General features: G+C 61.9%; 46 protein-coding genes and 1 tRNA gene. 20 read left to right on the top strand and 27 right to left on the bottom strand.

Going from position 1 to position 48,047, the window contains the following annotated elements; genetic code table 11:
* Positions 1-183 precede the first annotated feature (183 nt).
* The 6 genes from ACW5W4_RS16280 to ACW5W4_RS16255 all read left to right on the top strand — a co-directional run bounded on the left by ACW5W4_RS16280 (position 184) and on the right by ACW5W4_RS16255 (position 4,923).
* On the top strand, positions 184-777 hold the full coding sequence (locus tag ACW5W4_RS16280; protein WP_456690087.1) for an MliC family protein: 594 nt from the start codon (positions 184-186) through the stop codon (positions 775-777).
* Between the two features lie 577 nt (positions 778-1,354).
* Complete coding sequence (locus tag ACW5W4_RS16275) at positions 1,355-2,422, top strand: DUF6414 family protein (protein WP_456690086.1); 1,068 nt, start codon at positions 1,355-1,357, stop codon at positions 2,420-2,422.
* Between the two features lie 205 nt (positions 2,423-2,627).
* Complete coding sequence (locus ACW5W4_RS16270) at positions 2,628-2,873, top strand: hypothetical protein (RefSeq protein ID WP_456690085.1); 246 nt, start codon at positions 2,628-2,630, stop codon at positions 2,871-2,873.
* 103 nt (positions 2,874-2,976) lie between these two features.
* The gene (locus ACW5W4_RS16265) at positions 2,977-3,801 is read left to right on the top strand and encodes a hypothetical protein (RefSeq protein ID WP_456690084.1); all 825 of its coding nucleotides are present in this window, start codon (positions 2,977-2,979) and stop codon (positions 3,799-3,801) included.
* A gap of 114 nt (positions 3,802-3,915) precedes the next feature.
* Complete coding sequence (locus tag ACW5W4_RS16260; protein WP_456690083.1) at positions 3,916-4,341, top strand: N-acetyltransferase; 426 nt, start codon at positions 3,916-3,918, stop codon at positions 4,339-4,341.
* A gap of 135 nt (positions 4,342-4,476) precedes the next feature.
* Positions 4,477-4,923 carry a hypothetical protein gene (locus ACW5W4_RS16255; RefSeq protein WP_456690082.1) on the top strand — a complete coding sequence of 149 codons (447 nt, stop codon included), beginning with the start codon at positions 4,477-4,479 and terminating at the stop codon, positions 4,921-4,923.
* Positions 4,924-5,061: 138 nt separating this feature from the next.
* On the opposite strand, the gene ACW5W4_RS16250 is transcribed toward ACW5W4_RS16255, so the two are convergent.
* The 3 genes from ACW5W4_RS16250 to ACW5W4_RS16240 form a co-directional block, all read right to left on the bottom strand.
* Positions 5,062-5,226 carry a zinc-binding dehydrogenase gene (locus tag ACW5W4_RS16250; protein WP_456690081.1) on the bottom strand — a complete coding sequence of 55 codons (165 nt, stop codon included), beginning with the start codon at positions 5,224-5,226 and terminating at the stop codon, positions 5,062-5,064.
* 180 nt (positions 5,227-5,406) lie between these two features.
* On the bottom strand, positions 5,407-5,952 hold the full coding sequence (locus ACW5W4_RS16245) for a cysteine hydrolase family protein (RefSeq protein ID WP_427260788.1): 546 nt from the start codon (positions 5,950-5,952) through the stop codon (positions 5,407-5,409).
* Between the two features lie 172 nt (positions 5,953-6,124).
* Positions 6,125-7,015, bottom strand: coding sequence for an MBL fold metallo-hydrolase (locus ACW5W4_RS16240; protein ID WP_456690080.1), 891 nt, complete (start codon positions 7,013-7,015; stop codon positions 6,125-6,127).
* 122 nt (positions 7,016-7,137) lie between these two features.
* Here ACW5W4_RS16240 and ACW5W4_RS16235 point away from each other — a divergent pair, with 122 nt between their 5' ends.
* The 3 genes from ACW5W4_RS16235 to ACW5W4_RS16225 all read left to right on the top strand — a co-directional run bounded on the left by ACW5W4_RS16235 (position 7,138) and on the right by ACW5W4_RS16225 (position 9,494).
* Positions 7,138-8,148: a GlxA family transcriptional regulator gene (locus ACW5W4_RS16235; protein WP_456690079.1), complete on the top strand. Its 1,011-nt coding sequence runs from the start codon at positions 7,138-7,140 to the stop codon at positions 8,146-8,148.
* A 254-nt stretch (positions 8,149-8,402) separates the two neighbouring features.
* Positions 8,403-8,834, top strand: a complete 432-nt coding sequence (locus ACW5W4_RS16230; protein ID WP_456690078.1) for a MerR family transcriptional regulator — start codon at positions 8,403-8,405, stop codon at positions 8,832-8,834.
* A 54-nt stretch (positions 8,835-8,888) separates the two neighbouring features.
* Positions 8,889-9,494, top strand: a complete 606-nt coding sequence (locus ACW5W4_RS16225) for an NAD(P)H-dependent oxidoreductase (protein WP_456690077.1) — start codon at positions 8,889-8,891, stop codon at positions 9,492-9,494.
* Between the two features lie 46 nt (positions 9,495-9,540).
* On the opposite strand, the gene putP is transcribed toward ACW5W4_RS16225, so the two are convergent.
* The 9 genes from putP to ACW5W4_RS16180 all read right to left on the bottom strand — a co-directional run bounded on the left by putP (position 9,541) and on the right by ACW5W4_RS16180 (position 19,281).
* Entirely contained in the window at positions 9,541-11,037 is a 1,497-nt protein-coding gene (putP, locus tag ACW5W4_RS16220; RefSeq protein ID WP_456690076.1) for a sodium/proline symporter PutP, read from the bottom strand.
* 277 nt (positions 11,038-11,314) lie between these two features.
* Positions 11,315-12,235: a L,D-transpeptidase family protein gene (locus tag ACW5W4_RS16215; protein WP_456690075.1), complete on the bottom strand. Its 921-nt coding sequence runs from the start codon at positions 12,233-12,235 to the stop codon at positions 11,315-11,317.
* A gap of 116 nt (positions 12,236-12,351) precedes the next feature.
* Positions 12,352-13,626: a mechanosensitive ion channel family protein gene (locus ACW5W4_RS16210; RefSeq protein ID WP_456690074.1), complete on the bottom strand. Its 1,275-nt coding sequence runs from the start codon at positions 13,624-13,626 to the stop codon at positions 12,352-12,354.
* 125 nt (positions 13,627-13,751) lie between these two features.
* A complete protein-coding gene (locus ACW5W4_RS16205) occupies positions 13,752-14,951 on the bottom strand; it encodes an acetate kinase (protein WP_456690073.1) in 1,200 nt (399 codons plus the stop codon).
* Positions 14,952-15,091: 140 nt separating this feature from the next.
* A complete protein-coding gene (locus ACW5W4_RS16200; RefSeq protein ID WP_456690072.1) occupies positions 15,092-15,559 on the bottom strand; it encodes a YhcH/YjgK/YiaL family protein in 468 nt (155 codons plus the stop codon).
* A gap of 294 nt (positions 15,560-15,853) precedes the next feature.
* Positions 15,854-16,963 carry a 1-acyl-sn-glycerol-3-phosphate acyltransferase gene (locus ACW5W4_RS16195; RefSeq protein WP_456690071.1) on the bottom strand — a complete coding sequence of 370 codons (1,110 nt, stop codon included), beginning with the start codon at positions 16,961-16,963 and terminating at the stop codon, positions 15,854-15,856.
* 228 nt (positions 16,964-17,191) lie between these two features.
* Entirely contained in the window at positions 17,192-17,890 is a 699-nt protein-coding gene (locus ACW5W4_RS16190) for an aspartate/glutamate racemase family protein (RefSeq protein ID WP_456690070.1), read from the bottom strand.
* Between the two features lie 85 nt (positions 17,891-17,975).
* Entirely contained in the window at positions 17,976-18,566 is a 591-nt protein-coding gene (locus tag ACW5W4_RS16185; RefSeq protein WP_456690069.1) for a LysE family translocator, read from the bottom strand.
* Between the two features lie 118 nt (positions 18,567-18,684).
* Complete coding sequence (locus ACW5W4_RS16180; protein ID WP_427260798.1) at positions 18,685-19,281, bottom strand: LysE family translocator; 597 nt, start codon at positions 19,279-19,281, stop codon at positions 18,685-18,687.
* Positions 19,282-19,397: 116 nt separating this feature from the next.
* Between ACW5W4_RS16180 and ACW5W4_RS16175 the strand changes: the two genes are divergently transcribed.
* Positions 19,398-20,774 carry an aminotransferase-like domain-containing protein gene (locus ACW5W4_RS16175; protein ID WP_456690068.1) on the top strand — a complete coding sequence of 459 codons (1,377 nt, stop codon included), beginning with the start codon at positions 19,398-19,400 and terminating at the stop codon, positions 20,772-20,774.
* A gap of 64 nt (positions 20,775-20,838) precedes the next feature.
* Here the strand turns inward: ACW5W4_RS16175 and ACW5W4_RS16170 are convergent, their stop codons facing one another.
* The 3 genes from ACW5W4_RS16170 to ACW5W4_RS16160 form a co-directional block, all read right to left on the bottom strand.
* The gene (locus tag ACW5W4_RS16170; protein WP_456690067.1) at positions 20,839-22,152 is read right to left on the bottom strand and encodes a sodium-dependent transporter; all 1,314 of its coding nucleotides are present in this window, start codon (positions 22,150-22,152) and stop codon (positions 20,839-20,841) included.
* Between the two features lie 347 nt (positions 22,153-22,499).
* A complete protein-coding gene (locus ACW5W4_RS16165; RefSeq protein WP_456690066.1) occupies positions 22,500-23,813 on the bottom strand; it encodes a sodium-dependent transporter in 1,314 nt (437 codons plus the stop codon).
* Positions 23,814-24,034: 221 nt separating this feature from the next.
* Positions 24,035-24,874, bottom strand: a complete 840-nt coding sequence (locus ACW5W4_RS16160; protein ID WP_456690065.1) for an isopenicillin N synthase family dioxygenase — start codon at positions 24,872-24,874, stop codon at positions 24,035-24,037.
* 215 nt (positions 24,875-25,089) lie between these two features.
* Here ACW5W4_RS16160 and ACW5W4_RS16155 point away from each other — a divergent pair, with 215 nt between their 5' ends.
* Positions 25,090-25,659 (top strand): DUF2799 domain-containing protein, encoded by a 570-nt coding sequence (locus ACW5W4_RS16155; RefSeq protein ID WP_456690064.1) that lies wholly within the window; start codon positions 25,090-25,092, stop codon positions 25,657-25,659.
* A gap of 55 nt (positions 25,660-25,714) precedes the next feature.
* Here the strand turns inward: ACW5W4_RS16155 and ACW5W4_RS16150 are convergent, their stop codons facing one another.
* The gene (locus ACW5W4_RS16150) at positions 25,715-26,530 is read right to left on the bottom strand and encodes a Cof-type HAD-IIB family hydrolase (RefSeq protein ID WP_456690063.1); all 816 of its coding nucleotides are present in this window, start codon (positions 26,528-26,530) and stop codon (positions 25,715-25,717) included.
* A gap of 65 nt (positions 26,531-26,595) precedes the next feature.
* On the bottom strand, positions 26,596-27,837 hold the full coding sequence (locus tag ACW5W4_RS16145; protein ID WP_456690062.1) for an MFS transporter: 1,242 nt from the start codon (positions 27,835-27,837) through the stop codon (positions 26,596-26,598).
* Positions 27,838-28,203: 366 nt separating this feature from the next.
* Between ACW5W4_RS16145 and ACW5W4_RS16140 the strand changes: the two genes are divergently transcribed.
* Both ACW5W4_RS16140 and ACW5W4_RS16135 read left to right on the top strand, forming a co-directional pair.
* Positions 28,204-28,839: a helix-turn-helix transcriptional regulator gene (locus ACW5W4_RS16140; protein ID WP_427260806.1), complete on the top strand. Its 636-nt coding sequence runs from the start codon at positions 28,204-28,206 to the stop codon at positions 28,837-28,839.
* A 315-nt stretch (positions 28,840-29,154) separates the two neighbouring features.
* Positions 29,155-29,631 carry an Lrp/AsnC family transcriptional regulator gene (locus ACW5W4_RS16135; RefSeq protein ID WP_041992115.1) on the top strand — a complete coding sequence of 159 codons (477 nt, stop codon included), beginning with the start codon at positions 29,155-29,157 and terminating at the stop codon, positions 29,629-29,631.
* A gap of 75 nt (positions 29,632-29,706) precedes the next feature.
* Here the strand turns inward: ACW5W4_RS16135 and ACW5W4_RS16130 are convergent, their stop codons facing one another.
* From ACW5W4_RS16130 to ACW5W4_RS16120, 3 genes are all read right to left on the bottom strand, one after another.
* Complete coding sequence (locus ACW5W4_RS16130) at positions 29,707-30,021, bottom strand: hypothetical protein (RefSeq protein ID WP_427260807.1); 315 nt, start codon at positions 30,019-30,021, stop codon at positions 29,707-29,709.
* A 147-nt stretch (positions 30,022-30,168) separates the two neighbouring features.
* Positions 30,169-30,408, bottom strand: a complete 240-nt coding sequence (locus tag ACW5W4_RS16125; RefSeq protein ID WP_427260808.1) for a hypothetical protein — start codon at positions 30,406-30,408, stop codon at positions 30,169-30,171.
* 30 nt (positions 30,409-30,438) lie between these two features.
* A complete protein-coding gene (locus tag ACW5W4_RS16120) occupies positions 30,439-30,864 on the bottom strand; it encodes a MarR family winged helix-turn-helix transcriptional regulator (protein WP_456690061.1) in 426 nt (141 codons plus the stop codon).
* Positions 30,865-31,008: 144 nt separating this feature from the next.
* Between ACW5W4_RS16120 and ACW5W4_RS16115 the strand changes: the two genes are divergently transcribed.
* The 4 genes from ACW5W4_RS16115 to chrA all read left to right on the top strand — a co-directional run bounded on the left by ACW5W4_RS16115 (position 31,009) and on the right by chrA (position 34,467).
* The gene (locus tag ACW5W4_RS16115; protein ID WP_456690060.1) at positions 31,009-31,437 is read left to right on the top strand and encodes an Ohr family peroxiredoxin; all 429 of its coding nucleotides are present in this window, start codon (positions 31,009-31,011) and stop codon (positions 31,435-31,437) included.
* Positions 31,434-32,435, top strand: coding sequence for an NADP-dependent oxidoreductase (locus ACW5W4_RS16110; protein WP_456690059.1), 1,002 nt, complete (start codon positions 31,434-31,436; stop codon positions 32,433-32,435). The genes ACW5W4_RS16115 and ACW5W4_RS16110 overlap by 4 nt, the downstream gene beginning before the upstream one ends.
* Positions 32,436-32,826: 391 nt before the next feature.
* Positions 32,827-33,270, top strand: coding sequence for a nucleotide triphosphate diphosphatase NUDT15 (locus tag ACW5W4_RS16105; protein ID WP_456690058.1), 444 nt, complete (start codon positions 32,827-32,829; stop codon positions 33,268-33,270).
* A 63-nt stretch (positions 33,271-33,333) separates the two neighbouring features.
* Positions 33,334-34,467 (top strand): chromate efflux transporter, encoded by a 1,134-nt coding sequence (chrA, locus tag ACW5W4_RS16100; protein WP_456690057.1) that lies wholly within the window; start codon positions 33,334-33,336, stop codon positions 34,465-34,467.
* A 197-nt stretch (positions 34,468-34,664) separates the two neighbouring features.
* On the opposite strand, the gene msrB is transcribed toward chrA, so the two are convergent.
* The 4 genes from msrB to malQ all read right to left on the bottom strand — a co-directional run bounded on the left by msrB (position 34,665) and on the right by malQ (position 42,024).
* Positions 34,665-35,057, bottom strand: coding sequence for a peptide-methionine (R)-S-oxide reductase MsrB (msrB, locus tag ACW5W4_RS16095; protein ID WP_456690056.1), 393 nt, complete (start codon positions 35,055-35,057; stop codon positions 34,665-34,667).
* Positions 35,058-35,499: 442 nt separating this feature from the next.
* Positions 35,500-37,581, bottom strand: coding sequence for a glycogen debranching protein GlgX (gene glgX / locus ACW5W4_RS16090; RefSeq protein ID WP_456690055.1), 2,082 nt, complete (start codon positions 37,579-37,581; stop codon positions 35,500-35,502).
* On the bottom strand, positions 37,581-39,758 hold the full coding sequence (gene glgB, locus ACW5W4_RS16085) for a 1,4-alpha-glucan branching protein GlgB (protein ID WP_456690054.1): 2,178 nt from the start codon (positions 39,756-39,758) through the stop codon (positions 37,581-37,583). The genes glgX and glgB overlap by 1 nt, the downstream gene beginning before the upstream one ends.
* A gap of 76 nt (positions 39,759-39,834) precedes the next feature.
* Positions 39,835-42,024, bottom strand: a complete 2,190-nt coding sequence (malQ, locus tag ACW5W4_RS16080) for a 4-alpha-glucanotransferase (protein WP_456690053.1) — start codon at positions 42,022-42,024, stop codon at positions 39,835-39,837.
* 321 nt (positions 42,025-42,345) lie between these two features.
* Between malQ and gap the strand changes: the two genes are divergently transcribed.
* A complete protein-coding gene (gene gap, locus ACW5W4_RS16075; RefSeq protein WP_041992149.1) occupies positions 42,346-43,341 on the top strand; it encodes a type I glyceraldehyde-3-phosphate dehydrogenase in 996 nt (331 codons plus the stop codon).
* Positions 43,342-43,425: 84 nt separating this feature from the next.
* Positions 43,426-44,292 carry a D-hexose-6-phosphate mutarotase gene (locus tag ACW5W4_RS16070; protein WP_456690052.1) on the top strand — a complete coding sequence of 289 codons (867 nt, stop codon included), beginning with the start codon at positions 43,426-43,428 and terminating at the stop codon, positions 44,290-44,292.
* Here the strand turns inward: ACW5W4_RS16070 and ACW5W4_RS16065 are convergent.
* Positions 44,285-44,494 carry a hypothetical protein gene (locus ACW5W4_RS16065; protein ID WP_456690051.1) on the bottom strand — a complete coding sequence of 70 codons (210 nt, stop codon included), beginning with the start codon at positions 44,492-44,494 and terminating at the stop codon, positions 44,285-44,287. The genes ACW5W4_RS16070 and ACW5W4_RS16065 overlap by 8 nt on opposite strands.
* A 99-nt stretch (positions 44,495-44,593) precedes the next feature.
* On the bottom strand, positions 44,594-45,667 hold the full coding sequence (nadA, locus tag ACW5W4_RS16060) for a quinolinate synthase NadA (RefSeq protein ID WP_456690050.1): 1,074 nt from the start codon (positions 45,665-45,667) through the stop codon (positions 44,594-44,596).
* A gap of 141 nt (positions 45,668-45,808) precedes the next feature.
* Here nadA and ACW5W4_RS16055 point away from each other — a divergent pair, with 141 nt between their 5' ends.
* Positions 45,809-47,914, top strand: coding sequence for a methyl-accepting chemotaxis protein (locus ACW5W4_RS16055; protein WP_456690049.1), 2,106 nt, complete (start codon positions 45,809-45,811; stop codon positions 47,912-47,914).
* Between the two features lie 43 nt (positions 47,915-47,957).
* On the opposite strand, the gene ACW5W4_RS16050 is transcribed toward ACW5W4_RS16055, so the two are convergent.
* A tRNA-Val gene (locus ACW5W4_RS16050) sits at positions 47,958-48,033 on the bottom strand.
* Positions 48,034-48,047: the final 14 nt, after the last annotated feature.

The following is a 48,047-nucleotide window of genomic DNA, read 5'->3' as shown; positions in this document are numbered from 1 at the left end:
CCCCTTGCCCACCCCCCCCCCCCCCCCCCCCGGCCCCCGTCCCCCAAAAAACCCCCGGGGGGCCCCCGGCGTCGTCATTGTGCTGTGAAGTGCGTGCTAGAGTGCGTTCTAGCTTGTGTTGTCGCGTGCGTTGTAAAGTGAGCTCTGGTTACTGGGTATCACCCCCACTGTTGGAGCCTGACGATGAACAAGATCTTGCTTGGCACCCTGCTGTTTTCTCCCCTGCTGGCCGCTGCGGCCACCCCTTCCTTCGATTGCGCCAAGGCGAAAGGCGGCGCCGAAACCCTCATCTGCCAGGATGCCGGGCTGGCGACGCTGGATAACGAGCTGTCGGCCCTCTATCCCAAGGCGATTGCCGCGTTCTCCCCCGAGCAGCAGAAGATCGAGCGTGCCATCCAGCGCGGCTGGATCAAGGGTCGCAACGACTGCTGGAAGGCGGGCGACTTGCGCCAGTGCGTGGAGGAGAGCTACCAGCGGCGGATCACCGAGTTGCAGATAAAAGGCGGTCAGCTGAGGGTGCCAAGCCCGGTGGACTACCAGTGCGCCAACAATGTCACCCTCTCCACCTACTTCTACAACGAGGCCAAGCTGCCCGCCGCCATGGTCAACCTGAGCGAGGGGGACAACCAGCAGCAGGTGCTCGCCTATGAAACCCCCAGCGCCAGCGGCGCCCGCTACGAGGGGCAAAACCTCACCCTCTTCACCAAGGGGAGCGACGCCAGGCTGGAGCGCTATGGGGAGCCCACCCTCAACTGCAAGGAGATCCCGGGCAACTGATCCCCTGCCCGGCCAGGCGCCGGGCGTCTCTGTTGAAGCCAGTAAGGGGGGGCTGCGAAGGGGTCACCAACAAGCGGCCGCCAGGCCCCCTTTCCACTTCCACTTCCCCTCCTCCAACCCGGGCGCCATCCCTTATGGGCAGCCACTCATTTGTTGATCCTGTCCGGCAATTCGCCATTTCCCCCTTTCCCTTCGCTGGCGGGCCGTTAATATAGCCAATTGGCAACACACGCCTCGTCGGAGTCTCCCCATGAGCCATGCCAACCCACCCGCAGGTAATGCGCAGCAGACTGGAGGCTGAAATCCAGTGCGGTAGCCATGCCGGCGTTTGCCACCGCCAAGGTCACACTGCTTTTCTATACAGTCGTAATGGTTGCGCAAAAGAAGAGGTCAAGGGAATACAGTCTGCGTCAGAAGCAGGTGAGTAAGCTATTGATTTATAATGTTAGTTATAGTGCCCTAAATCAGGGTGAAGCGGAATTAGATAGAAGGCGGTATTAATGTGTTAGTACCGCCCTCCATCTAATCACTGTTAGGCTTTTATTGAAGCATCGTTTTTTTACAATTAGGAAATGTGATGAAAGAAATCAAAGATTTTATGTACCTTGATATGGAGAAGGTAAGTTCATTGTATAGCCAGTTGTCTGGGGGGATAGTTCAATCTGTCGAAGCATCTTCAACGTCTAGTGAAAATAGTAAAAATTTAAGAAATTACGACTTTAAAATATTCAAGCATGAAGCCGGTGGCACTGAATCAGAATCTCAAGTTTTGAAAGAAGTTCGAGTGAGTCATCACGACATATACAATGAACTCGAAAATGAACTTTTTAAAAATGGCTATGCAGCTGAAATTGGTGTTGATGTTTCAAAAGAAGCAATCGAATCAGGTGAAGCCACCAAAATATTTGAAAGTGCTCTATGTATTAAAGTTGAAGGTCATGTTGTTTTAGAGGATTATGAACGAATTACTCGAATCGCAGATAACTACGAGGATATTACTGCTTTTGTAAATAACAGTATCAAATCGAATTTAACAGATACAGAAGAATTGAAAGCGATTATCGAACAAGTAGGTGTCTTAAAAGAAGACATCAAAAAGATGAAAAATGGCACAGCAAAGACTAAAAAGAAGAATGAATTAATATATTTTGAAAACAATTTCAACGCGCTATTAAACTCGAAATCAATAGGAAACGTTGATGATTGGATCATAGATGGTTTGAAAACATGGGTTCGAGTGTTTCTACCCGATGTATTTAATATTCGCGTATATCCATTTGAAGATTTGAAAAAATTTCATGTAATGTCAAATGTGAAAAGAAAATTTTTCCTTGATGATAATACTGAGTCAGTTCATTACCTTTTTGGCTCGAAACCAACAATAAAAGTTACTATATTAGGTGTTATTACATCAATACCGAAGAAGGAAGGCGATTCCTTCGATCCAATGAAAGAATTTGGTGATGAGGAGCTTGGCGAAGAAGGTAATGAAGCCCAATCATTTGAAAATGGGTTCCGTGGTGTTTTTCGAGGGTTTGATGGTCTAGAAGAAATGATTAGAACATGTAGGTATCCTAGAATCATGGTTCAACCTATTGCAGTCTATCGAGCGATCAAGCCTAACAAAGCGCTTAAACGGAACTAAAACAGTGGGTTACGTTTCGCTTCGCTTCGCTTCACATTTTAACCCACTATTTTAGTCCGCTTAGCGCGGCGTTATGCCAATCAAACCAAACTATCTCAGGTGAACTATAAAATTTATTGATGCCAAGAAAGAACTGATCCAGATACTACAAGATGCAGATACACGGTTTATTTCCGCATATCAAATTTGCATTGCCGTTGAGACAATGTTTCCAAATTTATGGAATGTGATTCAAAGCGAGTACGGCACGGCCACAGGTAATCCAACAATAGGGGCTGGTGCAGGGCAGCACTACTATACAGCCTCATTTGTCTCTCAAGCTATTGCGCACTTCAGTAAGACACTAAAAGAAATCAAAAAAGAATATTTAACCTGCGAGGGTGTGACATTCAACAATATAGAACTGGGTTACACCGGAAATGTTGTGGCCATCTGGGCATGGCAAGAATAAAAAGCGCATAACAAATATGTTTAAGTCGTTCGCTTCGCTCACTGGGACGCGCAAAAAGCACGCGCGCCCCATAAATAAAATGTTATGGCATCAGGACGCGTATATGTCGATACATGAACTAAATCTTTTAGAAAATGCGTTAGATAGCTTGTCCGAGGCGCTTTCGAAATTCGAAGAAGGCGAGGAAGGAGAGCATAAGGCATACAAATTTGCCGTTCTTCATCTTGCTCATTTTCTCGAACTAATATTTAAGCATCACATAGCATCAAAGCACCCACTTCTAATCTACAAAGATCCATTCTCACAAAAGCTCGATCGGAATAAAACCATCGGGTTATGGGAGTGTATTAACTTCATTAACAATGAAGATCCAGAAGCTGTATCGCCAGAGTTAAGAAAGGATTTAGAGTGGATAAAAAAGCTCAGGAATGAGATCGAGCACCATAAATTCACAATGGATGTTTCGCAAGTTAGAAGCACTATCGGCCGACTCTTTCGATCCGTCATGGAATTTTTGGACGACCATACTGAATTAGATATCGAAAGCCATATTCCAGTACACACAAAAGAAACCTTTAAAGTTCTATCGGACGAATATGAATTTTCTATTCGTACCGCTGTTAAAGAGGCCGATGAAGTCGAGGAGGCAAATCCAATAGATTACTCCTCTGATCCTGATGCAGATCCTGTACGCCTAGATTGTCCAGACTGTGGTCACTTTACGTTAGTGGTCAATGAAAATTCTGGCACTGGATATCGTTGCACATTCTGCGAAAACGAGGAAAGCGACGAATTGCCGGGTACCTGTGACATATGTGGAGTTCATACAACACAGGAAAACCTGGATTATTGGCCGCTGGACGATGGTGGCGTTGAAGCTCGATGTTATTACTGCTCAGGTAGGTATCACGCTGACAAAGATGATTGAAAAATGCCTAACAAGTCAATCAACTTCGCGCCTGCGGCGCCGGACGCAGCAACGCTGCGCCGGTTATTGAGGCGTTATGTTGCCCCGATAAATTTAGCTATCGTAGAGTGAAAAATGATAAGAAAATACAACGATAATGACTTAGATTCGATTCTTGAAATCTGGTTGACTGCTTCGATGAAAGCTCACGATTTTGTCTCGGCTGAATTTTGGAAATCCCAAGTTGATAACATGCGCAATATTTACCTTCCAGCTTCAGAGATATGCGCTTATGAAATAGATTCTAAAGTTGTTGGTTTTTACGCATTGTATGAAAGTAATCTAGCAGCGATATTTGTAGAGCCTGATTTACAAGGTAAAGGTATTGGTAAGCAATTGCTGAACCATGCAAAATCGCAAAGAGTTATGCTTACTCTTTCTGTGTACAAAGAAAATCAGGCGAGTTACCAGTTTTATCTGTCTCAAGGTTTTAATGTAATTAGTGAGCAAGTTGATGAACATACAGGCCATTTAGAGTACACAATGAGTACGGGCACATAACAAACGCCTCAAGAGGGACAGCCAACGCGTGGCATTTTTATTATGCGTTGGTTTTTGTGATTACAGTGTAATGCGGTAAGTTGGTAGTAGCGTTGGCAGCCTCTTAAGCGGGCGTTAGGCATTCAGGGAGGAATAATGCATTCTGCGAGTAATAAGTATCTGTTGGCTGCGGCAATATGTTGCTTTGCTGCCGCACTTGCTCATCTTGGCTGTATTTTTTTCGGAGGCGAGTGGTATCGTGTCTTTGGTGCAGGTGAGCAGATGGCACGAATGGCAGAGCAAGGGCTTTGGTATCCGACAATCGTTACCTCTGTTATTGTCTTGGTACTTCTGGTTTGGGCGCTTTACGGCCTGTCCGGAGCGGGTGTAATAAAACGTTTACCACTTACAAAATTAGCGCTAATCCTCATTGCCAGCATATTTTTACTTCGCGGCGTTTCATTCATTGGGTTAATGCCCATGTTCCCAGAAAACAGCCTGACGTTTTGGTTAATTAGTTCTGGTATATGTTTGGTTATTGGCGGCCTGTTTGCTCTGGGCTCATGGCAGCAGTGGTCAGTTTTAGGTACAAAAAATGCCTAACAAGTTGCTTAATTTCGCTCCGGCCACAAACAGCGTGGCCTCCACCAAATATCTGGAATATCTGGGACACCCACCTCCTCCATAGCAGGCTTGCCTGGCAAGGTGGGTGTCCTCTGTCAGTCACTGTCAGTCATCCAGTTAAATCATTTCAATGACGATCTTGCCCACGGCAAGTTGCGCTTCGCTGCGCGCTAAGGCATCGCTGGCTTGTGCAAGTGTGTAGACGCGGTCGAGTCGTACCTTTACTTGGCCTTGGTCAATCATGTTGGCAATGATGGCCAAGTCGTCGGCGTTGGGTTGCACCACATACGTTTAAACGTGACTTGGTTGGCGTCCCAGTATTCGGCTGCGACGTCGTCCAAAGTAGAAACCACTGTTCCACCGGGGCGAGGAAACCCTGGGACACCCACCATCTCGATAGCAACCTAGCCGGGCATGGTGGGAGTCCCAATATTGATGTCAGATAAATACATCGCCCCGTATTTATGCAAAGAGATACTCCTCCACAGACTTGACGGTAGCGTAGCCAAATTCAAACGCGGCCATCATTGCCGCATGGGTATGAGCGGCAGGCACGGTCACGCCACCAAACGAGAGATCCAGGGTGGCGCAGGCGTCATGCAGCACTGTCACCGGATAACCCATGTCCACCGCCGCACGCACTACAGCGTCAACACACATATGGCTCATTGCACCCATGACGACGATCTCTTGAACATTGAACGCATCCAGCTGCTGCTTGAGGTCGGTTTCTCGAAAGGCGTTGATGTGTTTCTTGACGATGACGGCTTCATTGCCTTCCGGGGCGACCGCAGACTGGATCCGGGCGCCGTCGGAGCCCTTGAGAAATAGCCTGGCATCCTGGCCATCGGCTTCGTGCCGAATGTGAAAGACGGGCATATCGCTATTGCGAGCATGGGCGATGACTCGGCCAGCATTCGCGACAGCGGCTTCGATGCCGGACAAGGGCAATTTGCCCGTCGGCAGATACTCGTTTTGCAGATCAACGACGACAAGACCTGGTTTCATAAACATGCTCCAGTCAAATTATCAAAGTGGCGTTGTGTGAAGGCGCAGGCGTTCGCTGGCGCTTCACATTGGGTGTGCAGCAGTGGGTTATTAAATAACCCACTGCTCAACCGAGCACCGGATCCTTTGTGGATCATCACTGGCGACGTCATTCGGTACCATGTGATTGACATCAGAACGCCAGCGAGGCACCGTCTTCCGGGATATCGACGCGGCGCTCGATCCCCTGCTTCTTGACGTAGGCCCGCAGCTCTTCACGGGTCAAGGACATGTGATTGACTGCATCCATGTGCACCGCGACAATTTTCGCGTTTTTCGCAGCCTGTGACGCCCGCAGCACGTCTTCCTCGCCCATGATGATTGCACCGTCGTACCCGATCATTTTTGCTTTCCCGGCGTTGAGGACGATCACCTCGGGCTCATATGTCTCAATGGCCTGGTCTACTTCTTTGCGCCAGATGGTGTCACCGGCCAAATAGAGGGTCTTGTAGCCCTTCGCTTGAAAAACGACGCCCATGGCTTCACCAAGCAGTTTTGCGGGAACGGGATCGGCATACATTTTGTCTGTGCCATGCTGGCCACCGGTTTTGGTGATTTTTACGCCGCCGAACTCGGCTTCGTCAGTCAGTACGCGTACGTTCTTGAAGCCTTGCGAGCGGATAAGCTGCGCATCAGCCTCATGCTGCGCAAACAGCGGAATGTCTTTAGGCAAGGCTTGTTGTGCCGCATCGTCCCAGTGGTCAAGGTGGGTATGAGTAACGATGACCGCATCAACACCCGAGAGGATGCTCTCTGCCGATGCGGGTAATTCCACCAGCGGATTGCGAAGGTGGCTGCGATAGGTGCCTTCAAACCCGGGGTAAGTGGCCTTTTTAGCCAGCATCGGATCGATCAGGAAGGTTGTGTCTGCGTAAGTGATTTTCACGGTCGCATTACGAACCTGCTGCATCTCAACTTTATGGGTTGAAGTGGAAGCCTGAACGTCGCTGTCTGCTGCAAACACAGGGGCAGTGACGGCGCCAAACGACATGGCGAGTACGAGGGGAAGAGCGTTGAATTTCATGTGATGGGTCCTGTTGATGTGTCGAGGAGGTCATTTTTGCTCAATCCCCATGCGTTAAAAAGTGGCCAAAATGACAACTTTCGATAGAATTGGGCCATCGATACTCAAGCAGGATCTAATCCATGTCCGTCATACGGGTTGCCGTGCTCGCCTTCGAGGGGGTGAGCCTGTTTCATCTCTCCGTGCCAGGGCTCGTCTTCGGCACCGTCCAAACCACGCAGCATGAGCCGCAATACGAGGTCAGCTACTGTGCTGAAGTGCCGGGCATGATAGAGAGCGATCAGGGCATCGCCATCGCCGTCACGCACGGGCTTGAGCTCATGGAGGAAGCCGATGTCATCATCGTTCCGGCCTGGAGTGATCCCGCGGCCGTGGCATCAACGCAACTGGTGGACGCCCTTCGATGCGCCAATGCCCAAGGCAAGCTGATCGTGGGGTTATGCCTGGGCGCGTTCGTGCTCGGCGATGCCGGTTTGCTGGATGAGAGGGAGGCGACCACCCATTGGCTCGCACGCGATATTTTTGCTCAACGGTTTCCGAAGGCCCGTTTTCGGCCCGAGGTGCTCTACGCCAGTAGCGACAACATAGTGACCTCTGCGGGAACCCTGGCCGCGATTGACTGTTGCCTGCATCTGGTGCTGCAACGATACGGCGCTGACACGGCAAATCGCACCGCGAAGCTGCTGGTGACCCCTCCACATCGGCAGGGGGGACAAGCACAGTATGTTGAACACTCCGTCCCCCGGCTCGCTACCGAGACCCATCTGTCCGATGTGCTGACATGGGCGAGGCAGAATCTGGCCAGCGATCTGTCGCTGGATCTGCTGGCTGAAAGGGCAAAGATGAGCAGGCGCACCTTTACTCGACGGTTTCGCGACGCCACCGGCAGTACGGTCACCCAGTGGTTGAATGCCGAGCGAGTTGTCAGAGCACAGGAGCTGTTGGAAACGACGGATTTGCCGATTGAATGCATCGCGGGTGAAGCCGGTTTCGGGACCCCCTTGTCGTTGAGGCAGCAATTCAGCGCCCAGCTGGGCACGTCCCCCTCTGACTATCGGCGGATGTTCTTTCGCAAGATGAGCCCGGATGCGAAGGCGCAAGGCCCGGAGCGTTCAACCGGGTCGCCAACATAGGCATACTCCCCCGCCTGGATATGCGCCGAACGATAGCCTTGCCCTCTCTCTGTCCGTCGCCTCCCCGCCCCGGCTTCAAGTCGAAGAGAGAAGCTGGCCACCGTCTTGATAGCAGACCCGATCATGGCTTGCTCGGTAAACGGGGGTCCCCTCTCAGTGCACTGCGCCGATGGCGTGCCCCCCCTCGGGGATGCATTCCCCCCTGCCGCTGGCCTATAGTGGGCTCCTTTCACACCACCTTTGCGAGCAGCAGCATGTATATCGGCGAATTTGCCCGGCTGGCGGGCACCACACCCAAGGCCATCCGCCTCTACGAGCAGCTCGGGTTGCTGCCCGAGCCCAGGCGGCGCGGCAAGTATCGCGTCTACCGGGCCGAGGATCTGGAGTGGGTCGCCTTCATTCGCGAGGCCCAGCGGCTCGGTTGCAAGTTGAGCGAGCTGGTTCCCTTGCTGGCGGGCCTCACCCGTCTCGCCGAGTTTCCCTGGCAGGCGGTGGAGCAGCTGGTGGCAGGCAAGCTGGCGCAGATAGAGGCAGAGATGGCCAGGCTGCAACGCCAGCACCAGGGCCTGAGCCAGTGCGCCGCCCTGCTGGCGCAGCACCCCTGCCGCTATGGCGCCCCGGTCCAGGTCGAGCCCCCCTCACCGCTCGAACAAGGACTTGCGGAACGGGCGCACAAGGTGGCTTGACTCTGTCCCATGGGACAAGGGGTGTAATGGCGGTTCACCTCAAGGAGCCATACCATGACCCCCAACCTGCTTGTCATCAACGGCAACCCCAAACCCGACAGCCTCTGCCATGCCCTGGCCCGCGAATATGCCCGCAGCGCCGAGGCCAGCGGCGCCCGGGTCACCCTGCTCCATATCGGCGAGCTGTCCTTCGAGCCGGACTTGCGCCATGGCTATGATCAGATGCCGCCGCTCGAGGCGGATCTGCTGGCATTGCAGCAGAGCCTCAAGGCGGCCAGCCATCTGGTGATCGTCTCCCCCGTCTGGTGGGGCAGCCTGCCCGCCCGGCTCAAGGGGTTGCTCGACAGAGCCCTGCTGCCCGGGTTTGCCTTCCGCTATCAGGCGGGCAAGGCACACCCGGAGCAGCTGCTCGCCGGCAAGACGGCGCGCCTGCTGCTCACCATGGACAGCCCGCCCTGGTACTACCGCTGGTGGCTGGGGGATCCCATAGGTCGCACCCTTGGCAAACCCGTGCTGGGCTTGTGCGGCATCAGGCTCAGCCACCAGCAGCACCTGGGGCCTGTCCACACCGCCAGCGAGAAGATGCGCACCCGCTGGCTGGCCAGGGCCTGCGCCGCGGCCCACGCCGATGTGCGCAGACTGGCGCGCCAGCGCAGATAAAAAAGAAGCCCCGCGATGCGGGGCTTCTTGTATCAGGCGAGGGCGTTTAGGCGGCCGTCACGGGAGCGCGATACTCCTGCTCGGCATCGGCGAAACGCTGGCTCATGGCACGGGAAGGCGCCTTGTCCAGCAGGCTGAACACCAGGATGGCGATGCTGGCGAACACGAAGCCCGGGATGATTTCATACAGGCCCAGCCAGCCGAACTGTTTCCAGACGATGACGGTAACGGCACCGACCAGCATGCCCGCCAGGGCGCCATTGCGGGTCATGCGCGGCCAGAGCACGGAGAAGATGACCAGGGGGCCGAAGGCGGCACCGAAGCCGGCCCAGGCGTAGCTCACCAGACCCAGCACCCGGTTGTCCGGATCCCGTGCCACCAGGATGGCCACGACGGCGATCAGCAGCACCATGGCGCGGCCGACCCAGACCAGTTCGGTCTGGCTGGCGTTCTTGCGCAGGAAGGGCTTGTAGAGATCCTCGGTGATGGCGCTGGAGCAAACCAGCAGCTGGCAGCTCAAGGTACTCATGACGGCGGCCAGGATGGCGGAGAGCAGCACACCGGCTATCCAGGGGTTGAACAGGATCTTGGAGAGCTCGATGAAGACCCGCTCCGGGTTGGCGCTCACGCCGGCTGCCTGCTCGGGGAAGCTGGCGAAGTAGGAGAGGCCGAAGAAGCCGACGCCGACGGCGCCGCCGAGGCAGAGCACCATCCAGGTCATGCTGATGCGACGGGCGTTGACCATGGTCTGGTGGGATCCGGCCGCCATGAAGCGGGCCAGGATGTGGGGCTGGCCGAAGTAGCCCAGACCCCAGGCCATCAGGGAGACGATGGCGATCACGTCCAGGTTCCTGAACATGTCCAGATGGCTGGCGTTGTTGGCCGCAATCTCCACCATGGCGCTGTCGACGCCACCGACGGCGATGATGACAAACACCGGGGTCAGGATCAGGGCGAAGATCATCAGGGTCGCCTGCACCGTATCGGTCCAGCTCACCGCGAGGAAGCCGCCGAAGAAGGTGTAGGTGATGGTGGCGGCGGCGCCGATCCAGAGGGCGGTGTCATAGTCGATGCCAAAGGTGCTCTCGAACAGGCGGGCACCGGCCACCACGCCGGAGGCGCAGTAGATGGTGAAGAACAGCAGGATCACCAGGGCGGAGAGGATGCGCAGCACCCGGCTCTTGTCCTCGAAGCGGTAGGTGAAGTAGTCCGGCAGGGTCAGGGCGTTGTTGTTGCGCTCGGTGTGGATCCGCAGACGACCGGCCACCAGACGCCAGTTGAAGTAGGCGCCGATGATGAGGCCGATGGCGATCCAGCCTTCCGAGATGCCGCCGAGGTAGACGGCGCCAGGCAGGCCCATCAAGAGCCAGCCGCTCATGTCGGAGGCACCGGCGGAGAGGGCAGTGACCCAGCTCCCCATGCGGCGACCGCCGAGGATGTAGTCATCGAAGTTCTTGGTGGCGCGATAGGCGATGAAACCGATCAGCACCATGCCCAATATGTACACCAAGAAGGTGATTAACATAGGCGTGCTAGCTGTCATGCAATACTCCCTTATGTGACTCAGGGGCCCGTTCTATGGACGAACCCTCCTTAAAAAAACGCCCTAGCTTAATCAGCCGATCCCCTCTTCTCAACTGTTTTTAACAATTAAAAAACAGTTGGAAAACGTTTTTCATCTAATTAACTGACCAGTCAGGGGTTTCAAAACCAGATATTGTGCTGCGACTCACAGCAAAAAGCCCCCGCCGTGGCAGGGGCTGGGGAGAGGCCGGCTCATGGCAGCCGGATCCCCTGCAGGGCGAAGTCCCGTATTCGCCTCAACGATTGATGGCCAAAGGCATGCCGGTGCGCTGCTCCAACGCCTGCTTGACCCGCTGGGAGTCGCTGTCGGCGTGGGCCAGGAAGCGGGTGATGGCCTGGGTCATGGGCAGCGGGGCCGGGACCTTGGAGGCCATCTCCTCCTCGGTGCGCGACAGGGGCTGGTGCACCTCCAGGTAACGGCGGCCGTCCGGCTCGACGCTGGCCTTGATGGGCTGGTTGACGAACTGGACCCGGGTGCCGACCGGTACCTTGTTGAACAGGTACTCGATGTCGTCGTTGCGCAGCCGCACGCAGCCGTGGCTCACCCGCAGGCCGATGCCGAAGTTGGCATTGGTGCCATGGATGGCATAAAGGTTGCCGATATAGAGCGCAAACAGCCCCATGGGGTTGTCCGGCCCGGCCGGCCAGACCGCGGGCAGGGTCTCGCCGCGCGCCGCGTACTCCTTGTGCACCTTGGCGGTGGGGGTCCAGGTCGGGTTGGCCCTCTTGCGCTGCACGCTGGTGACCCAGTCTTCCGGGGTGTCGGTGCCGAGCTGGCCGATGCCGATAGGCAGCACTTCCACCACCTGCTGCCCCTTGGGATAGTAATAGAGGCGCATCTCGGCCACGTTGATGACGATGCCCTCCCGGGGCGCATCCGGCAGGATCAGCTGATGGGGAATGGTCAGGGTGCTGCCGGGGCGCGGCAGGAAGGGATCCACCCCGGGATTGGCCTCCATCAGGTTGGTGAGGCCGAGCTGATACTTGGCGGCGATATCTTCCAGGGTACCCTTGCCCTCGGGCACCTGATATTGGACGTTTTCGCCCACCAGTCGGCTGTTGGCCGCCGGCAGCGGGTATTCCAGGGCCCAACTCGGCGCGCTGGTGACGATCAGGCCAAGCAGCAGGCTGGCCAGGGAGAAACGAAGGCTGTTCATAAATGTCCTGTGATGATGACTGAACCCCGGCGGGCACGGGCCGCGCCGACCGCCTTAAACGGCCCGCTATTCTTCTTCGCGGCGGCTAAAAGTTCAACTGGCAAATCCACGGCGTCTCAGGCGCGCTCGCGCAAGTGCTCGCGCACCGGCAGGGATCCCTGCAACCCGCGCAGATCGTAACCGGTCGGTGTCTGGTGCAGCCGCAGGAAGAAGGCGCCAATCACCGCAAACAGGTGATCGAAGATGTCGGCCTGGATCCCCTCGTACTCGGCCCAGGCCGTGGTCGAGGTGAAGCAGTAGATCTCCAGCGGGATGCCGTCGGAAGTGGGCGCCAACTGGCGCACCATCAGCGTCATGTCCTTGCGAATGGCGGGATGGGCCTGCAGGTAGGCCTGCAGGTAGGCGCGAAAGGTGCCGAGGTTGGTGAGGTGACGGCCATTGATGGGGCAGCTGATGGCGTCGCTCTGCTGCTGGTTGTAGGCGCTCAGCTCCTGCTCCTTGCGGCTCAGATAGGGCGCCAGCAACTGCGCCTGCTTGAGCTGCCGCTGCTCGTCCACCGTCAGGAAGCGGACGCTGGTCATGTCGATGTTGATGCTGCGCTTGATGCGGCGCCCCCCCGCCTCCGTCATCCCCTGCCAGTTCTTGAAGGAGTCGGAGATGAGGGCATAGGTGGGGATGGTGGTGATGGTCTTGTCCCAGTTGGAGACCTTGACCGTGGTGAGGCCGATGTCGGTCACCTCGCCATCGGCGCCATACTTGTCCATCTGCAACCAGTCGCCGACGTTGAGCATGCTGTTGGCGGAGAGCTGGATCCCCGCCACCAGGCCGAGGATGGGATCCTTGAACACCAGCATCAGCACCGCCGTCATGGCCCCCAGGCCGCTGAACAGTATGATGGGGGACTTGCCCATCAGCAGGGCCAGCATCACTATGCCGACCAGGATGCTGCCCATCAGCTTGACCCCCTGGAAGATGCCCCGCAGGGGCAGCGTCTTGCCCACGGGGGCGCGGCGGCTGATGAAGAGCACGCAATCGAGCACGCAGAAGCTGGCCAGCAGCAGGAACAGCAGGATCCAGAGCTGGGCCACCGTCTCGATCAGGTGCAGGCTCTCGCTGTAGCCCGCCAGCCAGATCTCGGCCTGGGCCAGCAACACGGCACCCTGCAGGGCGAAGGCGAAGCGGTTGAACATCTTCTGCTGCAACTGGGGCGGCAGCCAGACCTGCAACCAGCGCCCCAGCTGCCGGGTCAGGGCCACCAGCACATAGCGGTGCAACACCAGGTGCAGCACCAGAGAGGTGAGCAGGATGAATCCGATGGCGATCACCAGCGCCATCAGGCTGGTCACCTCCACCCCCTGCCCGGTCAACCAGGCGAAAAATGCCTCTCTCATGGCTTCAGCTCCTCTCATGCAACGAGTCGGTCAGACTACGGATCTGCCGTCATATGTCAAACCCGCCCAGTGCTCAAACGACAGCGCCCGCCCAGGGCCGGCGCTGCGTATCAGGCGGGGGCGTCTCAGCCCACCAGGGCCAGGGCGTCGCGGGCGATCACCAGCTCTTCGTTGGTGGGCATCACCAGGGCCAGGCGGCTGCCCTCTGCCGTGATGGGGCCCTCGCCACCGAGCACGGCGGCATTGTTGGCTTCCTTGTCGACCTTGAAGCCAAGCAGGGCCAGTCGTGCCAGCACCATCTCCCGCACCATGGCGGCGTTCTCGCCGATGCCGCCGGTGAACACCAGGGCGTCCAGGCGGCCATCCAGGGCGGCGGCGTAAGCGCCCACATACTTGGCAACCCGATAGGTGAAGACATCCAGCGCCCGTTTGGCACCGGCGTCGGTGGCGTAGTTGGACGTGACATAGCGGCAATCGCTGCTCGCCTCTGTCATGCCCAGCAGGCCGGATTCGCGGGTCAGCACACGGTTGATCTCGTCCACCTCGTAGCCCAGCTGATCGTGCATGAAGAAGACCACGGCGGGGTCTATGTCGCCGCTGCGGGTGCCCATGGCCAGCCCTTCCAGCGGGGTCAGCCCCATGGAGGTGTCGACGGACTCGCCATTTCTGATGGCGCAGACGGAGGCGCCGTTGCCCAGGTGGCAGTTGATGATGTTGAGTTCATTCAACGGCTTGCCCAGCGCCTTTGCGGTCTCTTCGGCGATGAAGCGGTGGGAGGTGCCGTGGGCGCCGTAGCGACGGATGCCGTGCTCCTTGTAGAGGGGATAGGGCAGCGCGTAGAGATAGGCCTCCTCGGGCAGGGTCTGGTGGAAGGCGGTATCGAACACGGCCACGTTCTTGTCGGCCAGGGCCGGGAACACCTTCAAGGCGGCGCGAATGCCGATGAGGTGGGCCGGGTTGTGCAGGGGGGCGAACGGAATGGCGGCCTCGATGCCGGCGATCACCGTCTCATCGATGCGCACCGAGCGGGAGAACTGCTCGCCACCGTGGACGATGCGATGGCCGATGGCCACCAGCTGCTCGGCCAGGGCGGGATCCTGGGGCAGGATCTGGCCCACGATATGGTCGAGGGCGGCCTGGTGAGCGGCACCCGCGCCCAGCATGGCCTCCCCCTTGACCCCGTGGAGTTTCCATTTGATGCGGGCATCATCCAGATTGAAGCATTCGGCCAGGCCGGACAGCATGTCCTCACCCGTTGTGGCATCCATGACGGCAAATTTCAGGGAAGAGCTACCGCAGTTAAGGATCAGTACCAACTTGCTCATGTTCTACATCTTCCTGTGGGCCGGCGTCACGCCGGACAGTATGGTGTCATCCGCGAGGGATGGGATTTCCCCTGCCGGGGGCGTATGGCCGCCTCTGGCGACCAAGTCTTTGATTCCTTTGCCGGGATGCCGGGGCCCCGCTAGGGCAGCAGCAGATCCCTGTGTACCTTGACCACCAGCTTCCTGACGGCGCCGGGTTCGTCCGGGGTACAGAGCGGGCGGTGCAGCTCGCCGGGCCAGAAGATGGCGAAATCCCCCGGCTGCAACGCCAGGTAGCTGGTCTGTTCATGGTCGACAAACCAGAGATCCGGATAGGGGTGACTCGCCCCCTCCTGCCGATATTGATGGGGCCCCACCCCGATCCACTCCCGGCCGCGCAGCAGCAGCTGGATGTCGAGGTATTGCTCATGGAACTCGCCGCGGCGATCGCGGGCGGGCTCCGTCATCTCTTCGCTCACCAGGGTGAACAGGCGCAGGCCATCGACGTTCGCCTTGCCAAGGGGCGCGGCCAGCCAGTGGTCGACGCTGATCACCACCTCTTTCATGATGCGCGCCAACGGGGCGGGCAAGGGGGTACGATCCAGGGTCTCGAGATTGCCGGTGATCATGGCCGTCACTCCTTTTGCTGCATCTGGTCAGCATCTTTGTCCACAAACGAAAAAGGACCGCAAAGGGTCCTTGTCATGACTGCCTGCACTCCTTGCAAGCAGTTTGCTCACGGCCTGCAACAGCGGCCGGGCCCACACTGTTACACACTCTGCGGGCCCTTGCCAAGGCATGGGAGATCAGGCGATGAGGAAACGTACCATCTGAAACAATATTATTCACCAGGGGGGGACATCGCACTTTGACCGGGCGCAAAAACGGGAGCCTGAGCTCCCGTTTTTTCATCCCGCGCTGAATCAGCGCACCTTGCCGGCGTTCTCCACCGGCTTGGCATACATGGCGCGCCAGATGGCCTTGTGCTCCTCGGGCACCTCGGACTGGCGGGTCAGGAACGCCGCCTGCTCCAGGGTGTTGGCCCGATCGGGCACATCCGCCGCCAGATAGTTGCCGGGGAAGAGGCGATAGTTGCCCCAGACCGCCTTGTCGATCAGCGCCGCCAGCTGGTCGGGATCCTCGAAGCCGTCGCGGATGGGGGCGCCGAAGGCCACGTGGACCCGCCCCTTCTGGCCGACGATGCCGGCCACTATGCTCTCGATATCCTCGAACTCGCCCTTCTCGTAGCTGCCGTTGACCGACTTCTCGTAGAGCTCCCGCGCCTTGGCCTTGTCGGTGGGATCCAGCTCGTAGCTGATGCTCACCGGCACTATGTTGAGGCTGCGCATGTAGTCGGCGAACGGGATCTTCTGCTTCTTGCCGTCCACGTAGAACATCTTGAGGATGGCGGGATCCGTCTTGTCATCCCCGTCCTTGGCGCGCCCTTCCCGCTGGGCGATCCAGATGGAGTGCCCCTGGTGCACCGACTGGCCTATGTAGGCAGACAGCTCGCCCAGCGCCTTCATCATCTCCCGCGGCCCCTTGGCGGAGCGCTTGACGATGAAGCTCTTGTTGAGCTTCATCAGCTCGGTGGCGCAGGGTTTGCGCAGCAGGTTGTCGCCGATGGCGATGCGCACCGTCTCGAAGCCGTGGGTATGCAGCCCCCAGTTGACGAAGGCGGGATCCATGGCGATGTCCCTGTGGTTGGAGACAAACAGGTAGCCCTGGCCCTGCTGGAGCTGCTCGATGCCGGAGAAGGTCACCCCCTTGGTGGAGGTGGCAATCATGCGGGACATGTAGCGGGTCACCCCCATCTGCACCTGGTGCACAGTGGTCACATGGCGCCATTTTCTGCGCAGGAAGTAACGGATCAGCGGGCGCAGCGCCCAGCCGAACACGCTCATCAGGGCACCGAAACGGTACTTGGCGATGGCGCCGATAAACTCGTCGTCCTGGATGAGGCGCTCGATGGCGGCGGGAACTTCATCGTCGTGATAGGGGCGAATGTCTGCGAATCTGTCTACTTCTGTCACCGGGTCTGCCTTGCTTGAGAGAGAGGCTGGCCGACGGGTCGGCCAAAATTCAGGGCGCAATTTTACACGCTTTTACCCCGAGGACTATGCCACAACGGTCGATATGAGATCTGACCAGCATCAAGAGAGCAGGGATGAGGCGAAAAAGAGGCCCAATCGATAACGGCGCCCCGGGCCGGATCGAGCATGGCTGTCACTCAGTTCAGGGCTCCAGGCAGGCAAGGCGCCTCACGCCCGGGCCAGGGACCAGGCCACCGCCGCCTCGGCGTGGATGGCGGTGGTGTCATAGAGGGGCACGGCGGCGCTGGCGTCCCCCAGCAGCAGCGCTATCTCGGTGCAGCCGAGGATCACGGCTTGCGCCCCCGCCGCGGCCAGATCGGCGATGATGGCCAGGTACTCGGCCCGGGACGGCTCGCGGATCTGCCCGAGACAGAGTTCGTCATAGATGATGCGATGCACCCGCTCCCGCGCGGCGTCGCCGGGTACCAGCACCTCCAGCCCGAATCCCGCCTCCAGGCGCCCCTTGTAAAAATCCTGCTCCATGGTGAAGCGGGTGCCGAGCAAGCCCACCCGGGTCACCCCGTCGGCTTGCAGGCGGCGGGCGGTGGCATCGGCGATATGGATGAGCGGAATGTCGATGGCGGCGGCAATCTCGGGGGCCACCTTGTGCATGGTGTTGGTGGCGATCAGCAGGCACTGGGCACCACCGGCTTGCAGCTTGCGCGCCTCGCTGGCCAGCAGGCGCGCGGTGGCGGGCCAGTCACCGGCGTGTTGCAGCCGCTCTATCTCGGCAAAATCCACGCTATTGAGCAGCACCCGCGCCGAGTGTAGGCCGCCAAGCTCTGCCCGCACACCCCGGTTGAGGGCCTGATAGTAGCTGACGGTGGACTCCCAGCTCATGCCCCCCAGCAGACCGATACATTTCATAACCCCTCCTTTATTGCGGGCACTGAGCCCCGCGGACAAAAAAGGCCCCGCAGGGCCAACAAGACAGACGGCAAGGTGCAGGCACCTAAATCCAGATCATCAGCACGCAGGCGGCCGTGGCCAGCCCCATGCCAAGATTGAAGCGACGCCAGCCCCTGGCGGTGCGGATGAGGCGGCGCACCTGGGCGCCGAACAGTACCCAAAAGGCGCCGGTGTAGAGGCCGGTCACGAAGAAGATGCCGAGCACCCAGCTGGCGGAGGGCCAGTAGCCCTCCCCCGCCAGGGTGAAGCCGCTGATGGCGGAGAGGGCCATCATCCACGCCTTGGGGTTGAGCAGCTGCAACAGGGCCCCCTGATGGGCCGGGATCAGAGGCCGGTTGCCCTCGGCCGGGCCGCTGGCGTTGGCCACCTTCCAGGCCAGCCAGAGCAGGTAGGCCGAGCCCGCCAGCTTGAGGCCGTCGTGCAGCAGCGGCACCTGCTCGAACATCACCCCGAGCCCCAGCGCCGTGGCCAGGATCATCAGATTGATCCCCCCCACCACCCCCACCAGCAGGGGCAGGGAGCGGCGAAAGCCCTGGGCGGCCCCGGCGCTGGTGAGCAGCATGTTGTTGGGGCCCGGCGTGCCACAGGTGATGAGGGCAAAGCCCGCCAGGGGAAGCAACCAGTTCAGATCCATCTCAACCTCTTGGTAATACAGGGCGCCAACGATGCGGCAAGCCTCCTAATATGCAGAGCCTGTGCCGTGACGACAAGGCCGGCAATGCATTTTCTTTGCATGAATAATCAGGCAGTCATTAATACCAGAGCATCACCACACACAGGGCGGTGAGCGCCCCCAGGCTGCCATTGAGACGGCGCCAGCCCCGATCCGAGTTGATCCAGCGGCTGAGCTGATGGCCGAACAAGGCCCAGGCGAAGCAGACCGGCAGCCCGGCCATGGGGAAGACGGCCATGATGCCCCCCATGCTCGGCCAGTAGTCGCTGCCCGGCAGGCTGAACAGGCTGATGGCGGAGATCCCCATCATCCAGGCCTTGGGGTTGAGGAATTGAAAGCCCAGCCCCTCCAGCAGGGTCAGCGGGCGCGAGCGCCTCGCCGGATCGCCGGGGGCACCGGCCACGGCGATGCGCCAGGCCAGCCAGAGCAGATAGAGGCTGCCCAGCACCTGCAGGCTCAGCTTGAGCAGGGGCCAGCGCTCGAACATGGGATAAAAGCCCAGCGCCAGCACCAGCTGCAACACCGGCTGGCCCGCCGTCACCCCGACCAGGTGCGGCACCGTGCGGCGCACCCCGAAGTTGGCGCCGGACGCCGTCAACATGAGATTGTTGGGGCCCGGAGTGCCGCAGGTGAGCAGGGCGAAACCAAACAGGGTGGCATACCATTCGATCGTCATCTTGTGACTCCTTCCTTGTCACATTGTATCGATACAATGTGCCATTCTTGATTGTCGTTGTGGGAGATTTCACGCTATATTGGCCACAACTTTGGATCAATGGATTTATTGTCACCATGACAATCTGGACCCCGGACCTCACCCCCTTCGATGGCCCCCTCTACCTCAAGCTGGTCAAGGCCATCGAGCAGGCCATCGACGACGGCGCCCTGCCTCCCCTCACCCGGCTGCCGACCATGCGGGCGCTGGCAGACAGGCTGGGGGTCACCGTCGGCACCATCACCCGCGCCTATGGCGAGGCGGAGCGGCGCGGCCTGCTGGCCGCCAAGGTGGGTCACGGCACCTGGGTCAAGGGGGCGGGCACGGATCCCGCCAACGAGTGGGTGATCCGCAAGGAGGAGGGGCACCGCATCGAGTTGTGGCAGAACCTGCCGGTACAGCTGGACAGGGCCGCCATCATTCGCCCCATGCTGACCGAGGTGGCGGACGGGGACCTCAATGCCCTGCTCGGCTATGACAAGGAGGCGGGCCAGCCCGGCCAGCGCCAGCTGTTCATCAACTGGCTGGCCGAACAGGGGGTGGCAGGGAGCGAGGATCGCCTGCTGTTCAGCCATGGCGCCCAGCACGGCATCATGCTCTCCCTGATGGCGACCGGCTGCGTGGGGGAGACGCTACTGTGCGAGGGGCTCAGCTATCCCGGCATGCTGGGCAATGCCCGCCAGCTGAAGAATCAGGTGGTGGGGCTGGCGATGGACGAGGAGGGGCTGATCCCCGATGCCCTGGAGGCGGCCTGCCGCAGCCGCCGCGCCAAGCTGATCTACCTCACCCCCACCTTGCAAAACCCCACCACGGCCACCATGAGCCAGGGCAGGCGCGAGGCCGTCGTCGCCATCGCCCGCCGCCACGATCTGCTGATCATCGAAGATGACGTCAACGGCCTGCTGCCCAGCACCCCGGTGGCGCCCCTGGTGAACCTGGCGCCGGAGCGGGTCATCTACCTCGGCAGCCTGGCCAAGATCGCCTGCGGCGGCCTGCGGGTCGGCTTCGTGCTGGCGCCCTCTCCCCTGCGCAACGCCTTCGCCCAGGCGATGCGGCTGTCGAGCTGGATGGTGAGCCCGCTCCTGATCGAGCTGGCCTGCAAGCTGGTGAGCCAGCACCAGATCATGCCGCTGGTGGAGCAGCAGCGGCGGATCCTGACCCGGCGCGGCGAGCTGCTGCGCCACCTGCTGCCCGGGGCCCGCTGGCAGGAAGGCTCCATGCACGCCTGGCTGCCGCTGCCCGAGCCCTGGCGCAGCCAGGAGTTCGCCGAGGCCGCCAACGCCCAGGGGGTGGGGGTGGCGAGCGGAGAGCACTTCGCCGCCGGCCAGTTCGCCGCCCCGCAAGGGGTACGGCTGAGCCTGAGCCAACCCGCCACCGACGCCCGCGTCGCCGAGGGGCTGGAGCGGCTGGCCGGCTTGCTGCGCGGCTCCCCCCCCACCAATCCCCTGCTGTAACGGCCGCGGGTCGATGAAAAAAGGGTTGGCCATGGGCCAACCCTTTTTCGTCCTGCCTCGCCTGTCAGCCGATGCCCCGCAGCAAGATGCTGGCGATGAGCAGCGGCGCCACCAGCCGCCAGCACCAGAGCAGGGCAAAACGGGCCAGGGGCGGCGCCCCTTGCGGCAGCATCTTGTCCCCCAGGCGCCAGCCCAGCAGCAGGGTCAGCACCAGGCCGAACAGCGGCATCATCAGGTTGGAGGTAAGGTAGTCGAGCAGCTCGAACAGGGTCTTGCCAAACAGGGTCGCCTCGGACCAGATCCCGAAGGAGAGGCTGACCGGCACCCCGGTCGCCATGATGAGCAGGGTCAGCACCCGGCAGGCGCCACGGCGCGACCAGCCCCACTCCTCGCAGGCGAAGCGCACCAGGTGTTCCAGCATGGAGATGGAGGAGGAGAGCGCCGCCACCACCAGCAGCAGGAAGAAGATCAGGGCCAGCCCCTGGCCGAAGGGGAGCTGGTTGAACACGGCGGGCATGGTCATGAAGGTGAGGCCGGGGCCCGCGCTCGGATCTATGCCGGTCGAGGCCAGAGCCGGGAAGATCATCAGCCCCGCCAGCACCGAGATCAGGCTCGCCAGCGTCACCACCCAGACCCCGGAGCGCAGCACGCCCTGGCTGCTGGGCAGGTAGGCGCCATAGGTGGTGTGCACCCCAAGACCGATGGAGAGGGAGAAGAAGGCCAGCCCCAGGGCATCGAGCACGCTCTGGCCGCTCAGCTGACTGAAGTCCGGCAGCAGCAGCTGACGCACCCCGGCCATGGCGCCCGGCAGGGAGAGCCCCACCCCCACCAGCAGCAGCATCATGACGAACAGGGCGGGCATCATCCAGCGCAGCGCCCGCTCCACCCCCTTCTGGATCCCCCCCTGCACGAACCACCAGGTCAGGCCCGCGAACAGCAGATGGGTCAGGGCTGGCCACCAGGGGTCGCTCACATAGCCGGTGAAGAGGGCGGTCAGGGCATCCCCCTGGCTCAGGTTGAGGCGCCCCATGGCGGCGAAGCCCACGTAGCCCAGGGTCCAGCCCCCCACCACGCTGTAGAAGCTGTAGATGCAAAAGCCGCACAGAATGCCCATGTAGCCCATCCAGCGCCAATTAGGCCCCACCAGCCTCTTGAAGGCCCCGAGCACCCCGCGCTGGCTCTGGCTGCCGAGCAGGGTCTCCCCCACCAGCACCGCCACCCCCAGGGTGAAGCTGAACAGCAGAAACAGCAGCAGGAAGGCGCCACCGCCATTGGTGGCGGTCACATACGGAAACTTCCAGATGGCACCGAGGCCGATCGCCGTGCCGGCGGCGGCCAGCACATGACCGAGACGAGAAGACCACTGCACCTGGCTCATACCAACTCCCTTGAGGACAACATGATTGACTCCATGATGGACGCACGAAAAGGGCCGCCTCGCGGCGACCCTGCAACAAGATCCGGCTCCTCAGCCCGCCCAGGACGGCCTCGTATGGACACAACTGGAACGACTGCATAGCGCGGGGCCCATGCCATGGCATAGGGCCCGGAAAACGAGTGGGCGACAGCCTAAACCATGGCAAGGCAAGTTGACAGATCCTGTCGAACATTCTCGGCAAAATCAGTTGAAAAATCCCGATTTCTCACTCAAGGCAGGGTTTGATCGAGTCGGCGCCGTCACCGCTCGCCGTTTCTGCGGCCGGCACACTGGCCGCATCCAAGCCCTCACCCCAGGCCGCGGATCAGGATGCCGCCGATGAGCAGGGGCGCCAGCCAGCGCCACCCTCCCAGCAGCAGCCCCTGCCAGGGCTGGCCCAGCCCCCGGGGCAGGATGGTGCGGCCCAGCCGCCACCCCAGCAGCAGGGTGAGACCGAGACCGAACAGCGGCATCATCAGGTTGGAGGTGACAAAATCGAGCAGCTCGAAGATGTTCTTGCCAAACAGGGTCACCCCGGACCAGGGGCCGAACGAGAGGCTGACCGGTATGCCCCCCGCCATCACCAGGGCGATGATCAGGGTGCAGCTGCTGCGCCGCCGCCAGCCCCAGCTCTCGCCGACGAAGCATTGCAGGTGCTCGAGCAGGGAGATGGCCGAGGAGAGCGCCGCCACCACCAGCAGGGCGAAGAAGAGGCTGGCCAGCCCCTGGCCGAAGGGGAGCTGCTGGAACACCGCCGGCATGGTCATGAAGGTGAGCCCGGGCCCGGCGGTGGGATCTATGCCGGTCGCCGCCAGCACGGGGAAGATCATCAGCCCCGCCAGCACGGCGATCAGGCTGGCCAGCAGCACCACCCAGAGGCTGGAGCGCCCCACCCCTTCGCTGGAAGGCAGGTAGGCGCCATAGGTGGTGTGGATGCCAAGGCCGATGGAGAGGGAGAAGAAGGCCAGCCCCAGGGCATCGAGCACCCCCTCCATGCCGAGCTTGTCAAAATCCGGCAGCAGGAAGTGGCGCACCCCGGCCATGGCGCCGGGCAAAGTCAATCCGACGACGGCGAGCAGCAGCATCATCACCAGCAGGCTCGGCATCATCCAGCGCAGGGTGCGCTCCACCCCCTTCTGCACCCCGCCCTGCACGCAGCACCAGGCGAGGGCCGCGAACGCCAGGTGAGAGAGCACGGGCCAGAGGGGATCCGCCACATAGTCGTTGAAGCGGGCGGTGAGGGCGGCGCCATCACCGCTGTTGAGGCTGCCGGACAGAGCCATGGCGGTGTAGCCCAGGGTCCAGCCCCCCACCACACTGTAGAAGCAGAAGATAAGCAGGCTGCACAGCAGGCCCATGGCGCCGAGCCAGCGCCAGCGCGGGCCCGCCAGGCTGGCCATGGCCCCCACCACTCCGCGGCGGCTCAGGCTGCCGAGCAGGGTCTCTCCCATCAGCACCGCCACCCCCAGGGTGAAACTGAACAGCAGGAACACCAGCAGGAAGGCCCCCCCGCCGTTGGCGGCCGTCACATAGGGAAACTTCCAGATGGCGCCGAGGCCGACTGCCGATCCCGCGGCGGCGAGGATATAGCCGAGCCGGGATGACCATTGGGACTGCTGCATATGAACTCCGGGGTCAGGGCCAGGGCCTGGGATGCCGCTGGCGAAAAGCGGCGGCCAGAGTAAGGGAGGGGCTGCGCAATCACAACGATGAAATCTGGCATTAATGCGGAATAATTGGCAGGAATCACCAATAAATCTCCACTTTAAAGACAATGATGCCAACAATAAAAACCGGAGCAAAGATGCTCCGGTTTTGATGCAGGATAAGCGGGCCGGCCGGCTCAGATCACCCCGAGCTCCCGCAGCCGCTCCATCAGGTAGCTGTGGGCGGTGTGACGCTCCGAGAGCACCACGTCCGGGCGCGGATGCAGGAACAGCGGCAGTGAGATGCGGGATTTGCTGGCGCTGCCGCCGGTCGGGTTGATGACTCTGTGGGTGGTGGAGGGGTAGTAACCGGCGGAGGCCTCCTGCAGCATGTCGCCGATGTTGATGATGAGGGTGCCAAAGTCGCAGGGCACGTCCATCCACTCCCCGTCGGCTCCCTTCACCTGCAGGCCCGGCTCGTTGGCGGCGGGCAGTATGGTCAGCAGGTTGATGTCCTCATGGGCGGCGGCCCGAATGGCGCCCGGCGCCTCGGTGCCGTCGAACGGCGGGTAGTGCAGCACCCGCAGCAGGGTCTTCTGGCTCTCTTCGATCATGGAGGAGAGCGGGCAGCTGTAGTTGGCGGCGATATCGCTCGGGGTGTACTGCTCGACCCAACCCAGCAGCTCGGCGGCCAGGTTGTTGGCCAGCTGGTAGTACTCCATGGCCTGGGCCCTCAGCTCTTCCGGCATCTGACCCCAGGGGTAGAGGTGGAAATACTCCTTGATGTCCTTCTGGCTGTGGCCCTTGGCCACCTCGGACACCGACGGCGGGAAGTAGCCGTCCTGGGTCTCCCGGTTGAACAGAAAATCCTGCTTGCGTTCGCTCATGAAGAAGCGATACCAGTTGTCGTAGATCCCCTGTACCAGCTCCTTGGGAATGGGGTGATGGGTCAGCACACCGAAGCCGGTGGTGCGCAGGGATTCGGTGAAGCGTTGGGCGGCATCGGGGGCCCGGTAGTCGACGGTCAGGACTTTCATGTGCGTTGTTGCATGGCTGTTAAAAAGTGGCCGCAAGTTTACCCTCATGCCGCTCGCAAGAGAAGCCTTGCCCGCCATCTCGTCGCCACGCCCTGGCCGTGCCGGGACAGACGCCGTGCCGGGGCAGACGCAGCCCCTTGTCCCCGGGCCTGCCGACTCCTAGAATGCGCATCCCACCACACACCGCCGTCTGCGACACCGCAAGGAGTGCAACCATGATGACAACCACGGGATCACGAGCCGTCCTGCTCACCCTCTGCCTGCTGCTGGGGGGCTGCAGCAGCCTCTCCCGGGAGGAGTGCGCCGCCATGAGCTGGTACAACCTGGGCTTTGCCGACGGCGAACAGGGCAAGGCGCCGGATGCGGGCAAGGGGTACGCCGAGCGCTGCGGCGAACACGGGATAGCGGCGGATCTGGGGGAGTGGCAGCGAGGCTACCAGAAGGGACTTGAGCTCTACTGCATCCCGGAACTCGCCTATCGCAAGGGGCGCAACGGGGAGGAGTATCAGGGGGTCTGCCCCCATGACGAGACCTTCCTGCGCCAGTTCGAGCGTGGCCAGCGGGAGTATCAGCTCGCCGCCCGCCTCGACGAGCTGGCCCAGGCCATCGGCCAGAATGAGCGGGAGATACGCCAGCTCGAGCAGCTGATCCGCAATGAGGACGACAGCGCCAGGCGCGACGGCTATCGCTATCAGAGGGAGCGGGCCCTGCGCCGCGATGCGGCCTTGCGCCGGGAGTACAACCGCCTGCGCTATCCCCCCAGGGTCATAGAGTTCAAGCTGTAGCCAGCCCCAGAAAAAGAGGCCGATGATGCACCATGGGCCTCTCTGATCAGAGGGATCAGAGTACCCAGCGTGCCAGCCCCAGGGCGATGCCATCCTCGTTGTGATCCGCCGTGACCTTGTGGGCCATCCCCTGGATCTGTTGGGCCGCATTGCCCATGGCCACCGCCAGCCCGACCCGCTCGAACATGCTGATGTCGTTGTTGTTGTCGCCAAACGCCACCACCTGCTCCAGGGGGATCCCCTCCCCCGCCGCCCACTGGGCGAGCCGGTTGCCCTTGCTGCAACCGGGTTTCACCAGCTCGACCGCATAGGGCGCCGCCCAATCCTGGGTGAAGGGCAGCGATCCCACCACCCGGCTGACGAAGTCGTGCAGCCGGGCCGGCTCCTGACCAAACAGCTCCAGCTTCCACACCTGGGGCTGGGCCAGCAGGTCGGCGCAGGTCTGGGGCAGCAACTGCACCCTGTGCTGCCGCGCCGCATTGGCCGACCAGTCGCGGATCCGGGTGACATAGGGCTCGCAGCCGATGTGGCCTATGCCGTGGGAGAGGTGGGCCAGGGCCTCGATCTCCTCCTCGGCCATGGCGGCCAGCAGGTGGCTCAGGGGCGCGCTGGCCAGGGGATCGCCGCAGAGGATCCTGTCCCCTGCGGGGTCGTAGAGATAGGCGCCGTTGCTGCAGATGATGGGGGTATCCAGCCCCAGATCATGGTGGAAGGGGCGCGCCGTCATGAAGTGGCGACCCGTCACCAGCAGCACCTTGATGCCACGGGATCTGGCCTCGGCCAGCGCCGCCCTGGTCGCACTGGAGATCCTGTGATCCCGGGTCAACAAGGTGCCATCCATGTCCAGAGCGATCGCCTTGTACTGCGTCATATCCCCTCCCATCTGCTGAGCCACGAAGGGGATAAATTCCCAGACTCCCGACCCCGATGCAAGCCTCATCCCGCCTGGGTCGCCCATTCTGTGATCTGCCTGCGCCTGTCGGCCCGGCGGCGCAGGGCATAAAATCCCAGGGCGCAGAGCAGGCCGGCCCCCGCCGCCAGATAGAAGGGCCACTGGTTGCCCGCCAGCAGCGCCAGGCTGCCCAGCACCACGGCGAGGATCTCGCTGCCCACCGCGATGCCGCGATACAGCCCCATGGCCTGCCCTTGCTGGCTGGCATGGCTGCGGTTGGAGATGGCCACCGAGGTCGCCAGCTCCCCCAGGCTCATGCCGATGCCGGCGGGAATGAAGGTGAGCGCCAACCCCCACCACTGGCTCGGCAGGATGAACATCAGCATGCCCGCCGCCATCACCAGATGACCGACGATGCCAAGGGTGCTGCCGCGCCAGTGGCGGGCCAACCGGCTCCCCAACCAGGATCCCAGCATCATGGGCACGCTCACCAGCACGGCCCCCTGGGCCAGCTGCACCGGATCCCAGGCCAGCTCGTCCACCAGCCAGACATTGAAGTAGCTGAAATAGAGCTGCACGGCGCCGTAGCTTACCAGGGTGAGGGCGAAGTAGGGCAGCAGAGCGGGGACCCGCAGCAGGGCGCGGCTCGACAGGCGGGGCGTCTCGCTCGCCTGCGGCAGCGGGGGGCGATTTGGCAACAACCAGAGGGCGAGCAGCAGGTTGGCCACCGTCATCCCTACCGCCAGCCAGGCCGCCATGCTGTAATCTCCCGAGATGACGGCGGCATAGCCCCCTATCATGGGGCCCAGCACCCAGCCCAGGTTCATGCCGATGTTGATCATGGCGAAGTTGTGGGCCTTGCTCTTGGGGGTGCTCATGTCCGCCGCCATCGCCTGCACGATGGCGATATTGCCGTTGAAGAAGCCCTCCAGCACCCGGCTAAGCAGCAACAGCGGCAGGGAGCGCCAGGCGATCCCCAGCGCCATCAAGGCATAGCCTGCCAAGACGCCGACCAGGCAGATGGTCAGTATGGGCTTGCGACCATGGCGATCCGACAGCCTGCCAAGCCAGGGGGCTCCCAGCAGCTGAAACAGGGGATAGAGCCCCATCACGACGCCGAGCCACACCTTGCGGCTCCAGTCCGAGGCGTCGGGGGTCAGCATGCCCTGGCCGGGATCCAGCATCAGGGGCGCCAGCACCGGAGAGGGCAGGCTGAAGCCCGCCACCGCCAGGGTCACCGTCATCACCAATACCCACAGACTCGCCTTGTCTTTGCGGCTCTCCATTGCACTCACCATTATGTAAAGTTAAAAGTTTATTTATACTGGTGAGCGGCGGCTATTTTGTAAAGTTAATTGTTGATTTAAATCATCCGCCTGCCCATAATTCCCATCAGGCGCAGCAATCGGGGATGCCATGAACGCCAGCACCGACCAGATACTTCACCGGCTCGAGATGCCGTGGATCCCCCAGGGCGCCACCGCTGCCGGCGAGCGCCGCCCGATAACCCGATGCCGATAAGCAGAGCCACAACATGAACGCCAGCACCGACCGGATGCTTCACCTGCTCGAGATGCCGTGGATCCCCCAGGGCGCCGCCGCTGTCGACGAGCGCCGCCCGATAACCCGATGCCGATAAGCAGAGCCACAACATGAACGCCAGCACCGACAAGATACTCCATCTGCTCAAGACCCAAGGCCCCCAGAGCGCCGCCGCCCTGGGGGAGCAGCTTCAGATGACGTCCATGGGGGCCCGCCAGCACCTGCACGCCATGGAGGCCGACGGCTGGGTGAGCTTTCGGGATGAGGCCAGGGGCCGGGGCCGACCGAGCCGGCTCTGGCAGCTGACCGAGCAGGCCTGGCAACGCTTCCCCGATGGCCACGGCGAGCTGACCCTGCGCCTGATTGAAACCGTGCAGCAGCTGTTTGGAGAGAGTGGACTGGACAAGGTGATCGCCGAGCGGGAGCAACAGCAGCTGGGGCGCTACCGGGCAGAGCTGGCCGGCCTGCCTCTGGCGCAGCGAGTGGGCGCACTGGCCGTCTTGCGCACCCGGGAAGGCTATATGGCCGAGGCACGCCAGGAGGAGGATGGCAGCTGGCTGCTGTGGGAGAGCCACTGCCCCATCTGCGTGGCGGCACGGGGCTGTCAGGGGTTTTGTCGAAGCGAGCTGGCCATCTTCGCCGAGCTGCTGGCCCCGGCCCGGGTCGAACGGGAGGAGTACCTGCTCAGCGGCGATCACCGCTGCCTCTATCGCATCCGCCCGCCCCATCCAGCAGCCGCAGCCTGAGCCGGGTTCCGGCACGCAAAAAGCAACAAAGCAGGCGCCGGGAGGCCTGCTTTGTTGCTTTTTACGGACCGGTAAGCCCGTATCTGTCGGTCATGGCCCGATAAGGCGTGACGTCTCGTGGTGCTAGGAGTCCGGTTGAACTCGTCGCCTCAGGGGCTGGATGCTGCCGCTGCCTGACCACCGTTTGATGAGTTCATAGTACCGAAGCCGCCCGGGAGAGTGGTTGCGAAGATCCTGTTCTTTTCGGTTGTTTTTGCAATGACTCACCCTTAACCTATGAAAATACAATCAAACATTGCGACAAGGTGGCAAAGCATGCTGAAACTGGATCGTATCGACCGCCATATTCTGGAGTTGATGCAGGAGAATGGCCGCATCAGCAACCTGGAACTGGCCGAACTGGTCGGCCTCTCCCCCTCTCCCTGCTCGCGCCGGGTCAAGGCGCTGGAGGATGCGGGACTCATCGATACCCATGTCACCCTGCTCAACGCCCGCCAGCTGGGGCTCACCCTCACCGCCTACATCCACATCTCCATGGACAGGCATACCCCGGAGCGATTCGAGAACTTCGATACCGCCATCTCCGCCCTGCCCGAGGTGCTCGAGTGCGACCTGATCACCGGCAACGATGCCGACTACCAGCTCAAGGTGGTGGTGCGGGACATGGAGCACTACCAGCACTTCCTGCTGGACAAGCTGACCCATATTCCCGGGGTGACCGGGGTGAGATCCAGCTTCGTGCTGCGCCGCATCAAGCACAAGACGGCACTCCCCCTCAATCACCTCGGCTGAGGGCCGGGGCTTGACGGAAACGACAAGAGGAGGCCATGGCCTCCTCTTTTTCATCGTGCCTGCCTGCGCTGGCGGTCAGGTCGCGACCGTGCTGACGTCCTCGACCTGCAACAACCAGCCTTCCGCCTCCTGACGCGGGGCACCGCTCAGCAGCAGCCGCTCATCGGGGGCGGCCACCCGCCCCTGGGGCAACTCCACCAGCAGGCTGTCGGAGCCGGTATCGAACAGCCAGCGCCCCTCACCAAGGGATTCAATCAAGTAGCCTTCCATCTCGACCTGGGACTGGGCATGCCAGAGCGGCTCTACCGGATCCCGGCTCTCGATGAAATCCGCCTGCACGCCGAAACTGGCTAGCCCCCATAAGATGGAGAGCCCGACCCAATGTTGCATATTTGGTACTCCTCTTGCGGGACTGTGAAACCAGTATGGGAAGAGAAAACTGAGTGCACCATGAACAGTCGGGCAAACTGCTGGCGGGATCGCGAAAAAAACCGACCAGGGCGGTCGGTTTCGTCATTTTGTGATGAGGATCTCCCCTCATTTGGTGGCTTCCTCTGCCGTGGCAGCCTTCCCTGGCTTATTCATCCACATGGCCACCCCATGATGATGGTCACAGATCCCCTGCTCGCGCACCGCCTTGACCCGGGTACCATCCTTGCAGGTGGCGCGCCAGGCGTCGGCATCCTCTATCTCCAGCGGGCGGGCATGCTGGCCCGAGCCGCCACAGGCCACCAGCAAGAGCCCCAGCAAGGGGGCCAGTCGGCTTGTTGCTTTCATCCATGATCTCCTCAGGTTGCCGGATGGGCTTCAGCGACCCAGCTGGCGCGAGATGCGATCGCACAGCCCCTTGAGCTGGGTCAGCTCAGCATCGTTCAAGTCCACCTGATTGCGCAAGTTGTCGGCCAGGCAGCAGGCGCGCACCTCGGCCTGCAAGGCTCGCCCCGCGTCGGTCAGCACCACGCATTTTTGCCGCTCGTCTTCCGTCGACACCATGCGGGTGAGCCAGCCCTTGCTCTCCAGCCGCTTGACGATGGGGGTCAGGGTGCCTGCATCCAGCCCGGTATCCTGGCCAATCTGCTTGAGGTTGACCCCGTCTTCGGCCCAGAGGGAGAGCATCACCAGATATTGGGTGTAGGTGAGATCCAGCCGATCCAGCAGGGGCCTGTATGCACGCATCACCGCATTGGCGGCGCTGTAGAGGGCAAAACAGACCTGCTTCTTCAATTCGCTCATGGCACTACCTCGCTGACTGGGGGGCCAGTATACCCAAGATTAATCACCACCCAAATAATTTGCACACAAAGTAGTTGTCAAAAGCGTGCCACGACATTAGCCTGAATTTACTTTGCACACAAACAATAGTGAGACGCCATCATCATGAAGAGCCTCTATCGCACCCAGGCGCTGGCCCAGGCCGGTCGCAACGGGGAAGTCCACACCCAGGACGGCACCCTGCAACTGGCCCTGGCCCTGCCTGCCGCCCTCGGCGGCAACGGCCAAGGCAACAACCCGGAACAATTGCTGGCGGCCGGGTATGCCGCCTGCTTCTCCAACGCCCTGCTGCATGTGGCCAAGGCTATGGGCACGCCCCTTGCCAGCGCCCCCGTCGCCACCACGGTCGATCTGCTGGCTCGCGCCGATGGCACCTTCACCTTCGCCATCCTGCTGGAGGTGACGCTGGCCGGGGAGCTCGCCGAGCAAATCGTGCGCCAGGCCCACCAGACCTGCCCCTTCGCCAATGCCATGCGGGGCAATGTCGCCACCCGCCTGCTGCTCAACGGCCGCCTGCTGGAGGAAACCAAATGAGCCAGATCAGCCACCAGATCCACCTGCTGCGCTACCCCAACGGCCTGCCCAGCCCGAGCGATTTCACCCTGGCCGAGGTGGCCCTGCCTCCTCTGAACGATGGGGAGGTTGAGGTCAGCAACCAGTGGTTGTCGGTGGATCCCTACATGCGGGGTCGCATGTCCCAGGCCAAGAGCTATGTGCCACCCTTCGCCCTCAACAGCGCCCTCGACGGCGGCGCCGTCGGTACCGTGCTCGCCTCCCGCCATCCGGACTTTGCCATCGGCGACAAGGTCAGCAGCATGCAGGGCTGGCGCGATCGCTTCATCGCCCCTGGCGCCGCCCTCACCCGCTTGCCGCAAAGCTCGCTGCCGCCCCAGCGCTTCCTCGGCGCCCTCGGCATGCCGGGCATGACCGCCTGGGTCGGCCTGCACAAGATAGCCCGCCTGCAGGCCGGTGAAACCGTGCTGGTCTCCGCCGCCTCGGGGGCCGTGGGATCCATGGTGGTGCAGCTGGCCAAGCTGGCCGGCGCCCGCGTCATCGGCTCCACCGGCTCGGCCGACAAGATAGCCGCCCTCGAAGCCCTGGGCATAGATGGGGTGATCAACTACAAGACGACCCAGGATCTGGCCGGTGAACTGGCGCGCCTGGCCCCCGAGGGGATCCATGTCTACTTCGAGAACGTGGGGGGCGCCATGCTGGAGGCCGCGCTGGATCACATGGTGGTCAACGGCCGCATCGTCATGTGCGGCCTCATCGACCAGTACAATGGCGCGGGTCAGGGGGGACCGGGCAACCTCTCCCAGATCATCCGCAAGCGCCTCACCATGCAGGGCTTGATCGTCTTCGATCACTGGCAGCACTATGGCGACTTCCTGGCCGAGGTGACGCCCGCCTTCGAACAGGGCCAGCTGCAGGCCAGCGAGACCGTCTATCAGGGACTGGCGCAGGCGCCTGCCGCCTTCATCGGCCTGTTCGAGGGGCGCAATACCGGCAAGATGCTGATCAAGCTGGATTGACAGCCTCCCCGCTGGCGGCTTGCGAAACGGGTCCACAGGTTCTAATGTGGTCCCGTTTTTCATTCAGCGAGGAACTCAAATGTCTACTCCTTATCCCGCGTCGGGGGTCGACATCAGCGTCATCCTGGTCAGGCGACCCCTTCTTTCATGCCTTCATATCAATCCACCACGAGGAATTAACATGTCTACTCCTTGCCCCCGCGTCGGGGGTCGACATCAGCGTCATCCTGGTCAGGCAACACCTTCTTTCATGCCTTCATATCAATCCACCACGAGGAATTAACATGTCTACTCCTTACCCCCGCGTCGGGGGTCGACATCAACGTCATCCTGGTCAGGCAACACCGTCTTTCATGTCTTCATATAAATAAAGCCACCACGAGGAACTAACATGTCTACTCCTTACCCCCGCGTCGGGATCGGCGTCATCCTGGTCAATCCCCGGGGACAGGTACTGATCGGCAAGCGCAAGGGGAGCCACTCCCCCTACTGGTCCATCGCCGGCGGCCACCTGGAGCTTGGCGAGAGTTTCGAGTCGGCGGCGGTGCGCGAGGTAGAGGAAGAGACCGGCTTCACCATCCACAACCCCAGGGTCGTTGCGGTGAGCAACAATCTGGAGACTTGGCGCGAGAGCGGCCTGCATTATGTCTCCGTCGCCCTGCTGGCCGAGGTGAGCGGTGAGCCCGAGCTGCGCGAGCCGGACAAGTGCGAGCAGTGGCGCTGGTGCGACCCCCGTGCCCTGCCCGAGCCCCACTTCGATGCCAGCCGCCAGGCCATCGCCTGCTGGCTCGCCGGGACCAGCTATCAGCCCGTGCAGCCGCAAGCGTCGTCATAAAAATGACATCAGGCTGTCATATCCTGACACTCCCCTTGTCACCCCCATCGTGAGCAGAGCGCCATGATCCCGGTTTTCCTCCAGTTCCTCTGGCTGGGCTGCACCAGCTTCGGTGGCCCCGCCGCCCATATCGGCTACTTCCAGCGCACCTTCGTCACGCGCCTGGGCTGGCTCAGCCAGGGCGAATTCGCCCAGTTGCTGGCCCTGTGCCAGCTGCTGCCTGGGCCCGCCTCCAGTCAGCTCGGTTTCGCCATCGGCCGCCACCGGGCGGGTCTGGGCGGGGCGCTGGCCGCCTTCGTCGGCTTCACCCTGCCCTCCTTCCTGCTGCTGCTGCTCGCCGCCCTCGGTCTCGAGCGGCTAACGGCCAACCTCTGGCTGGATGCGGCCCTGCACGGCCTCAAGCTGCTGGCCCTGGTGGTGGTGGCCGATGCGGTGCTGACCATGGCCCGCCAGTTCTGCCGGGACAGTCTCACCCAGGGGATCATGGTGGCGACCGCCGCCGCCCTCTGGTGGCAACCCGGGCTGTTCACCCAGCTGCTGATGCTGCTGGCCGGAGCCCTGATCTGCGCCCGTCAGGCCATGGCGAGCACGGCGCCCGTGCCCCCCTGGCAGGGCCCCCACTGGCCGACCCTGATCCTGTTTGCCCTGCTGTTTCTCGGCCTGCCCCTGCTGACTGCCACCGAGCCCGGCCGCCTGCTTGCCGACTTCTATCGCGCGGGCAGCCTGGTGTTTGGCGGCGGCCATGTGGTGCTGCCCCTGCTGGAGGAGAGCGCGGGCCAGACCCTTGGGGCCAGCCAGTTCCTGACCGGCTACAGTCTGGCCCAGCTGGTACCCGGCCCCATGTTTACCCTGGCCAGCTACCTCGGCGCCCTGCTGCTGCCGCAGCAGGCGCTGCTGGGGAGCCTGCTCGCCACCCTGGCCCTGTTCCTGCCCGGCTTCCTGCTGCTGTGGGCCCTTGGCCCCTGCTGGCAATCCCTGCTGGCCAGGCCCAAGCTGGCGGGCGCCGTGGCCGGCATCAATGCCGCCGTGGTCGGCCTGCTGCTGGCCGCCCTCTACCAGCCCATCTGGCAGAGCGCCGTGCTCACCCCCCGGGATCTGGCCCTCGCCGCCCTTGCCCTCTTCCTGCTGCGCGTCATCAAGCTGCCCGTGCTGGCCCTGGCCGCCCTGCTCATGGGGTGCAGCCTGCTGCTGGCCTGATGGCCCATCAAGAAGATTCAGCTCTGCTTATGGAGGGCAGAACCCGCTGCTGGCTTGATCCCATAAAGCAGCCGATGCCAGCCTTGACCGCCCTGCTGATGGGGGATAATCCACCGCTGACCTGATGGCCATGGACAAGCCCGCTAAAAAAATGGCGCCTTCCCAAGGGAAGGCGCCATGTTTCATTTCAGGGGACCTCAGGGGTCGGGTGTGGGCTCGAACTCCAGGCTCAGGCTGTTGACGCAGTAGCGCTGGCCCGTCTCGGTCGGCCCGTCGGGGAAGACATGGCCCAGATGGGAGCCGCACCCGCTGCAGGTGATCTCCACCCGTTTCATGCCGTGGCTGTTGTCCTCTGTCCAGGTCACTGTCCCCTCGATGGCCCGATCGAACGAGGGCCAGCCGCAGCCGGCGTCGAACTTGGCATCGGAATGGAACAGCACGCTCTTGCAGCAGGTGCAGAGGTAGTCACCGCTCTTGCGATTGTGCAGCAGGGCTCCGCTATAGGGCCGCTCGGTCCCTTTCTCCCAGCAGACATGGTACTGCTCCGGGGTCAGGCGCTGGCGCCAGGCCTCGGGGTTTCTTGCACTCATCCAGCCTCCGTGGCACTTGGTCGGTCACACTGTCGGTGACGGGAGCCACAGCATAACCAGCCAGCCTCACCGACTCCACCCCACACAATGTCCGGACATGCGAGTTTGTGATCCCGTCGGCAGCACGACATCGGCCCTGGGCGGTCAAAGAGCATGATGACCGCCGCCTGTAGCGCGACATCGGCCCCGGGCTGCCAGAGAGCATGATGACCGCCGCCTGTAGCGCGACATCGGCCCCCGGCTGCCAGAGAGCATGATGACAGCCACCTGTAGCACAACATCGGCCCTGGGCGGTCAAAGAGCATGATGACCGCCGCCTGTAGCGCGACATCGGCCCCGGGCTGCCAGAGAGCATGATGACAGCCAACTGCGGCGCGATATCGCCCCCGGCTGCCAGAGAGCATGATGACAGCCAACTGCGGCGCGATATCGCCCCCTGGGGTCAGGGGGCATGATGACCGCTGGACTCCGCCACCTGGGGGACCCGCTCCAGCAACTTGAGGGAGTGGGCCCGTCCCACCGCCACCTGGCGCTTGATGTCGTCCGGCAGGAAGGGCAGGCCATCGTTGGTGGCCGTGTCTATGGTCTGGATCCACTCCATGCCCTCCCCCGGGGGGGGCAGCCGAAACTGGATGTCGTAACCGCTGGCGTTGAACAGCACCAGCCAGCGCTCCCCCTCCTCGTCCAGCGCGCCAATGTCCATGGCGAAGGCTTGCCCCATGGGGGCCTGCCAATCCTGCTCCGTGAGGCTGTGGCCATCCGGGTGATACCAGTCGACTCTGTGGCAGTTCGCCTGAGGCCCGAACCAGTCGTCGTCACACAGGCGCAGATTGGAGAAGACCTCGGACTCGGACCTCAGGGCCATCATCTGCTGGGTGAAGGCGAGCAGCCGCTCATCCTCCGGCCGCCACTGCCAGTTGACCCAGCTTATCTGGTTGTCCTGGCAGTAGGCGTTGTTGTTGCCAAGCTGGCTACGCCCCATCTCATCCCCACCGAGAAAGTGCGGCGTCCCCTGGGAGAGCAACAGGGTGGCGATCAGGTTGCGCTTTTGCTGCTGGCGCAGGTTGTTGATGCGCGGATCCAGGGTGGGCCCCTCCACCCCGTGGTTGTAGGAGAGGTTGTGGCCATGGCCGTCCCGGTTGTCCTCACCGTTGGCCTGGTTGTGGCGCTGGTTGTAGGAGACCATGTCATCCAGGGTGAAGCCGTCGTGATAGCAGAGGTAGTTGACGCTGGTGTGGGGCGCTCGCCAATTCTTCGGAAAGAGATCCCTCGATCCCATCAGCCGGGTGGCGAGTTCCGCCATCTTGCCGCCATCCCCGCGCCAGAAGGCGCGCACCGTGTCCCGGTAGCGATCGTTGATCTCCTGCCACTGGCTGGGAAACTGGCCGAGCCGATAGCCGAACGGGCCTATGTCCCAGGGTTCGGCGATCAGCTTGACCCCGGCGAGCACGGGATCGGCCATCACCGCCTTGAAGAAGGCCCCCATGGGTTCGAACTCCCCCACTTCCCGGGCCAGGGTCACCGCCAGATCGAAGCGAAAACCATCCACCTGCATCTCGGTCACCCAGTAGCGCAGGGCATCGAGCACCAGGCGCAGGCTGTTGGGGTGATCCAGATTGACGCTGTTGCCACAGCCGGTGACGTTGGCGTGGCGGCTGTAGTCCGGGCCATGGGCCCCCGCCTCGAACGCGTAGTAGCCCGCGTTGTCGAATCCCTTGAACGACAGCATGGGGCCATCGAAGCCCGACTCGGCGGTGTGGTTGTAGACCACGTCCAGGATCACCTCGATCCCGGCCCGGTGCAGCTCGCGCACCATGGTCTTGAACTCGGTCACCGCATCCGCCACGGCGTAACGCGGCTCGGGGGCGAAGAAGGCGACCGGGTTGTAGCCCCAGTAGTTGGTCAGCCCCAGCTGTTCCAGCCTGGGTTCGGCCATGAAGGCCGCCACCGGCATCAGCTGCAGCGAGCTGATCCCCAGCGCCTTGAGGTGCGCCAGGATATGGGGATGGCACATGCCCAGGTAGGTGCCACGCTCGGCCTCGGGAATGGCCGGATGCAGCTTGGTGAATCCCTTGACATGGGCCTCGTAGAGGATGGTCTGCTGGTTCGGGATCCCAGGCTTGGTGACCCCCTGCCAGTCGAAATCATCCTGGACCACCACCGACTTGGCCTGCATGGGGGCGCTGTCTCCCTCATACAGCTCGGGATCCCAGCGCAGCGGGCGGGAGAGGGCGCGGGCGTAAGGGTCGAGCAGCAGCTTGTCGCCGTCAAACAGCAGGCCATCCTGGGGATCCCCATAGACGCGATAGCCGTAGCGCTGCCCCGCCTTGATGCCGCTCACATGGCCGAAGCTGTACTGGCCCCGCCGTCCGGGCAGCACCAGCCGCGCCGTCTCCTGCTCCTGCTCGTCGTAGAGACAGAGCTCGACCAGTTCGGCCCGCGGAGCCCAGACACAGAACTCGCACCCCTCATCATCGAGCCAGGCCCCGAGGCGCAGGCCACTTCCCTTCACTATGTCGAGCATCAGGACTCCTGTTTGATAAACAAGGTCGCGAGCGGTGGCAGATCCAGCACTATGGAGTGCGCCATGCCCTGCCAGGGGGTCGGCTCGGCGACAAACACCACGCCCACATCATAGTTGCTGCCCCAGTAATGCTCGCTGTCCGTGTTGAGCAAGACCCGGTAGTGGCCGGCCGTCGGCACTCCCAACCGGTAGCGCTGACGCGGCACCGGGGTGAAGTTGCTGGCGATAAGCACGGGTGTCTCGCCCGCCAGATCGGCCCGCAGCCAGGCCAGTATGCTGTTGTCGGCGTCGTTGTGATCCAGCCAGCGGAATCCCTGGCGCTCGTGGTCCGCCTCGAACAGGGCGGGTTCGCTGCGATAGAGGCGGTTGAGGTCGCGGATGAGGGCCTGCTGCCCCGCGTGTTTCGGGAACTGCAGCAGCTGCCAGGGCAGCTGGGCATCATGGTTCCACTCGCTGCTCTGGGCGATTTCCGTGCCCATGAAGTTGAGCTTCTTGCCAGGGTGGCCATACATGTAGCCCATGTAGGCGCGCAGGTTCGCGGCCTGCTGCCACTCGTCGCCCGGCATCTTGTAGAGCAGGGAGTGCTTGCCGTGCACCACCTCGTCGTGGGAGAGCGGCAGGATGAAGTTCTCGTCATAGTGGTACACCATGGCGAAGGTCATCTCGTTGTGGTGATAGCGGCGATGGATTGGCTCTTTTTGCATGTAGCTCAGGGTGTCGTGCATCCAGCCCATGTTCCACTTGAAACCAAACCCCAATCCCCCCAGGAAGGTGGGGCGAGAGACGCCGGGAAAGGCGGTGGACTCCTCGGCGATGGTCACCGCATTGGGATACTGGTCGTAGACCGCCTCGTTGAACCACTTGAGCAGGCTGATCGCCTCGTAGTTGTGGTTGCCGCCATCGACGTTCGGCACCCATTCACCGGCATTGCGGGAGTAATCCAGGTAGAGCATGGAGGCGACCGCATCCACCCGCAGGCCATCGATGTGGAACTTGTCGAGCCAGTAGAGGGCGCTCGCCACCAGGAACTGGCGTACCGTATTGCGACCGAAATCATAGATGTAGGAGTTCCAGTCCGGGTGCCAGCCCCGGCGCGGATCCTCGTACTCATACAGCGGCGTGCCGTCGAAACGGGCCAGGCCATGGGCATCGGACGGGAAATGGGCCGGGACCCAGTCCAGGATGACGCCTATGCCCGCCTGGTGGCACTGGTCGACGAAATATTTGAAGTCATCGGCGCTGCCAAAGCGGCTGGTGGGGGAGAACATGCCCACCGGCTGATAGCCCCAGGAGCCGCTGAAGGGGTGCTCGGAAACCGGCATCAGCTCGATGTGGGTGTAACCCATATCGGTGACATAGCCGACCAGCTCGCTGGCCAGCTCGCGCCAGTTCAGGCTGTCGCCGTTGGAATGGCGCTTCCAGGAGCCCACGTGCAGTTCATAGATGGAGAGCGGCTGCTGGCGTTTGTCGCCGCCCTGGCGCGCCTGCCAGTCACCATCCTGCCACTGATACTGCTCGTGGTCGTACACCACGGAGGCAAACGACGGATACTGCTCGCAATAGAAACCGACCGGATCGCTCTTGTGGGGCAGCCGGTTGCCCATGGGATCCTTGAGCTCGAACTTGTAGCGCGCCCCCGCCGTGAGGCCGGGCACGAACAGCACCCAGTGACCGCACAGGCTGCGCTGCATGGGGTGACGGCGGCCATCCCAGAAGTTGAAGTCGCCGATCAGGCTCACCGCCGTGGCGCTCGGGGCATAGACGGCGAAACGCACCCCGGCGACGGGCTTGCCCAGGAGATCTATGGTGGTGAGCTGGGCCCCCAGGGTCTGGTAGAGATGTTCGGGGGCGGCCGTCAGCTCGGCCAGGCCGGTCCAGGCGGCATCCTGGCACTGATAGGGATCGACAAGCTCGGAGGTGGCGTCGGCGTAACGGACGAGTAACTGATAGGGAAAGGGATTCTTGCGGCGGGTGAAAACAGTTTCAAACAAACCTGGCTGGTCGCTGGGGTTGAGGGTGGCGACTATCTTGCCCGATTTGAGATCCTTGACCCGGACCTCGAGCGCATCGGGCAACCAGGCTCTCAACCGCAGACCGGGGCCATCCGGATTGGCACTCAGGCCAAGGTGAGAGAAGGGATCGGCACAACGGGCCGCAGCCAAATGTTCAACAAACATAAAAACATCCTTTGATAGCAGAGCATCCGCCCGGACCTGGGTCCGAACGGATGTAAGCGAGTCATGGTAATGCGACTCAACGACTGGCCTCATCGCGGGCCTGGGTCATCTTGCCTGCCAGCGCCTTGAGCGCGTCATTGGCAAAGATGTCCTCCAGATCGGTGGAGAGTTTGCGACGCCAGTTCGGGTATTCATAACTGGTGCCCGGCACGTTGACCGGTTTGTCCATCTCCAGCCAGTCTTCGAGCTGGGTGCTGAACAGGGCGCAGCTGCCGCGGGACATGTGCAGCTGCAGACCATGGTTGAGTTCGGTGTTCATGCCGACCCAGTTCACGTCGTGACTGATGTCGTCAGAGATGACCCCATGGGCGTGCAGGCTGTCGAGGATCCGCTGTTTGGCCTGGTGGCGATCAGCATACAGGGTCTTGAGGACGTCTTCATCCGGATACAATCCAAGCTGACGACCCAGGGCCAGATCATCGCAATGCCAGAAGCCCTTGAGGGTCGGCATGTCGTGGGTGGTCAGGGCGGACATTGCCTGCTCGGCATAGTGGGCCGGGGAGATGAAGCCACCGTCATCCTTGGAGCGTTCGAAGAAGAACACCTTGTAGGAGTGCACCCCGTTCTCCTTGAGGGTGACATCTATGCCCTCCGGCACTGTGCCGAGATCTTCCCCGATCAGCAGGCACTGGTTGCGGTGGGATTCGAGCGCCAGGATCCCCAGCAGGTCGTTGACCGGGTAATAGATGTAGGCCCCCTTGGCGGCGGACTCACCGGGCGGCACCCACCACAGGCGCAGCAAGGCCATCACGTGGTCGATGCGCAGCGCGCCGCAGGCACGCATGTTGGCACGGAACAGATCCACCATGGGCTGGTAAGCCGCCTCGAACAGCTGGTTCGGGTTCATGGGAGGCAGGCCCCAGTTCTGGCCGAGGGGCCCCAGGATATCGGGGGGCGCGCCGACCGAGGCCTTCGGGCAGTAGAGATCCCGGTTGGCCCAGATCTCGGTGGAGCCTTCGGAGACCCCTACCGCCAGATCCCGGTAGATCCCCATCACCATGCCGGCCGCCCTGGCACGGGAGTCCGCTTGTGCAAGCTGTTCATCGGCCAGGAATTGCAGATAGAGGTAGAAGGTCACGTCCTGCTGGTGCTCCGCCATCCAGGCCGCCACTGCGGGGTTGTGGTAGTCACGGAACTGTTCCGGCCAGACCGGCCAGCCCCAGGCATTCTCGCCCTTGGCGTAGAAGTGGGCCTGCAGGGCATCGAAGGCCGCCTGTTGTTGCAGGCTGTCGCCGCCGGCCGCCACGAAGGCATCGATGCTGGCCTGACGCTCTGGGCTGAAGCTGGCCTGGTCGAACACCTGACGCAGCATGCCGATCTTGGTCTTGATGACGCCGGTGTAATCGACGTTCTCCTTGGCGCGCAGGTCGGACAGGTGCTGTTGGAAGGCAGGGGTCGCCACCTCGGCCTTGAGTCGCTCGTTGGCCAGAAACTCGGGCACCGCCTCCACGTCGATATAGGCCAGGTTGAGCCAGCGACGGGAAGAGGGGCTGTAGGGGCTGGCGCTCTCGGGGTTGGCCGGATAGAGGGCGTGTATGGGGTTGAGACCCACGAAGTGGGCGCCCCAGGCGGCTGCCTTCTCGACCAGCTGGCCGAGGTCGCTGAAGTCGCCTATGCCCCAGTTGGTGCGGCTGCGCAGGCAGTAGAGCTGCACGCTCGGGCCCCACACCTTGCGCCCTTCGGCGATGGGAGCCTGCTTGAAGCATGCCTTGGGCGCGACGATGAGGCGCAGGCTGGCGAGCGGCTCGTCGTTGCCCTCTTCCAGCAGGGTCAGCTGGTGATAACCCAGCCCGGGCTGGGCATCCAGCGCGACCCGATAGGCCTGACACTCCATCTCTTCGAATTCGGCCACGCCGACCAGTTCGCCCTCGATGGGGGTGATCTGACCGGACAACAGCCCCCCCTGCTCCAACGCGAGCTGCCAGTGCAGGGCGTCGTTGACGAAATCGATGGGCAGACGGACTTCCAGGGTGATGGGCTCACCGCTGCGCACCACCATCACGGGATCCAGGGGATGCAGCCAATGCTGGCGGTGTTCCTGCTCCAACTGCTCGCTCAGGGCGGCCTCGTCATCGACGCGGTAACCCATGGCGCCCAGCATGGCGACTTTGCTCTCTTCGGACACCAGGGCCGGCTGGCCCCAGGCATCAACATACTCGCTGGCGATGCCTTTGGCGGCAGCCAGCTGTTCAATCAGGGTGGTCATAGTTTGAGAATTCCCGCTGTGGATTCTGTCTATACTATTTTGTTTAATTTTTATGGATCGGGCTCAAACGCTGGCGTCTTGGCCACGTCAAACCGCGGCTATTTTTACACATCTGGCCCAGAGGTTGTGTGACAAGGCAGGCACTATTGGGTTATCTCTTTCGACAAAAACTGGTAGTCAGTTACATAAACAGAAAATAAATTTCACAGTTTTTCATGATATAGCGCAATTTCAGACAGATTGTTGGTTGACTCACGGGGGAGTTCTAGTAAATTTACAAACGGAATTTTCTTTGACTACTGAACAGTTAGGTAACCAAATATGACTATCAAAGTAGGTATTAACGGTTTTGGCCGTATCGGCCGTTTCGTCTTCCGTCTGGCCGCCGAGCGTGCTGACATCGAAGTGGTCGGTATCAACGATCTGATCGACGTTGACTACATGGCTTACATGCTGAAGTACGACTCCACTCACGGCCGCTTCAAGGGCACCGTTGAAGTCAAAGACGGCAACCTGGTTGTCAACGGCAAAACCGTACGCGTTACCGCCGAGCGTGACCCGGCCAACCTGAAATGGGGCGAGATCGGTGTTGACGTTGTTGCCGAAGCCACCGGTCTGTTCCTGACCGACGAGACCGCTCGCAAGCACATCGCTGCCGGCGCCAAGAAAGTGGTTCTGACTGGTCCGTCCAAAGACGCCACCCCCATGTTCGTAATGGGTGTCAACCAGGACTCCTACGCTGGCCAGGACATCGTTTCCAACGCTTCCTGCACCACCAACTGCCTGGCCCCCATCGCCAAGGTTCTGAACGACACCTTCGGTATCGAGTCCGGCCTGATGACCACAGTCCACGCTACCACTGCTACCCAGAAGACCGTTGATGGTCCGTCTGCCAAAGACTGGCGCGGTGGCCGCGGTGCGGCTCAGAACATCATCCCGTCCTCTACCGGTGCTGCCAAGGCTGTTGGCGTCGTTATCCCGGAACTGAACGGCAAGCTGACCGGCATGGCCTTCCGCGTACCGACTCCGGACGTATCCGTTGTTGACCTGACCGTCAACCTGAAGAAAGAAGCCTCCTACGCCGAAATCTGTGAAGCGATGAAAGCCGCTTCCGAAGGCGCCATGAAGGGCGTGCTGGGCTACACCGAAGACGAAGTGGTTTCCACCGACTTCCTGGGTGAGCGTCAGACCTCCGTATTCGACGCCAAGGCTGGTATCCAGCTGAACAAGACCTTCGTGAAAGTCGTCTCCTGGTACGACAACGAAATGGGCTACTCCAGCAAGGTCCTGGACCTGATCGCTCACATCTCCAAGTAATTTGGGATGCGCGTTCGCGTAGCATGAAAAAGGCGGCCATTGGCCGCCTTTTTGTTTTTCTCTCCCTCGATGACAGGAGTCCCCATGCAATCCACTCGCCCCCTGACCGCCCACTGTCAGCTCGCCAACAACGCAGCCGGGCTGCCCATCCTCACCATCCACAACGATCAGGCCCAGGCGGAGATCAGTCTGTTCGGCGGCCATGTGCTGAGCTATCAGCGCCATGGCGAACCCGCCTCCCTCTGGCTCAGCGACCGTGCCGTGCTCGATGGCAGCAAGCCGATCCGCGGCGGCATTCCCGTCTGCTGGCCCTGGTTCGGTCCGGCTCCGGCCAGGGTCGGCGACGGCAAGCCCGCCCATGGCTTCGCCCGTACCCGGTTCTGGACCCTGGATGGGGTGAGTGATCACCAGGACGGCACCCTGGTGCACCTCTCTCTGGCGGAGGATGACGAGACGCTGGCGCTCTGGCCCCATGCCTTCGCCCTGGAGCTGGACGTGCTGGTGGGCAAGGAGCTCTCCCTGGTGCTGACCACCCGCAATACCGGCAAGACGCCTCTCAGCTACAATGCGGCCCTGCACACCTATCTGCAGATAAGCGCCCCGCAAGCGGTGAGCGTGACCGGGCTGGGCGAACCTTACCAGGACAAGCTGACCGGTCAGGATGCGCAGCAGCAGGGTCCCCTGGCGCTCACGGCGGCCATGGATCGCATCTATCGCCAGCCCGAGGCCATGGTCAGGGTCCAGGATGGCGATCGCACCACCCGGGTGGTGAGCGGCAACCACGACAGCGTGGTGGTCTGGAATCCCTGGGCACAGGGCGCCACCGCCATGGCCGACATGAGCGACGACGGCTATCGCACCATGCTCTGCGTCGAGGCGGCCATCACGGCCGAGGCTGGCGTCACCGTCGATCCGGACGAGGAGCACAGCTTCTCCACCGTGATCATCTGATCCTAGGGCGAGCGATGAGGGCTATCACTCCAACCTCGGCGTCGAGGCGGCCATCACCGCCGACCCGGACGAGGAGCACAGCCTCTCCACACCGTGATCCTCTGATCCCAGGGCGGGCGATGAGGGCTATCACTCCAACCTCGGCGTCGAGGCGGCCATCACGGCCGACGCCGGCGTCACCGTCGATCCGGACGAGGAGCACAGCTTCTCCACCGTGATCATCTGAAGCCAAGGCGACACGGCGCCCATAACGAAGGAGGGCACCCCTGGGGTGCCCTCCTTGCATTCACGGCGCCATGACTCAGGCGTTGCCCTGCACCTTGAGCTTGAGCTCGGCGGCAAAATCCAGCATGCGATCCAGCGGGATCAGGGCCTTGATGCGCAGCGCCTCGTCCACCAGGATCTCGTGCTGCTCGGCGCCTTCGGTCAGCGCCTCCTTGATGGCCGCCAGGCCGTTCATCGCCATCCAGGGGCAGTGGGCGCAGCTGCGACAGGTGGCACCATCACCCCCGGTCGGTGCCTCGACCATCTCCTTGTCCGGACAGGCCTGCTGCATCTTGTAGAAGATGCCGCGATCGGTGGCCACGATCAGCTTCTGCTGGGGCAGCTCGCGGGCCGCCTTGATCAGCTGGCTGGTGGAACCCACCGCATCGGCCAGTTCGATGACGGAGGCCGGCGATTCCGGGTGCACCAGCACGGCGGCGTCCGGATTCTGCTCTTTCAGCTCGCGCAGGGCGCGGGCCTTGAACTCGTCATGGACGATGCAGTGCCCCTGCCAGCGCAACATCTCGGCACCGGTCTTCTTCTCGATGTAAGCGCCGAGATGACGGTCCGGGCCCCAGATGATCTTGTGGCCCTGGCTGTCCAGATGTTCAACGATCTCGAGCGCTATGCTGGAGGTGACCACCCAGTCGGCCCGCGCCTTCACCGCCGCCGAGGTATTGGCGTAGACCACGACGATGTGATCCGGATGGGCGTCGCAGAAGGCGGAGAACTGGTCGATGGGACAGCCCAGATCGAGGGAGCACTCCGCCTTCAGGGTCGGCATCAGCACCCGCTTGTGAGGGCTCAGGATCTTGGAGGTTTCCCCCATGAAACGCACCCCGGCCACGATCAGGGTCTGGGCGGCGTGGTCGCGACCGAAGCGGGCCATCTCGAGGGAGTCGCCGACGAAGCCGCCGGTGGCCTCGGCCAGGGCCTGGATCTCGGGATCCGTGTAGTAATGGGCGATCAGCACGGCCTGCCGTTCGACCAAGAGTGCCTTGATCTCCTCGATGAAACGGCTCTTCTCGGCCTGACTCAAGGGGACGGGTTTGGCCGGGAAGGGGTAATCCATCTCAACCACGGGAGGAATACTGCTCAGTGCATTGCTCATTGCGACTGTTCCATCAACGCTTGGAAAGGTCAAAATTATAACCAGAAGCCGCGCACAAACCCATCAACAAATCCAGTACAGTACAACGGTCAGACCATGTCCGGATAATTCGTTGTCATTCTTGCCAAAAGGAGTTGTCGAATGAAACAACGCTCGCTCAAGACCAAGTTGTTGCTGCTGACGCTGGGGCTCTTCCTCGCCAGTGGCGTCGCCATGACGCTGATGCAGTCTTCCTCCCTGAACACCCTGCGCGATGAGATAGTGACCCAGACCCGAGGCGCTCTGGAACAGGAGGTGTCGCGCACCCTGCAATTCCAGGCCGAACGCTACGCCGTGCAAATTGCCGATCTGCTGCAACAGTCCTATCAGATCCCCCTGGGGATGGCGGCGCAGCTGGAGGGCAGCATGGCACGGCCGGATCTGATGCCAAGCCGTCCGCAGGTGGAACTGCTGCTCGGCAGCCGCCTGCGCCAGGCGGACGGGATCAGCTCCATTTATGCCCAGTTCGAACCCGATGGCTATGACGGGCAGGATACCGAGTGGCAGACCGGCGCCAGCCACTCGGTGGCAGGCAAGGGCAGCCTGGAGATCTATTTCACCCGGGAGCAGAACGGCGACATCGCGCAGCAGACCATAGACGCGGCAACCAGCGAAGCCAAGTTCGACACCTCCCGCAACGAGTTCGGCATTCGCAACAGCGAGTGGTACCTCTGCGGCCGTGACACCCTTCGCCCCTGTCTGATGGAGCCCTATCTCTACGAGATAAGCCCGGGCAAGCAGATGCTGATGACCAGCCTGACGGTGCCCATCCTCAAGGAGGGCAAGTTTGTCGGGATCACGGGTGTGGACATGAACCTGCCCATCTTCCAGCAACTGGCGGAGCACCTTGGCAAGAGCCTCTATGACAATCAGGCCGAGGTGACCCTGGTCAGCAAGATGGGCTTCATCGTCGGCAGCAATCGCCACGCAGACAAGCTGGGGCGCCCCCTGACGGAAGCCGGGCTGGTGGCACCGGACGGCAAGCCCCGGGATAGCGACAGCGACTTCATCTTGCAGCAACCCATCAAGATCGACGCCGCCGACAGCCAGTGGTGGCTGATGATCAAGGTGCCCAAGGCGCTGGCCATGAGCCAGGCCAACCTCATCAGCGACCAGCTCGCCAGCCTGCTGCAAGCCACCCAGCAACAGCAGCTGGTGGCCATCGTCGTCATCACCCTGCTGGCGCTGGGTCTGCTGGTCTGGTTTATCCAGAGCATCACGGCCCCCCTCTCCCTCATCAGCCGCCATGTCTCCCACCTCGCCAGCAGTGAGGGGGATCTGACCCAGCGGATGCAAATAGACACCCACCAGGAGCTCATCGAGCTGGGCGGGCAGCTCAACGCCTTCCTCGGCAAGCTGAGGGCCATGGTGCAGGGCAGCAAGCAGATCGGGCAGCAGGTTCATCAGCAGGCCAGGGGCATGAAGCAGACGGCCGATGCCATGCGCAGCAGCCTGGATGAGCAGAGTCTGGAGCTGGAGAGCGTGGTCAGCGCCATGCACGAGATGAGCACCACTGCGGTCAGCGTGGCGGGTTACGCCGAGCAGGCGGCGCAAGAATCCCAGGCGGCAACCCAGCATGTCAGCACGGCCCAGCAGACATTGAGCCGGGCCCGCAGCGAGATCCACACCCTGGTCGAGGACATGCATCAGGCGGACAAGGCGGTCGCCCAGGTGGCCCAGCGCAGCACCAATATCAGCCGCATTCTCGACGTGATCCGGGCCATCGCCGAGCAGACCAACCTGCTGGCGCTCAACGCGGCCATCGAAGCGGCGCGGGCCGGCGAGATGGGGCGGGGATTTGCCGTGGTGGCAGATGAAGTGAGGGCCCTGGCCAACAAGACCCGCTCATCCACCGACGAGATAGGCCAGCTCATCGGCAGCCTGCAAGCCGAGGTGAGCAGCAGCCAGCAGCTGATGAGCACGGGGATTGCCCGCTCGGTCAGCACGGTCGAGGGCACAGAACAGGCGTTCGAGGCGCTCAACCAGGTGGTGGCCCAGATCCAGCAGATCCATGATCACATCAGCCAGGTGGCGAGCGCCGCCGAGCAGCAGAGCGCCGTCAGCGATGACATCAACCAGAACCTGATGCGCATCGGGGATACCGCCACCACCCTGGGCCAGGAGGCGAGTGCCAGCCATCTGCTGAGCGAGGAGCTGGAGCAGGCGGCCACCACCCTGGCCGGCGAGCTCGAACGGCTGCGCACCTGACGACAGACGCAAAAAAGCCCGCAGCGATGCGGGCTTTTCAATATGGTGGTCGTTACTGGGCTCGAACCAGTGACCCCCTCCTTGTAAGGGAGGTGCTCTCCCAGCTGAGCTAAACGACCTGGGAATCTGTCCA

Source organism: Aeromonas crassostreae (assembly GCF_054052445.1).
Note: the sequence above shows the minus strand (reverse complement) of the source record. Positions and strands in the feature narration are given on the sequence as shown.

Bases quoted from the DNA above. Each gene is read 5' to 3' on its own strand.
- ACW5W4_RS16265 (WP_456690084.1), top strand. From the start codon at position 2,977: ATGTCGATACATGAACTAAATCTTTTAGAAAATGCGTTAGATAGCTTG.
- ACW5W4_RS16275 (WP_456690086.1), top strand. From the start codon at position 1,355: ATGAAAGAAATCAAAGATTTTATGTACCTTGATATGGAGAAGGTAAGT.
- ACW5W4_RS16175 (WP_456690068.1), top strand. From the start codon at position 19,398: ATGACAATCTGGACCCCGGACCTCACCCCCTTCGATGGCCCCCTCTAC.
- ACW5W4_RS16120 (WP_456690061.1), bottom strand. From the start codon at position 30,864: ATGAGCGAATTGAAGAAGCAGGTCTGTTTTGCCCTCTACAGCGCCGCC.
- ACW5W4_RS16255 (WP_456690082.1), top strand. From the start codon at position 4,477: ATGCATTCTGCGAGTAATAAGTATCTGTTGGCTGCGGCAATATGTTGC.
- putP (WP_456690076.1), bottom strand. From the start codon at position 11,037: ATGACAGCTAGCACGCCTATGTTAATCACCTTCTTGGTGTACATATTG.
- ACW5W4_RS16070 (WP_456690052.1), top strand. From the start codon at position 43,426: ATGCAATCCACTCGCCCCCTGACCGCCCACTGTCAGCTCGCCAACAAC.
- ACW5W4_RS16190 (WP_456690070.1), bottom strand. From the start codon at position 17,890: ATGAAATGTATCGGTCTGCTGGGGGGCATGAGCTGGGAGTCCACCGTC.
- glgB (WP_456690054.1), bottom strand. From the start codon at position 39,758: ATGTTTGTTGAACATTTGGCTGCGGCCCGTTGTGCCGATCCCTTCTCT.
- ACW5W4_RS16170 (WP_456690067.1), bottom strand. From the start codon at position 22,152: ATGAGCCAGGTGCAGTGGTCTTCTCGTCTCGGTCATGTGCTGGCCGCC.
- ACW5W4_RS16165 (WP_456690066.1), bottom strand. From the start codon at position 23,813: ATGCAGCAGTCCCAATGGTCATCCCGGCTCGGCTATATCCTCGCCGCC.
- ACW5W4_RS16270 (WP_456690085.1), top strand. From the start codon at position 2,628: ATGTTTCCAAATTTATGGAATGTGATTCAAAGCGAGTACGGCACGGCC.
- ACW5W4_RS16205 (WP_456690073.1), bottom strand. From the start codon at position 14,951: ATGAGCAAGTTGGTACTGATCCTTAACTGCGGTAGCTCTTCCCTGAAA.
- ACW5W4_RS16245 (WP_427260788.1), bottom strand. From the start codon at position 5,952: ATGAAACCAGGTCTTGTCGTCGTTGATCTGCAAAACGAGTATCTGCCG.
- malQ (WP_456690053.1), bottom strand. From the start codon at position 42,024: ATGACCACCCTGATTGAACAGCTGGCTGCCGCCAAAGGCATCGCCAGC.
- ACW5W4_RS16145 (WP_456690062.1), bottom strand. From the start codon at position 27,837: ATGGAGAGCCGCAAAGACAAGGCGAGTCTGTGGGTATTGGTGATGACG.
- nadA (WP_456690050.1), bottom strand. From the start codon at position 45,667: ATGAGCAATGCACTGAGCAGTATTCCTCCCGTGGTTGAGATGGATTAC.
- ACW5W4_RS16140 (WP_427260806.1), top strand. From the start codon at position 28,204: ATGAACGCCAGCACCGACAAGATACTCCATCTGCTCAAGACCCAAGGC.
- ACW5W4_RS16155 (WP_456690064.1), top strand. From the start codon at position 25,090: ATGATGACAACCACGGGATCACGAGCCGTCCTGCTCACCCTCTGCCTG.
- ACW5W4_RS16225 (WP_456690077.1), top strand. From the start codon at position 8,889: ATGACCCCCAACCTGCTTGTCATCAACGGCAACCCCAAACCCGACAGC.
- ACW5W4_RS16110 (WP_456690059.1), top strand. From the start codon at position 31,434: ATGAGCCAGATCAGCCACCAGATCCACCTGCTGCGCTACCCCAACGGC.
- ACW5W4_RS16160 (WP_456690065.1), bottom strand. From the start codon at position 24,874: ATGAAAGTCCTGACCGTCGACTACCGGGCCCCCGATGCCGCCCAACGC.
- ACW5W4_RS16210 (WP_456690074.1), bottom strand. From the start codon at position 13,626: ATGAGAGAGGCATTTTTCGCCTGGTTGACCGGGCAGGGGGTGGAGGTG.
- ACW5W4_RS16200 (WP_456690072.1), bottom strand. From the start codon at position 15,559: ATGATCACCGGCAATCTCGAGACCCTGGATCGTACCCCCTTGCCCGCC.
- ACW5W4_RS16215 (WP_456690075.1), bottom strand. From the start codon at position 12,235: ATGAACAGCCTTCGTTTCTCCCTGGCCAGCCTGCTGCTTGGCCTGATC.
- glgX (WP_456690055.1), bottom strand. From the start codon at position 37,581: ATGCTCGACATAGTGAAGGGAAGTGGCCTGCGCCTCGGGGCCTGGCTC.
- ACW5W4_RS16180 (WP_427260798.1), bottom strand. From the start codon at position 19,281: ATGACGATCGAATGGTATGCCACCCTGTTTGGTTTCGCCCTGCTCACC.
- ACW5W4_RS16135 (WP_041992115.1), top strand. From the start codon at position 29,155: ATGCTGAAACTGGATCGTATCGACCGCCATATTCTGGAGTTGATGCAG.
- ACW5W4_RS16105 (WP_456690058.1), top strand. From the start codon at position 32,827: ATGTCTACTCCTTACCCCCGCGTCGGGATCGGCGTCATCCTGGTCAAT.
- ACW5W4_RS16235 (WP_456690079.1), top strand. From the start codon at position 7,138: ATGTCCGTCATACGGGTTGCCGTGCTCGCCTTCGAGGGGGTGAGCCTG.
- chrA (WP_456690057.1), top strand. From the start codon at position 33,334: ATGATCCCGGTTTTCCTCCAGTTCCTCTGGCTGGGCTGCACCAGCTTC.
- ACW5W4_RS16150 (WP_456690063.1), bottom strand. From the start codon at position 26,530: ATGACGCAGTACAAGGCGATCGCTCTGGACATGGATGGCACCTTGTTG.
- ACW5W4_RS16260 (WP_456690083.1), top strand. From the start codon at position 3,916: ATGATAAGAAAATACAACGATAATGACTTAGATTCGATTCTTGAAATC.
- ACW5W4_RS16185 (WP_456690069.1), bottom strand. From the start codon at position 18,566: ATGGATCTGAACTGGTTGCTTCCCCTGGCGGGCTTTGCCCTCATCACC.
- msrB (WP_456690056.1), bottom strand. From the start codon at position 35,057: ATGAGTGCAAGAAACCCCGAGGCCTGGCGCCAGCGCCTGACCCCGGAG.
- ACW5W4_RS16125 (WP_427260808.1), bottom strand. From the start codon at position 30,408: ATGAAAGCAACAAGCCGACTGGCCCCCTTGCTGGGGCTCTTGCTGGTG.
- ACW5W4_RS16230 (WP_456690078.1), top strand. From the start codon at position 8,403: ATGTATATCGGCGAATTTGCCCGGCTGGCGGGCACCACACCCAAGGCC.
- ACW5W4_RS16130 (WP_427260807.1), bottom strand. From the start codon at position 30,021: ATGCAACATTGGGTCGGGCTCTCCATCTTATGGGGGCTAGCCAGTTTC.
- ACW5W4_RS16240 (WP_456690080.1), bottom strand. From the start codon at position 7,015: ATGAAATTCAACGCTCTTCCCCTCGTACTCGCCATGTCGTTTGGCGCC.
- ACW5W4_RS16055 (WP_456690049.1), top strand. From the start codon at position 45,809: ATGAAACAACGCTCGCTCAAGACCAAGTTGTTGCTGCTGACGCTGGGG.
- ACW5W4_RS16115 (WP_456690060.1), top strand. From the start codon at position 31,009: ATGAAGAGCCTCTATCGCACCCAGGCGCTGGCCCAGGCCGGTCGCAAC.
- ACW5W4_RS16280 (WP_456690087.1), top strand. From the start codon at position 184: ATGAACAAGATCTTGCTTGGCACCCTGCTGTTTTCTCCCCTGCTGGCC.
- gap (WP_041992149.1), top strand. From the start codon at position 42,346: ATGACTATCAAAGTAGGTATTAACGGTTTTGGCCGTATCGGCCGTTTC.